The 57,671-nt window shown below is 43.5% G+C and carries 56 protein-coding genes and 5 tRNA genes (2 of these 61 cut by a window edge); 12 read left to right on the top strand and 49 right to left on the bottom strand.

The window, feature by feature from the left end:
- On the top strand, nt 1–210 hold the 3' end of the coding sequence (locus tag NSQ55_RS06060) for an NAD(P)-dependent oxidoreductase (protein ID WP_076218826.1). The gene continues 693 nt to the left of window position 1, outside the view; 210 of the gene's 903 nt are visible here — the last part of the coding sequence; its start codon lies beyond the left edge, outside the window; its stop codon occupies nt 208–210.
- A gap of 169 nt (nt 211–379) precedes the next feature.
- Nucleotides 380–592, top strand: coding sequence for a hypothetical protein (locus NSQ55_RS06055; RefSeq protein WP_339171969.1), 213 nt, complete (start codon nt 380–382; stop codon nt 590–592).
- Nucleotides 593–1,979: 1,387 nt separating this feature from the next.
- Here NSQ55_RS06055 and NSQ55_RS06050 read toward each other — a convergent pair.
- Together NSQ55_RS06050 and tkt are read right to left on the bottom strand one after the other, a co-directional pair.
- Complete coding sequence (locus NSQ55_RS06050; protein ID WP_036681729.1) at nt 1,980–2,297, bottom strand: pyrimidine/purine nucleoside phosphorylase; 318 nt, start codon at nt 2,295–2,297, stop codon at nt 1,980–1,982.
- Between the two features lie 33 nt (nt 2,298–2,330).
- Entirely contained in the window at nt 2,331–4,373 is a 2,043-nt protein-coding gene (gene tkt / locus NSQ55_RS06045; RefSeq protein WP_076128175.1) for a transketolase, read from the bottom strand.
- Nucleotides 4,374–4,676: 303 nt separating this feature from the next.
- Between tkt and NSQ55_RS06040 the strand changes: the two genes are divergently transcribed.
- The gene (locus tag NSQ55_RS06040) at nt 4,677–5,309 is read left to right on the top strand and encodes a hypothetical protein (RefSeq protein WP_036681725.1); all 633 of its coding nucleotides are present in this window, start codon (nt 4,677–4,679) and stop codon (nt 5,307–5,309) included.
- 87 nt (nt 5,310–5,396) lie between these two features.
- Here NSQ55_RS06040 and NSQ55_RS06035 read toward each other — a convergent pair whose 3' ends face one another.
- From NSQ55_RS06035 to NSQ55_RS05970, 14 genes are all read right to left on the bottom strand, one after another.
- Nucleotides 5,397–9,191, bottom strand: coding sequence for a hypothetical protein (locus NSQ55_RS06035; RefSeq protein WP_339171962.1), 3,795 nt, complete (start codon nt 9,189–9,191; stop codon nt 5,397–5,399).
- Between the two features lie 12 nt (nt 9,192–9,203).
- On the bottom strand, nt 9,204–11,462 hold the full coding sequence (locus NSQ55_RS06030; RefSeq protein ID WP_339171959.1) for a PKD domain-containing protein: 2,259 nt from the start codon (nt 11,460–11,462) through the stop codon (nt 9,204–9,206).
- A 6-nt stretch (nt 11,463–11,468) separates the two neighbouring features.
- Complete coding sequence (locus tag NSQ55_RS06025; protein WP_339171957.1) at nt 11,469–12,107, bottom strand: hypothetical protein; 639 nt, start codon at nt 12,105–12,107, stop codon at nt 11,469–11,471.
- A gap of 36 nt (nt 12,108–12,143) precedes the next feature.
- Nucleotides 12,144–12,641 (bottom strand): hypothetical protein, encoded by a 498-nt coding sequence (locus NSQ55_RS06020; RefSeq protein WP_076142344.1) that lies wholly within the window; start codon nt 12,639–12,641, stop codon nt 12,144–12,146.
- A 20-nt stretch (nt 12,642–12,661) separates the two neighbouring features.
- Nucleotides 12,662–13,042 (bottom strand): hypothetical protein, encoded by a 381-nt coding sequence (locus NSQ55_RS06015; RefSeq protein WP_076185794.1) that lies wholly within the window; start codon nt 13,040–13,042, stop codon nt 12,662–12,664.
- Nucleotides 13,043–13,057: 15 nt separating this feature from the next.
- Nucleotides 13,058–13,201, bottom strand: coding sequence for a hypothetical protein (locus tag NSQ55_RS06010; protein WP_162636675.1), 144 nt, complete (start codon nt 13,199–13,201; stop codon nt 13,058–13,060).
- A 5-nt stretch (nt 13,202–13,206) separates the two neighbouring features.
- Nucleotides 13,207–13,416: a hypothetical protein gene (locus NSQ55_RS06005; RefSeq protein WP_076185797.1), complete on the bottom strand. Its 210-nt coding sequence runs from the start codon at nt 13,414–13,416 to the stop codon at nt 13,207–13,209.
- Between the two features lie 57 nt (nt 13,417–13,473).
- Nucleotides 13,474–14,352: a hypothetical protein gene (locus NSQ55_RS06000; RefSeq protein WP_339171953.1), complete on the bottom strand. Its 879-nt coding sequence runs from the start codon at nt 14,350–14,352 to the stop codon at nt 13,474–13,476.
- An 11-nt stretch (nt 14,353–14,363) separates the two neighbouring features.
- Complete coding sequence (locus tag NSQ55_RS05995; protein WP_339171950.1) at nt 14,364–15,413, bottom strand: hypothetical protein; 1,050 nt, start codon at nt 15,411–15,413, stop codon at nt 14,364–14,366.
- 12 nt (nt 15,414–15,425) lie between these two features.
- A complete protein-coding gene (locus tag NSQ55_RS05990) occupies nt 15,426–16,871 on the bottom strand; it encodes an ATPase, T2SS/T4P/T4SS family (RefSeq protein WP_076280072.1) in 1,446 nt (481 codons plus the stop codon).
- Nucleotides 16,868–17,932, bottom strand: a complete 1,065-nt coding sequence (locus tag NSQ55_RS05985; RefSeq protein WP_339171948.1) for a hypothetical protein — start codon at nt 17,930–17,932, stop codon at nt 16,868–16,870. The genes NSQ55_RS05990 and NSQ55_RS05985 overlap by 4 nt, the downstream gene beginning before the upstream one ends.
- 12 nt (nt 17,933–17,944) lie before the next feature.
- Nucleotides 17,945–18,694 (bottom strand): SAF domain-containing protein, encoded by a 750-nt coding sequence (locus tag NSQ55_RS05980; RefSeq protein ID WP_036681705.1) that lies wholly within the window; start codon nt 18,692–18,694, stop codon nt 17,945–17,947.
- A gap of 175 nt (nt 18,695–18,869) precedes the next feature.
- Complete coding sequence (gene purU, locus NSQ55_RS05975) at nt 18,870–19,769, bottom strand: formyltetrahydrofolate deformylase (protein ID WP_036681703.1); 900 nt, start codon at nt 19,767–19,769, stop codon at nt 18,870–18,872.
- A gap of 63 nt (nt 19,770–19,832) precedes the next feature.
- Entirely contained in the window at nt 19,833–20,942 is a 1,110-nt protein-coding gene (locus NSQ55_RS05970) for a deoxyribonuclease IV (protein WP_036681702.1), read from the bottom strand.
- A gap of 172 nt (nt 20,943–21,114) precedes the next feature.
- Here NSQ55_RS05970 and NSQ55_RS05965 point away from each other — a divergent pair, with 172 nt between their 5' ends.
- Together NSQ55_RS05965 and NSQ55_RS05960 are read left to right on the top strand one after the other, a co-directional pair.
- Nucleotides 21,115–21,576: a DUF2621 domain-containing protein gene (locus tag NSQ55_RS05965; RefSeq protein ID WP_036681700.1), complete on the top strand. Its 462-nt coding sequence runs from the start codon at nt 21,115–21,117 to the stop codon at nt 21,574–21,576.
- Nucleotides 21,577–21,615: 39 nt separating this feature from the next.
- Nucleotides 21,616–22,527: a TIGR01777 family oxidoreductase gene (locus NSQ55_RS05960; RefSeq protein WP_339171939.1), complete on the top strand. Its 912-nt coding sequence runs from the start codon at nt 21,616–21,618 to the stop codon at nt 22,525–22,527.
- Nucleotides 22,528–22,554: 27 nt separating this feature from the next.
- On the opposite strand, the gene NSQ55_RS05955 is transcribed toward NSQ55_RS05960, so the two are convergent.
- From NSQ55_RS05955 to NSQ55_RS05885, 15 genes are all read right to left on the bottom strand, one after another.
- The gene (locus tag NSQ55_RS05955; protein WP_076185808.1) at nt 22,555–24,129 is read right to left on the bottom strand and encodes a DUF6382 domain-containing protein; all 1,575 of its coding nucleotides are present in this window, start codon (nt 24,127–24,129) and stop codon (nt 22,555–22,557) included.
- 18 nt (nt 24,130–24,147) lie between these two features.
- Nucleotides 24,148–24,657 carry a prepilin peptidase gene (locus NSQ55_RS05950; RefSeq protein ID WP_076185811.1) on the bottom strand — a complete coding sequence of 170 codons (510 nt, stop codon included), beginning with the start codon at nt 24,655–24,657 and terminating at the stop codon, nt 24,148–24,150.
- Nucleotides 24,658–24,682: 25 nt separating this feature from the next.
- Nucleotides 24,683–25,663 (bottom strand): TadE/TadG family type IV pilus assembly protein, encoded by a 981-nt coding sequence (locus tag NSQ55_RS05945; protein WP_076185813.1) that lies wholly within the window; start codon nt 25,661–25,663, stop codon nt 24,683–24,685.
- Nucleotides 25,664–25,681: 18 nt separating this feature from the next.
- The gene (locus NSQ55_RS05940) at nt 25,682–27,910 is read right to left on the bottom strand and encodes a hypothetical protein (protein ID WP_339171934.1); all 2,229 of its coding nucleotides are present in this window, start codon (nt 27,908–27,910) and stop codon (nt 25,682–25,684) included.
- A gap of 27 nt (nt 27,911–27,937) precedes the next feature.
- A complete protein-coding gene (locus NSQ55_RS05935) occupies nt 27,938–28,609 on the bottom strand; it encodes a TadE family protein (protein WP_076185819.1) in 672 nt (223 codons plus the stop codon).
- A complete protein-coding gene (locus NSQ55_RS05930; RefSeq protein WP_280752577.1) occupies nt 28,606–28,794 on the bottom strand; it encodes a Flp1 family type IVb pilin in 189 nt (62 codons plus the stop codon). The genes NSQ55_RS05935 and NSQ55_RS05930 overlap by 4 nt, the downstream gene beginning before the upstream one ends.
- A 13-nt stretch (nt 28,795–28,807) precedes the next feature.
- Nucleotides 28,808–29,680, bottom strand: a complete 873-nt coding sequence (locus tag NSQ55_RS05925) for a type II secretion system F family protein (RefSeq protein WP_339171926.1) — start codon at nt 29,678–29,680, stop codon at nt 28,808–28,810.
- A gap of 13 nt (nt 29,681–29,693) precedes the next feature.
- Nucleotides 29,694–30,497, bottom strand: a complete 804-nt coding sequence (locus tag NSQ55_RS05920) for a type II secretion system F family protein (RefSeq protein WP_076277686.1) — start codon at nt 30,495–30,497, stop codon at nt 29,694–29,696.
- A 29-nt stretch (nt 30,498–30,526) separates the two neighbouring features.
- Entirely contained in the window at nt 30,527–31,759 is a 1,233-nt protein-coding gene (locus NSQ55_RS05915; RefSeq protein ID WP_076099051.1) for a CpaF family protein, read from the bottom strand.
- A complete protein-coding gene (locus NSQ55_RS05910; protein WP_076302270.1) occupies nt 31,752–32,915 on the bottom strand; it encodes a hypothetical protein in 1,164 nt (387 codons plus the stop codon). The genes NSQ55_RS05915 and NSQ55_RS05910 overlap by 8 nt, the downstream gene beginning before the upstream one ends.
- A gap of 185 nt (nt 32,916–33,100) precedes the next feature.
- Complete coding sequence (locus tag NSQ55_RS05905; RefSeq protein ID WP_076099053.1) at nt 33,101–33,535, bottom strand: DUF6526 family protein; 435 nt, start codon at nt 33,533–33,535, stop codon at nt 33,101–33,103.
- Nucleotides 33,536–33,570: 35 nt separating this feature from the next.
- Complete coding sequence (locus tag NSQ55_RS05900) at nt 33,571–34,476, bottom strand: copper amine oxidase N-terminal domain-containing protein (RefSeq protein ID WP_339171920.1); 906 nt, start codon at nt 34,474–34,476, stop codon at nt 33,571–33,573.
- Between the two features lie 79 nt (nt 34,477–34,555).
- Entirely contained in the window at nt 34,556–34,975 is a 420-nt protein-coding gene (locus NSQ55_RS05895) for a thiol-disulfide oxidoreductase DCC family protein (RefSeq protein ID WP_076185832.1), read from the bottom strand.
- Nucleotides 34,976–35,069: 94 nt separating this feature from the next.
- On the bottom strand, nt 35,070–35,348 hold the full coding sequence (locus tag NSQ55_RS05890; protein WP_339171916.1) for a hypothetical protein: 279 nt from the start codon (nt 35,346–35,348) through the stop codon (nt 35,070–35,072).
- A gap of 190 nt (nt 35,349–35,538) precedes the next feature.
- Nucleotides 35,539–35,961 carry an organic hydroperoxide resistance protein gene (locus NSQ55_RS05885; RefSeq protein ID WP_036681676.1) on the bottom strand — a complete coding sequence of 141 codons (423 nt, stop codon included), beginning with the start codon at nt 35,959–35,961 and terminating at the stop codon, nt 35,539–35,541.
- Between the two features lie 180 nt (nt 35,962–36,141).
- Here NSQ55_RS05885 and NSQ55_RS05880 point away from each other — a divergent pair, with 180 nt between their 5' ends.
- Together NSQ55_RS05880 and NSQ55_RS05875 are read left to right on the top strand one after the other, a co-directional pair.
- On the top strand, nt 36,142–36,621 hold the full coding sequence (locus tag NSQ55_RS05880) for a glutathione peroxidase (protein ID WP_038569095.1): 480 nt from the start codon (nt 36,142–36,144) through the stop codon (nt 36,619–36,621).
- A gap of 169 nt (nt 36,622–36,790) precedes the next feature.
- On the top strand, nt 36,791–37,300 hold the full coding sequence (locus NSQ55_RS05875) for a GyrI-like domain-containing protein (RefSeq protein ID WP_339171912.1): 510 nt from the start codon (nt 36,791–36,793) through the stop codon (nt 37,298–37,300).
- Nucleotides 37,301–37,367: 67 nt separating this feature from the next.
- On the opposite strand, the gene NSQ55_RS05870 is transcribed toward NSQ55_RS05875, so the two are convergent.
- Nucleotides 37,368–37,450: transfer RNA gene (locus tag NSQ55_RS05870), tRNA-Leu, on the bottom strand.
- 88 nt (nt 37,451–37,538) lie between these two features.
- The gene (locus tag NSQ55_RS05865; RefSeq protein WP_036681672.1) at nt 37,539–37,904 is read right to left on the bottom strand and encodes a helix-turn-helix domain-containing protein; all 366 of its coding nucleotides are present in this window, start codon (nt 37,902–37,904) and stop codon (nt 37,539–37,541) included.
- Nucleotides 37,905–38,130: 226 nt separating this feature from the next.
- Here NSQ55_RS05865 and NSQ55_RS05860 point away from each other — a divergent pair, with 226 nt between their 5' ends.
- Nucleotides 38,131–38,754, top strand: coding sequence for a hypothetical protein (locus NSQ55_RS05860; RefSeq protein WP_076185837.1), 624 nt, complete (start codon nt 38,131–38,133; stop codon nt 38,752–38,754).
- Between the two features lie 87 nt (nt 38,755–38,841).
- Here the strand turns inward: NSQ55_RS05860 and NSQ55_RS05855 are convergent.
- The 14 genes from NSQ55_RS05855 to NSQ55_RS05790 all read right to left on the bottom strand — a co-directional run bounded on the left by NSQ55_RS05855 (nt 38,842) and on the right by NSQ55_RS05790 (nt 47,903).
- Nucleotides 38,842–38,924 (bottom strand) — tRNA-Leu (locus NSQ55_RS05855).
- 6 nt (nt 38,925–38,930) lie between these two features.
- Nucleotides 38,931–39,002, bottom strand: a tRNA-Glu gene (locus NSQ55_RS05850).
- Between the two features lie 138 nt (nt 39,003–39,140).
- On the bottom strand, nt 39,141–40,331 hold the full coding sequence (locus NSQ55_RS05845) for an ABC transporter substrate-binding protein (RefSeq protein ID WP_339171908.1): 1,191 nt from the start codon (nt 40,329–40,331) through the stop codon (nt 39,141–39,143).
- A gap of 71 nt (nt 40,332–40,402) precedes the next feature.
- On the bottom strand, nt 40,403–41,104 hold the full coding sequence (locus tag NSQ55_RS05840; RefSeq protein WP_076128224.1) for an ABC transporter ATP-binding protein: 702 nt from the start codon (nt 41,102–41,104) through the stop codon (nt 40,403–40,405).
- A 6-nt stretch (nt 41,105–41,110) separates the two neighbouring features.
- The gene (locus NSQ55_RS05835; protein WP_076106951.1) at nt 41,111–41,893 is read right to left on the bottom strand and encodes an ABC transporter ATP-binding protein; all 783 of its coding nucleotides are present in this window, start codon (nt 41,891–41,893) and stop codon (nt 41,111–41,113) included.
- Nucleotides 41,862–42,830 (bottom strand): branched-chain amino acid ABC transporter permease, encoded by a 969-nt coding sequence (locus NSQ55_RS05830; protein WP_076128228.1) that lies wholly within the window; start codon nt 42,828–42,830, stop codon nt 41,862–41,864. The genes NSQ55_RS05835 and NSQ55_RS05830 overlap by 32 nt, the downstream gene beginning before the upstream one ends.
- A gap of 10 nt (nt 42,831–42,840) precedes the next feature.
- Nucleotides 42,841–43,746 (bottom strand): branched-chain amino acid ABC transporter permease, encoded by a 906-nt coding sequence (locus tag NSQ55_RS05825; protein WP_076185842.1) that lies wholly within the window; start codon nt 43,744–43,746, stop codon nt 42,841–42,843.
- Nucleotides 43,747–44,217: 471 nt separating this feature from the next.
- The gene (locus NSQ55_RS05820; RefSeq protein ID WP_076185844.1) at nt 44,218–44,679 is read right to left on the bottom strand and encodes a DinB family protein; all 462 of its coding nucleotides are present in this window, start codon (nt 44,677–44,679) and stop codon (nt 44,218–44,220) included.
- A 34-nt stretch (nt 44,680–44,713) separates the two neighbouring features.
- Nucleotides 44,714–45,259, bottom strand: a complete 546-nt coding sequence (locus tag NSQ55_RS05815) for an O-acetyl-ADP-ribose deacetylase (RefSeq protein WP_217696912.1) — start codon at nt 45,257–45,259, stop codon at nt 44,714–44,716.
- A 244-nt stretch (nt 45,260–45,503) separates the two neighbouring features.
- Nucleotides 45,504–46,109, bottom strand: a complete 606-nt coding sequence (locus NSQ55_RS05810; protein WP_339171899.1) for a class I SAM-dependent methyltransferase — start codon at nt 46,107–46,109, stop codon at nt 45,504–45,506.
- A gap of 102 nt (nt 46,110–46,211) precedes the next feature.
- Nucleotides 46,212–46,658: an oxidoreductase gene (locus tag NSQ55_RS05805; protein ID WP_076185853.1), complete on the bottom strand. Its 447-nt coding sequence runs from the start codon at nt 46,656–46,658 to the stop codon at nt 46,212–46,214.
- Between the two features lie 177 nt (nt 46,659–46,835).
- Nucleotides 46,836–46,924, bottom strand: a tRNA-Ser gene (locus NSQ55_RS05800).
- A gap of 7 nt (nt 46,925–46,931) precedes the next feature.
- A tRNA-Asn gene (locus NSQ55_RS05795) sits at nt 46,932–47,007 on the bottom strand.
- 143 nt (nt 47,008–47,150) lie between these two features.
- Nucleotides 47,151–47,903: an MBL fold metallo-hydrolase gene (locus NSQ55_RS05790; protein ID WP_076187504.1), complete on the bottom strand. Its 753-nt coding sequence runs from the start codon at nt 47,901–47,903 to the stop codon at nt 47,151–47,153.
- Between the two features lie 129 nt (nt 47,904–48,032).
- On the opposite strand from NSQ55_RS05790, the gene NSQ55_RS05785 reads away from it, so the two are divergent.
- Entirely contained in the window at nt 48,033–48,461 is a 429-nt protein-coding gene (locus tag NSQ55_RS05785) for an Lrp/AsnC family transcriptional regulator (protein WP_038569079.1), read from the top strand.
- 421 nt (nt 48,462–48,882) lie between these two features.
- Here the strand turns inward: NSQ55_RS05785 and NSQ55_RS05780 are convergent, their stop codons facing one another.
- Nucleotides 48,883–55,746, bottom strand: coding sequence for an S-layer homology domain-containing protein (locus NSQ55_RS05780; RefSeq protein WP_339171892.1), 6,864 nt, complete (start codon nt 55,744–55,746; stop codon nt 48,883–48,885).
- Nucleotides 55,747–55,949: 203 nt separating this feature from the next.
- On the opposite strand from NSQ55_RS05780, the gene NSQ55_RS05775 reads away from it, so the two are divergent.
- Nucleotides 55,950–56,588: a pentapeptide repeat-containing protein gene (locus tag NSQ55_RS05775; protein ID WP_076129517.1), complete on the top strand. Its 639-nt coding sequence runs from the start codon at nt 55,950–55,952 to the stop codon at nt 56,586–56,588.
- Here the strand turns inward: NSQ55_RS05775 and NSQ55_RS05770 are convergent.
- Nucleotides 56,578–57,039 carry a SprT family protein gene (locus NSQ55_RS05770; protein WP_081383508.1) on the bottom strand — a complete coding sequence of 154 codons (462 nt, stop codon included), beginning with the start codon at nt 57,037–57,039 and terminating at the stop codon, nt 56,578–56,580. The two genes, NSQ55_RS05775 and NSQ55_RS05770, sit on opposite strands and share 11 nt — an antisense overlap.
- Before the next feature lie 120 nt (nt 57,040–57,159).
- Here NSQ55_RS05770 and NSQ55_RS05765 point away from each other — a divergent pair, with 120 nt between their 5' ends.
- Together NSQ55_RS05765 and cmpA are read left to right on the top strand one after the other, a co-directional pair.
- Complete coding sequence (locus tag NSQ55_RS05765; protein ID WP_036686808.1) at nt 57,160–57,522, top strand: hypothetical protein; 363 nt, start codon at nt 57,160–57,162, stop codon at nt 57,520–57,522.
- 64 nt (nt 57,523–57,586) lie between these two features.
- Nucleotides 57,587–57,671: the 5' portion of a cortex morphogenetic protein CmpA gene (gene cmpA / locus NSQ55_RS05760; protein ID WP_094903512.1), read on the top strand. Its footprint extends 47 nt past the window's final position; only the first 85 of its 132 coding nucleotides appear in the window; the start codon lies at nt 57,587–57,589; its stop codon lies off the right edge, out of view.

Here is a 57,671-nt window from a genome sequence, read left to right as displayed (position 1 = left end):
TTCTCCCTCGCTCTAATGCTTAAGGATTTGAAGCTTGCCTCTGCCCATAGCGATGCAACAGGCGTTCCTTCTCCTATGCTGGGCTTGGCTAAAAGCATGTTCCAAGCTGGATTCACCCAAGGTTATGGTGAAGAAGATCTCTCTGCCGTAGTGAAATGTTACGAAGAGTGGATCGGCCAAAAGATGGGTGCAAATGTATCCAATAAATAAATCCAAGAGCTCAAAACCTACTTCATAAGAACATTTACGACCGCCTCGCACATGATATTGCGATGCGGTCTTTTCTTTATGGACAATCCCATTGTCAAACCAAATATACGAACGTTTGTTTGTGTATTTATAATACTAAATTAACAGTTGTAGTGCAAGAAAATATTGGTTGCTGTGGAGTTACTCAGAACGTTGTGGTGGTGTTGGTGGGATAGTTACTAAGAAGGTCGCGAAGTACTGGTTTTTCGCAAAAGTTACTGTATTAGTGATGAAACGGTGGATTGGTGCTGGTGGAGTTACTGATGAGTTGCTAAATAGTCGCTTAAAAGTTACTGAGGGAGTGCTGAAATGTTGGGTAAGTGCTGGAGAAGTTACTGGATGAGTTGTTAGATAATTTCAGAAAAGTTACTGAAGGAGCGCTGAATTGTTGGATAGATACTGGAGAAATTGTTGGATAGTCACTGGGTGAGCTGCTGTTTAGTTGCTGCTTAGTTACTGGAGGAGTCACTGGGTGAGCTGCTGTTTAGTTGCAAATTGGTTACCAAGATGATCGCTTGATGACTACGGTATATCCCGTATTTTCTGGAACCTCTCCCTCGCTCCAAACCTTAAGCTCCTTTAACTAAGTAACCTCTGCGGTACACAGCTATCTCTATTGGACTCAGCTGACCTTATTCGCAGTATAATCCCACATTTGGCATGCTATCGGACTCCATAGTCACTATTGGCATGAAAAAGGCCAATTATGAGCCTGTTTCTATGGAATAGCTGCACTGGAGTCCGAAAACCTGCTCAAAAGGCTATAAATTTGCTAATAGCGTCAGCTGGGTCCTTAAGCGGTAGAATTGGTGGTGACCCGGTACTACATTGGTGTTGATCTAGTGTTAACGCCATCTGGGTCCTTACGCAGTGGGTTGGCGCTAACCGGGTGCCCAAGTTGGTGATGACACAACGCCATCGGACTCAGCTGACCTTATTTGTAGCATAATCTCACATTTGGTATGCTATCGGACTCCATAGTCGCTATTGGCATAAAAAGCGCCAATTATGAGCCTGTTTCTATGAAATAGCTGCACTGGTGTCCGAAAACCTGCTCAAAAGGCTATAAATTTGCTAATAGCGTCCTCTGGGTCCGTACGCGGTAGGATTAGTGGTGACCGGGTGCTACAGCAGTAGGATTGGTGGTGACCAGGTGCTACAGCGGTAGGATTGGTGGTGATCCGGTACTAAATTGGTGTTGCTCCAGCGCTAACGCCATCTGGGTCCGTACGCGGTGGGTTGGCGCTAACCAGGTGCCAAGTTGGTGATGACACAGCACCTTCGGACTCAGCTGACCTTATTCGCAGTATAATCCCACATTTGGCATGCTATCGGACTCCATAGTCGCTATTGGCATAAAAAGCGCCAATTATGAGCCTATTTCTATGAAATAGTTGCACTGGAGTCCGAAAACTTGCTCAAAAGGCTATAAATTTGCTAATAGCGTCCTCTGGGTCCGTACGCGGTGGGGATGGTTATGACTCAGTGCTAATTTGGTGATGATCCGATTCAGCCCTAACGTCATTTGAGTCCTTAAGCCTCAAAATAGAATGATGAATACATAATTGAACATCAAGCAATATCACCAACCAACAACACAAAAAGCAGCGATCCTCCAATAACAGGAGAACCGCTGCCTTGCTGACTTTTACGATTTTTAAATTGAATCCGGGTCGTCTCACTCATAGAAAAAAGCAACTTATAGGACAGCCCTTAGAAAAGTCTGTTTTCTATAGAACCGGGTAAGAACAGCAATAATCAGTTACTTCAAATACTTCCAACGCAAATTTAGAGTTGCCAGGAACATTGAACGTTGACGCTCCCTTAATCTCCTGCCATACCTCAGTGCCGGGAAGCAGCACTTTAAGATCGCCGGACAGAATCTCCATAATTTCAGGACCATCTGTACCAAATTCATACACACCCGGCAACATGATACCCAGTGTCACCTTAGATCCATCTTGCAAAATTACCGTACGGCTGGTTACTTGTCCGCCATAATATACATTGGCTGCTTTTTCGATCGTTGCGTTGTTAAACTGACTCATTACTTGTTCTCCCCCTAATGATTATTCAGTTAATTACAGAAGTGCTTTCACACGGCTAACTACGTTCTCTACAGTAAAGCCGTATTCTTTCATAACTCTATCGCCAGGGGCGGAAGCTCCGAAAGTAGTGATGCCTAGGATATCGCCTTGGTCACCAGTGTAACGTTCCCAGCCGAAGGTTTGTGCCATTTCGATAGCAAGACGGGCTTTGACTCCTGGAAGAATTACGGAATCGCGATATTCTTTGTCTTGTTTTTCGAACAGATCCCAGCTTGGCAAGCTGATTACACGAACATCGATGCCTTCTTCTGCCAAAGCAGCTTGCGCTTTAACTGCCAACTGTACTTCAGAACCAGTTGCGATAAGTTGTGCTTGTGGAGTGCCATTTTTGGAATCAGAGACAACATAACCACCACGTTTGATGTTTTCACGAACGCCATCTACGGTTCCAGCAAGAATTGGCAAGTTTTGACGAGTCAGAACCAAAGCAACCGGATTCTCTTTGTTTTCCATAGCATAAGCCCATGCTGCAGAGGTTTCGTTAGCATCAGCCGGACGAATAACAGTCAGACCTGGGATGATACGCAAGGAAGCCAATTGTTCGATTGGTTCATGCGTAGGACCATCTTCACCAACTGCAATACTGTCATGTGTCAGTACATAGGTTACTGGCAATTTCATGATCGAAGCCAAACGAATTGCTGGACGCAGGTAGTCTGTGAATACGAAGAATGTTCCTCCGAATACTTTAAGACCAGTGTGCAGAGCAATACCGTTCATTGCAGCAGCCATACCAAACTCACGTACGCCGAAATAAATGTTGCGGCCATCATAAGATTCTGGTGTGAAAGATGTCAAACCATTCAAATGCGTCATAGTGGAGCTTTCCAAGTCAGCGGAACCACCCACTAGCTGAGGAACGCCAGCAGTCAGACCGTTAAGCGCACTACCGGAAGCGACACGAGTCGATACTGCTTTATCTTCAGTAGTGTAAGTTGGAAGGTTAGCATCCCAGCCTTCTGGAAGATCGCCATTGATTACTGTTTCGAATTGTGCAGCTAGCTCTGGATATGCTTTTTTGTAAGCCGCAAATTTGTCGTCCCAAGCTTTGTTAGCTGCGATTCCGTTTTTCTTCACTTCTGCAAAATGTGCACGAACTTCATCAGGCACATAGAAATCTTCTTCGTATACCCATTTGTAGAAATCTTTGGTCAGCTTAGCTTCTTCTGCTCCAAGTGGGGAACCGTGAGTACCGCCATGGCCGCCTTTACCTTGTTTGTTAGGGCTACCATAACCAATAACTGTCTTCACTTCGATCAAAGTCGGTTTGCTAGTCTCAGCTTGCGCCTCAGCAATAGCTTTTTCAATAGCCGGAAGGTCATTTCCGTCTTCTACGCGCAGAACTTGCCAACCATAAGCATCAAAACGTTGAGCTACATTTTCGGAGAAAGAAAGATTCAATTTACCATCAAGGGAAATATCATTTGAATCATACAATACAACCAATTTTCCGAGTTTCAAATGACCAGCAAGAGAAGCGGACTCAGAAGAGATCCCTTCCATAAGGTCACCATCACCACAAATAGCATAAGTATAGTGGTCAACTATGTTATGTCCTTCTTTGTTGTAGGTTGCGCCCAATTGAGCTTCGGCCATAGCCATACCAACGGCCATACCAATACCTTGTCCAAGCGGACCTGTAGTTGCATCAACACCAGCTGTGTGACCAACTTCCGGGTGACCAGGAGTCAAGCTACCCCATTGACGGAATTGTTTCAATTCTTCCATAGGAAGATCATAGCCGCTAAGGTGCAGCAAGCTGTACAGAAGCATGGAACCATGTCCAGCGGACAATACAAAACGATCGCGGTTTACCCATGTTGGATGATCAGGGTTATGATTCATTGTTTTTGCAAACAGTTGGTAGCCCATTGGTGCAGAACCCATTGGCATACCTGGATGGCCGGAATTCGCTTTTTCGATAGCATCAATAGCCAAAGTACGAATTGTTGTGATAGACAGGTTATCTACTGTTGAGTTTTCTTCCTTCTGGATCGCTTGTTCTTGTTCACTCATTTAATAGTTCCTCCTCTGAAATCTCAAGAATGTCATTTTGACTCTTATTGTATCACTAGTGTGGAAGCAATTCCAATTGTTTTTAAAAACTCTTTGTTTGACAGCTTATGTTTTGCAATATCTACGCATTTATATACGCAAAAGTAACTATGTCATGAGACGGGTTTTTACTTAGCCTATGGTCTAGTTTTCTATTGCGACTAAAGTTTGTTTTACAATGCTCGAATATAAAGTAAGATGGAGTTACACAAGTAAAATTTTCATTCATTATCCAATATCTCCAAGTGGAAAGGAATTCTGAACATGACTTCGAAAAAGGATGTTTATATTGTGCTTACCGGTACAGGTACAGCCTTCAGTGGTTTCATTAAGTGGTTTACAAAAGCTGATCTGAACCATGCTTCGATCGCCTTTGATAGTGAACTACGTGAGGTGTACAGCTTCGGAAGAAAAAAAATGCACAATCCATTCGTCGCGGGTCTGATTCAAGAAAATTTCATTCACCCTTTCTATAGCAGCGCAAATTGCTCTATTTATCAGTTACGTGTCAGTGCAACAGAATACGATGCCATGTACAATCATGTCCAAGGGATGATGAAAAATCAGGAACGTTATAAATACCATCTTTTAGGCCTGATCGGCGTACTTCTAAATGTTAAAATAGATCGAGAGAACGCTTATTTCTGCTCTCATTTTGTTGCTTCCTTATTTGAAAATACCGCAGTTCAGCCTGTGAATAAGCCTTCCTGCTTTGTTACCCCGGAGGATTTCGCTCTTTCACTCTGTTCCCATAAAATATTCAGCGGTAAGTTATCCTATTATGTGCGTAGAGCTCAAAGAGCCTCTGCACGTTCGACGAATATACCTTTACATACCCCTTCCGTTGCGACAAGAATGATGAGAATGAATGAAGAACGGACTGAAGGAGTTATATAAGTTGTTGCTCGTAAAAAAGGGTTATGCGGGTCGTATTTCCGCGTAGCCCTTTTTAGATGGAAAAAGGATAAAGTCGTAGATGTATCATTACTTCACACGATGGTTCCGAAAATATTCGGACCAATCGCCAGCGATCACAACAGTAACTGTATCTATTTTGGTATTGTACTCATTCTTAGCTGTGAAGGTAAATTTCACTGGACCATCGGGAAGTTTCACTAATGCTGGATCATATAATTCGCCTGTCCACAAGGTTTTGTCACTGTTCGTCGGATTTAGTTGCGTAGAATAACCTCCCGTCATCGTTACCTCAACAGTATCAGGTAGACCGGTTGCTATCCCTTGCAAAATAAATCGCTCACCTGCCCAAAACACATTGTAGCCTCTTGGACTCTCCTCATTACCGCTCTTGTTCAAATTGTAGCCTTTACGGTTGTTATTCCATTCCTCTGTGTGCTGGACCCCACCTTTAATACTCAGTAGATTAACCATGAAATATTTACGCGCTGAGATATTACTCCAGTTATAACCATCAAAAGCTTCCACTTCCACGGCATATTTTTCGTTCTCAACCAATATTCCCGCGGGCACTTGCCACTGTTTGGCACTTGAATTTTGTTCGCCAGATTGAACCTTAACCATCCCTGTCGCCAAGTTGATAATTTGTACCTTATACCGCTGTTGTTCATCTCCATCCTCATCTTGATAATCCCACTTGATGATTGGTGTAAGCGTACTTGCGATCATGGGCTTACTTGAGTCAGTACTTGTTGGGTACGTTATCGTTACGGTCGGTTTACGGTTGGCTACAGTGATACTCAGAGATAGCTCTCGATACAGTCCTAGAGAATCCGTAACGGTTTGTTTCAAGGTAAAGACGCCATTTGAGGTGAATTTCTTCGTAAATTCAGCTTGAGTACTAGCCAATCCTTCCGTCCCGTTAGATGATTTCAAATCATACTTATGGCTGATCGTATCTCCTTTTGGAAGGTCTGGATCCGTCGCTTTGCTCTTGATATTTAGAAGATCCGTGCGATAAATCGGCTCTTTGGCAGCATCTCTGCCTGTATCCGTGATAAGTGTGAATCCGGGCTGCGGCGGATTGTCGATGATAAACGTTTTTTCGTTAGATATTTCTGACCAGCTTAATTTGGAATAAGCCCGCCCATATACGGTGAAGTATTCAAATCGATTAAATGTATGGTTAGGGAGTTGATACTGCCGCAGCTGACCTGTGGTGTCAAGGTTTTCAACTGTCTTAACTAAGAGTCCGTCTTTTGAAAAAAATTCTAAACGGTACTTCTCCTGCGGATCACTCTCTGGGTCTGTATAATTCCATTTAATTAATGGATCTCCTTGTATTTCGGCATCTATAACGGATGGATTGGTTACGGTTCCCGCCGGGGTTATCAACGTCATTGAGGGCGCTAGATTTTTAGTAACACTCACCTTCAACGTAGCTATATTAGACTTATCACCGATCTGATCGATAACCCAGTGTTCCAATGTATAGATACCGGACTCAGGAAAATTAACATCAATACTAGGAGTTCGAAACCATTGCGTAAGGCCATCACTATCTGTTACTTTCCAGAAGTATTGCAGACTAGCGACGTCGGAGGGATCTCCATCCTCATCAAAAGATGTATATTGTCGGGTATCATATTGGAATACTGCCGATGGACCATTAATAGCAGCTGTTGGAACATGATTTTTAACAGTAAATACGCGTGTTGCATTGGAACTTAAAGCTCCAATACTTGAGGGATTAGGTACGTCTGTTGCCTTAAGGCGCATTTCCCATCCTTCTGATATAGCCTGCTGCGGTGAAATTCCGTTTCCAGCAATAAGATCTCGTATCGTCAAAGATTGGTTGCGGTTACTGCCAGCATAATAATAAGGACTATTGCTGAGTTTGGCGTACCATAAATAAGCAAGCGAATCTCCATCTTCATCAGGCTCTGGTGTTAGATTATCCATTGTAATTACAGTGTCTCGATATACTTCAGCTGGCATGTTAAATGCTGCTGCGGGTGGGTGATTAATCACTTGGACATTTTGGCGATACCAATCTGACCATAAACCTCGGTTGTCATGCACTTGTAAACTAATTTGATAATTACCGATCCCAAAAGCTGCGATATTAGGTGGCGTTGTAGCTCCACCCCAATGCTCCCAAACTTTGTTCCAACCGTCTTTGATAACCGTCCAGTAATACACATCTAATGGATCATTATCCGGATCAAACGATTTGTCTGTTATGGTAGTAGCTTTACGATAGGAAACAATATTAGGATCAACACTAAATAACGCTACGGGAGGTAGATTACCTGCAGCCCCCACCGTCCTTACACACCAGTCGCTCCAGACCCCCAACCCATTTTCGCCATCGACATCACGTACTCTAAGGCGTATGTCATATTGTACAGAACTCGGTAATTGAGCTGGCGGTTGACCATCTGTCCATATTTCAGAATCAGTTTTTTTATACTGCCATTGCCAAGCTATAAGTCCCTTATTAACAGCCGTGATGTGGTCCAAATCGTAGGAACTATCTGTTAGCAGAAGAGATCCCCACGCCAGTTTGGCAGCAAACAATGCAATTGGCTTTCGATGAACATGATAGGTCATTGAAGATAAATTATCTCGGCTCCATAAACGATAGACATCGAATCTGTCATCGTTTTTAGGATTATCTCGTGCTTGAAAGGTTGCGTTATAGAGTCCGCTATATGGAAAGGAGGTATACCTTTCTGAACGCCATAACCCACTATCCGAAATGATACCCATCGAATTATCGAAGAAATACGGGTTATGGTCGTATCTATAGCGTTCTTGATATTTAGAATCTCCTTCATAGTCCTTGTATGTGGTTGATAAGTCTATAGGAGTGTTAATCAATATAAAGGATTTATTCCTAAGCCTATAGGATACATTAACGACCAACGATTTCTCATCCTTATAATTATAGGGATCCACAACCTTGATAATGATATTGTGTCGTCCGGGAGGAATTCCGTCTGCCAAAACATCTATTGGGATGGAAAACCATTTATTATTCAGTGCCTGTTGGACATTGACTTGTTTATAGAACACATTAGGAATTTCAGCACTAACGACTAGATCATTATTGTCCACATCTCGAACATATCCTTCGATATTCATACCACTGAATCCTGGCTCATTCAGTAGCTGCTGCTCGCTTGGTGTAGTCACTGTGAGCGTAGGTGCTGAATTTATTACTAGAGGTATGTTATCCCAATCATAATATACGTTGTTATGCCAACCATTCATCCATTCGTTAGGTTGGTGTTGCGCATCACTTGCTCTTAGTGCGACTTTAAGGGCTTTTGGAATGCCATACTTCGCTGGATAAGCATAACTTTCATAAAAAGCGGTTGTATTTCTATCAAGGTTAAACTGAAGACTATCCGAACTTTTCACAGGTGGCATTTCTTCAATTCTCCATGAGGCATCAGTAGCATAATCAGTATTACCACTTCCATCTGTCCTGTACATATAACTGTAAATATTAAGAAATCTAGTACGCTGCGTATCATAGTACCAATTAATATCCCCTGATGTTAAAACTACAGGCGCATCAGGTACATAATCGTAGCGCAGTATTCTTGTTGTTAGATCAAAAGTAATATTGGTTAGGGTCATAGCAGGCATATTCAAACTTAAAGATCCTATATTCCCCATAGCTGGCTCCCAAGGAGTTGTTTTATTAAATCCTTCAAGACGGATATCCATAAAATTGATGATATTTGGGTCACCTGTCGCCTCTACCTTTGCACTCCCCGAATAAAATTCAGGGAATGAAAGAAGTAGTAATAAAAGGGCCATAAACGTTGAAATTGTTTTTTTTAATTTCTGCATCTCTAATCCTCTCTACCATGACCAATCGACATCAGGTGCCTGATTTTTAACCGTGAAGATCCGTTCGATCACATTTTGTGTAACTTCTGAATCTATGGATTGCCGATCAGCCTGCGTCACAAACTCCTCGATGGTCGGCTGGCTAAACTCTTCAAATACAGTTAGTCTTACTTCGTATTTTCCGACTTCCTTTACCTTGAGATTCAAACGATCTAAATTCTGATTATTAAAAATAACCCATGGTTCACCCGAAAAATTTCCGTTGTTATCAGAATCGTAGCGGTATTCCCAAAGCCTTCGAGCCACCATATCTTGGTCTGGTGAGTACGACATATCATCTATTGATAGGGTCGCTTGATTACCATCTGAAGGATTGCGATACACTGTTCCAGCCATCGTAAAGTATGCAAAAGGCTTCTGGTCTGGAGCTATGTCAAAAGTTGTTTCGTTTCTCGCAGTTAGCCCTAATGTATTCTCCACATAAATGGTTGCTTTATATTTCCCTGGCTTCTTGAATAGCGCATCTTTGCTATATACTCCGTTCAGCGATCCGCTATATTTAATATCAGAATTCGTTCCACCTGATACGGCTGTGATGGTGATTTTAGTCTTAGCATCTACTAATGGATAGTGGGTCGGGCTACTAACGTAACTTTGTATGATAACCTTTCGATTTTGCTTTAATGTACCATCTACCCTGATAGATGCATCAGGTTTTGGCTCGATGACATTAATCTCAGTGCTAGTACTTCCAGTCATTTTGTCATCGTCCATTACAGTCAAAGCAAGTGTTTGTTCCCCCAAATGGTCTTTATCATACCAAACCGTTCCCCTTGGCAAAGTGCTCAATTCTCCCTTAGCATTAGGGGTATCCCAAAAGTAATCCGTAATATAACCATCGGGGTCATACGACCCTGCTGCACTGGCTACAAACTCTTGTCCTGCTTTTACAGTTTTCGGTGCATTTATAAGAGCTACTGGAGGTTTTAACTCTCTCGGTAGTTCTGGCGGTGATGTAGGACCTGGAAACCCTCCTCCCGGAGGACCTGAGGTTGTATACACTCCTGCTTTGACTGTAAAAGATTCTTTTAACGAATCGAACTTACTTCTTTTGGTCACGACTTCATTCTTAAATCTCACTACTATACTTAGTTCGTACTCTTGACTGTAGTTACTTTTACCTGCCACTTTCTCCTTCGGAATTTCAAACTTGAAAGTTTCGTTTGCCGTTAGGGTTTTGGTATACACCTTTTTTGTCTGGAGTGAACTGTCATTGCCTTTCTCTTTGGCATAAAAAATCCATTCTGAAATATTCGAAATATCTTTATAGGATAGCAGATCACCCTTCAATGCGATCTTAACCGAAACATTCTTATTATCAAACTTAATTGGGTTTGGATTAGGTTGTTCTAGAATTGCAGAACCTGTGAGTGTAGCTTCATCTGGGAGACCATATTCAAAGCTGACTGTTCCCCCGTAGCTGTAGGTGGTGACTTTAGCGTCTGCAGTGTAATAATATTCTGCGAATGCTAGATATCTTCGTCCTTCTGCCTTTCCAGTTAAACCATCATTATTTTCAGGATCCCATGGGACGCCCTTAGGAATCGAATAGTTTATAATTACTCTTCCATTTATAAATTTTGGATCTTGGGCATATGAGGGTTTACCGGTGTATTTAGGTTCTATAGTAGATTGAATAATGTCTTGAGATTCAATAATCTCAGTTTTAGATCCGTTATACCATTTTAGATATTCTTTTTCTTGATAGGGACCTGCAGTTACTGAGGTTACAGGTGGATTCTTGGAGGGATATCCATCCTCTGCATGCTTATCATATGTCGACATAATATCTTTTTTTTCACTGTACTCATTAATTTGCCATCTTCTACCGTCTGAGTATAACCAAATTGAATTGTAGATTATCGTCTTATACAGTGCTTCAAAAGAAGCTCTATACCCCTGCACACCTTTAATATATTTTTGATTAGAGACTCCCTTTAACGTAACTTTAATCTTCCCGTTCTCCAAAGATAGGCTTGTTTTTTCGTTAGATCCACTGTATTTTAAAGTACTTGTCTTGACTGATGAACTAGACACTCCACTAGGAAGTTCTAAATAAAAATCTTTAGCTGCATTGTTTGACCCTTGCAAACCAGTGGTAATAGGAACAGTAATCGAGGTCAATTTCGTCTCAGTTGCTTGTACTGAAATAGGTGTCATAAGCTGAATAAGCAATAAAAAACATAGACATGAGATGATTATTTTTTTCATTTTTACTTACTCCGGAGATTTGACTACAAATTTTTCATCAAATCCACCGTCATGGTATAACCGAATAATAAAATAATTAATGTCTTTATCATATAAATAAGCTTGGTAAGTAGTTAATTGCTCTCCTGGCTTAAGGGTATAATAATAATAAGCTTCTTTATTATTTAATTTTTTCACGTTTGCTTTTGGCCAAATTTCATCTATTTGCCCAAATCTCTGCAGAGTTAAAGTCCATTTTTCTTTACGATCATCCAATGTTCTTTTTACTGTTTTTTTACTGTTATTTATAATTGTGATCTTAGTCCAAATGAGGTACCTAGGATTACTAACCATAGCACTGAATGAATCATAATCATATTTTTTCACTAAATTTTGTGCATCTTTTGACTTGAAATCATAAATCATAAACTTCTCCAGCGTATAACTAAGCCCACCCGCCGTAACCGTAACCGGCAACTCTAAATCCTTTTTCAAACCATATTTACTTAAGTTATCCCTCATAATGGGTGCTGGTGTAGCAGCAGGTTTTGCTGTAGCTATAGCTGATGGTGTAACCGCAGCTGCGTTAGTAATCACGTTCTGCCCCAATACCATGCTAAATAACATTGTCGTAGTCAAAACTGCCCTTACAATGGTCTTCTTCATCACTGAATCTCTCCCTTTTCTTTAATTGGCATTTTATTACTTATTGAACTTATACTCCTGAACTGCTGGCACCCTGATGGGCTGTTGTGTTTTGGATCTTGAGATCAGAACCGGGTGTTCCGTCTCAATGACGGCAATAACCGAAGGACCTGCGATGTATTTGGTTATGCCATATTCGCTATCCGCGTATAAAAGTGGAAACGTCACACCATCGGAATCATCAATAATATCGAATTTCACAATCTTTACTTGTGTCTTAAAACGACTGCTCCCTTGGGGGAAAAGGCCGCTATCAAGGCCTAGATTGTTCTGCAGGGTTTGCTGAAAAGTATCGTACGCTTCTGTAGGATCTATAATCAGACGACCACGAGTCAATTCGGTCTCATCTAATTCCTGTGCGGCATCGTGAACAGCGATATTATTTGCGTCTTTTAACATGCTGCGCAGCTGGTCCCACTCCTGATTCTGGATCTGAAAGAACCAGGAGTAGATAAAGATCAGTAGGACAAATGCCAGCTTAATAATGTAATCCATAAATTACGCTCATCCCTTAGTCAATCGAGATACTCACTCATAATTGAGCCATGCCCATAATATCGAGTCGGCTGCGAAACCGTAGAAAAATTATAAGGAAACAGATTTATCCGCGGCGCGGTTACATACACATCAATTCGTTGCTTTCGCTCTTGAACGGTGTCTGTATTGCTAGTAATTTCTATCGATGCTTCAGAAAATCCAATCGCCTTCAGATTTGAAACTACTTCATTCCGCATAGAAGCTGTAACCATCCCCTCTGTTGCTGCTTTTTGTGTGATATAGGACGTATTAGCTTTGACCTGTAAATCTAGCAGATAATCTATGTAGGTGAAGATAGGCTGCAGGATAATAAACAGGACTAGCCACATGAACAATGCCCGGAGGACGGTCTCCTTCATTAGACACGCCTCCTTCTAATACTGTTCCACTTGCTTAGTATGTGAGATGATATCGTCCTGACTGCTGCCGATCATATGCGTAGCTACCGTGACAAACATCCCCGCAATTACAAAGCCAATGGCCAAAAACATAGCGACGGAAATAGAGTCTTTTTTCATCTGACTTATACCAAAACGTGAGTCATGGACATAGTTAATGTAGTCTGGCTGGAATCCAGCGGTTGAGTTAGAGATACCCCCGGGATCGTCGGTCTATTATCATCGGCAGCATTAATCACGTCACGCACCAAAGGAATCAAAATGGCAATTACGATGGCCACACACAAAAAACCGATAGCGATAAACAAACCTGTAGAAATAGCGTCTTTTTTCATTGTTAATTTCTCCCTTTTTATTTTAGGTTTTAAAAATAAGGTTGAATATACAATTTTTCACTGGAACATGCCGACTCCATTAAAATTTCCTTTGATTAGCAAAATGTACTGCATCGCCATGGCAACGATCATCAAAAAAGTAGCAATCGATGGAATAACATTAATAATCGTCGATAGATCACCGATGAAAGACCATTTTTTCAAATACTGATCGCTGGAGATTTTGGAGATAATCTTGCCTTGTTCACGCAAATAGTTTGCAGCTTCCGTGTCATCATCCATGCCTTCTGTCGCCAGTAAAATGGACCGGATGTCATTAATAAAGTGATGGTTATCCGGAAATTTGGCACAAAACCATTCAATCGCCCCCTCCACACCCTCATCTACTGCCCGTTCTGACAGCTCATACAAGTCCTGACGTATATATTGAAAATGTCCCGCTGTACTCCCACAAAAAGCACCAAACTGCACATATCCGCGCTTACGTAGGCGATTATTCTCATAGAGACGAATGAAGGAGATCAACTCGCCATCTTTTTGAATATTCGTCTTTTGGTGAAGCCACGCCAACACCCAACCAAGCGGAAGATAACGCATCGGACTGCTGATTACGAGAATAAGTAGAGCAATTAGAGCAATTAGAGGGTCATAGAATGAAAAAGGAACAGATCGGATGAAATCGCTGACGACTTGGCTAAATAAATAGATGATTGCCGCTGAATAACGAAATAGAGTAACTTTTCGAGCCGAAATTGATAAACCGCATTCATTCAACAATTGCTGAAATCTATCACTCTGCACGTGTTCACCCAGCGAATTCCACCGGATGCCCAGTCGGACAAGATATCGTTCCTGCTTACTGCTGCTGCTCACAAACACAAGTAATGCGACATACACGATCCCGATCACTGTAATTAGTAGTAATAATCTATCCATAGTTCATCACCTTAGTGGTAGTCCAGTTTGGGCCTGGCAAGAATAGTACTGATCACAAAAGAGATAAAAAGGCCGGAGACGATCACCATCAAAAAGGAAAGGCCTACCGTAGTTTCGAACTGCAGTTGAAAATAGACATCGGGCTTCAGCATATACATAAAGGTTCCAACCGTAGATACCAGCACCAGAAGATTCCCATATAAGCCAAGGCTGATCGCATCTCTGCTTCCTGCTTTTACAGTTAAAATCGTCTCTCTCTGCTGCTCCATAGAACGATTCAACAGCATTAGCGAGCTTTTTAAATAACGGGTTCCCTCCTTCTCGGCATAGAGCAAATCTGATATAAACTCTAAAGCGAAGGTGGTGCCAATCGCGCTGGAGAATCTCCCTGCCTCCTCAACAAGCTCCTTCTCATTACTGTAATTCGAAAATGCGGCACCTAGCAGCTTCAGAGGGCTCTTTAGTACATTTTTATCTGTAAGAAAATCCGCTGTCCGATCAAGGATCGAATCTACCGACAAATGTGTGAATTTGGTGGAGATTTTGACTACATCGAGGAGATCGTAGCTTCCATGTACCTTCCGCTGTGCATAGATGTATCTCATACGAAAATAAGGAATCGTCGCAGATATTACAGCTATAAAAAGCGGAAATCTCCACGCCCCCTGAATCGGCTGTCCTTCATTAAAAGTAATCCCCTCCAAAAAAGGATTGTTAAAACTCAACTTTCCAGGGAGCTCACTAAGTGTCAGTAGTCCTGATAAGAAAACCGCAATAAACAAAATGGCTGTACGCATAACAAAACGCATAACGCTAATACCCGGTTCATACTTCCGGTGTACGAAATACAGAAGCTTGTCCAGATGGCGGTAGAGCCACAGCCTTTTTTTAACCGAGCTAACTCTTTTTCCAAAAATGCTCATCTTATGTTTAATTCGAAAATCGAATTTCTGGACTACCTGCCGTAAATGCCTTTCGATGAGCAGTTTGGTGAGTAACCACAGTCCCCACACAATCCATAAATGAAGAACAAAACGAAAAATATAAAATAGTAAATCCATATCTGCACCTCCTCACTCATTAAGTACTATCTTAGATTTCAAGCTTTCTTTAAGCGGCTGATCCATTGGTTTTGTTGAAGCAAGTCGTCCCAGCTCTTTTTGGAGAATCCGCGTAGCTTGTGCATTTTTCTTAGTCATTTTCAGCATCAGATTTTTCGTCAGCTTGTCATTATAAGACCAACACATTTCCTCCGGCTCCCAGCGCATAAGATCATTAGCAAACACTGAATTTCTATCCTCTTCGTAAAAGATTTCTGATATTCGCGCCAGCCGCTTCTTCCCGTTCGGGACACTCTCCAAAATAAACACCAGCTCGCATGATTTCAGCGCAGAAATCAAATGCCCCTTTAGACTCCCGCCAATTCTTGTCGACACAGCAAACGCACCTTGATAAGGAATGTCCTCCGAATCCACGGTGTGGAAGGTTCCGGTGATCCCGTCGTATCCTTTTTCCCCACTCCACAAATAAAATTCCCACTCGTTATAACGCATCTCTGTCATATACAAAATATTTGGGTCATGCCGCAGCGACTCTACTCCCACCTCCATCAGTTCCTCATTCGCAGCTTGAATTGGAATAATTCGATGCCCTTTAATTTGATACGGTAAAATGGATTCCGGATGTTTCTCTATCATCACTACTCCCATGCAGGATGAAGAGCCAAGCAGTTGCTCACCAACGATCGTATTGGCAAAGGTTGTTTTTCCTGACCCTACAGCACCCGCAATAATGGTATTGCGAAACGTGGACGATAACGCCCGAATGAACTCAACCGCCTCGGCAGGAATACATTCCGTACCCGCTTGATCCTCCAAATCCAGAAATTCCACAACCTGTCGCCGCAGTGATATCGTAGTAAAACCCTCCCAGACCCTAGGTGATACCCAAATCGCAAGCCGAATAAATCTACCTGGCCAGAGCGGATCATCCATTTTGAACTCCACCGAAGGATTATCCTTGTTCAGCTTTTTATTGGGATCACTTTTTAGCAAGGAACGCTTCAGCTGCTCCACCCGATCCAGTGAAGGCATCTCATACGGGTAAGCTATAAACTCACCTTTATGGTTATAAAAAATTTGCTTCCCAATCATTTGTAATCCGGTTGACTCGCTGTATGCACGATCAGTAAACCAACGATACGCTGGTCCAAAACCCTTCCACTCGTGATACAGGGCCTCTGCCGCCGTTCGGTACGCTTCTGGAACCTTTCCAGTAAAAGGTGTTTTTCGTAAGTACTTCTCAATCTCATTCATAAAAAAGCTAACTGCCTGCGGATCGCCAATTAATGCCTTTGCATTTAGCTCGAAGTAAGCGTCATCCTCACGTTCTAACCCTTCGTTCATCTCGGTTTTCATTTTTTGTAAAAAAGCATAAAAATCTTCCTTGCCCGGTTTGCTAGTGCGCAGCACGCTTTGTTTTAGAGAAAAGAGTGGACGACTCGCGAGAGTTTCAATCATAGAAATATCCCTTTCTTTTTGGCCTCTGGCGCTAATCCCATCGACACCAATAGAGAATGTACCTTATCATCCACATGCTGTAGCTCTTTTTTGCCTAGAGGCAAGCTTTCCTGCAAGGGCTGGTAATACGGTAGCTCCAGCAAGATTTCAGTGCCAAATCTAAGGGCCATATTTTTGGACGAAGATATTTCCTCCACATTACTGCGGTTAATGATCAGCTGGAAATCATGCGGACGCAGATCTATATGCCCCGCAAGCTCGAATAGAGGTTCTAATCTGTGTTCATGTTTAGGATGAGTGACAATCATGCGTAACGACGACTTTTGCATACCGACATACCACGCAGCACTCTCGGGAATTGAACCGAAATCAGCAATAACCACATCCGCATTTGCTCCAGCTCTAGCCAAGAAATATTCGATCTCCTCCTCCAGATAATCCTGGACACTTAAGTAGTCGTAATTCCCCGGTAGATACAAATAGCCATCCTGCCTAATCAATTGCTCGAAATCTTCATCATGAATCATCTTCCCTGTAAGCTTGGGGCGCAGTTTGTCTAGACTTATCGTCGCTTTGCGGTCATACCCGGGGTCATATAAATCCAAACCAAGTACAAGAACACGTAGACCTGCCGCAGCAATTCGTCTTGCGAACAGCTTCGCCACACTCGTGCAGCCAATGCCTGGACCTGAGCCAAAAAAGCCAACCAAATTGCTCCGTTCCTCGACATCCTCTTCCAGGATAAAACGAATCTTCTCTATCACTGCTGACGAGGTAGAACGAGGAGGAATAAAATATAAACCTAAGCTTTCACATAACATATGCACAGCTTGATAGCCGCGAATTCCCTTTTGCAGATATAAATACAGGATCATAGAGCTTGGATATTTGTATCGCAGCTCGCTAAGCGCTTGAACAGGTACCTGGTCACTAGTAACCATTAACATATGACCTTCGGTATGCGCCGGATCGGGATACACGTTTTGTGTAACTACATTAAATCCCGCGTTTTTGATATCATTAATCGTTAACTGATCTATGCCCAGACTAAATATTTTCAAGGCAATCTCCCCCTACTCTACCCGTACGATCCACAGCTTTTTGCCCTGCTCCAAGAATTGCCCTAGCCGTTGACCCTCACTTTTCTTCAGCTTCAATTCTGGTGTCGCTACCTTGCCAGTAGAAGTGAATCGGTTATTGTTGTTGCCTTTCTCAGAATCCTGCACATCATTATTGTCTTCTGTTCGCACATAGTTCACGGTAACTCCAGATAAAAAGATCTCTTTAGCAGGATCGCTAAGCAAGCTTTGTTCTTTCACCTGTTCCTCGTTTTCTTTTTTAACTGTATTTGAACCAAGCGCCTCTCGCTGCTTCTCTCGCTCACCTTCTACAAGATAAATGTCTACCTTATCCCGGCTTCGCAACGAACCATTGATGGCATAAATAGCCTCCTTCGGAATAGGAAATATACCTTCATCCTGCAAAGGCTCTAAATCATTAACATCCACCAGTGATGCTGTCAAAATACTACCGTTAGTCAGATTCACATTCGTAATTTTGTACTCCACTTGTGCGATTTCCGTAATTACACCAGAGGGTATGTCCTTGGTCTGAACAGAATCCAGATATAAATCACTTGCTTTCAGCTCATAATTTTTAGGTAGAGACTCCCCAGCTCGCACCTTAACTTTGACCACGGTTTGGGAAAGCACGTAGGGCTTGAAATAGAGATCATAACCTAGCAATCCCCCGAATCCAGTAATCAAAATGAGACTTGCGAAAAAATAATTACGTTTTAACAAACGTCCCCGCTGTAACGCCAAACCTTCCACCTCCTTAACTACATGATTTTTGAGAACGACAAAAAGCACCTTGGCATAAATAGCCAAGCTGCTGGTAAAATGCTTTTTTACCTGATAGAGATTTAGTGAACTATTAAATTAAAGGATTCCGGTGAAAGCCCTCGGGCATAACCGTTGCTTTCACCGGAGAATACCTTTATTTAAATACTACAGTTTTATTCTGATGGACGAGAATCCGGTCCTCGATATGCCATTTCACCGCACGAGCCAGAACAACACGTTCAATGGTACGTCCAATCCGTTTCAGCTCAATAACATCATCACTGTGGCTTACCCGCTGCACATCCTGTTCAATAATCGGTCCACCATCTAGTTCTTCAGTAACATAGTGAGCGGTTGCCCCGATTATTTTCACCCCACGTTGATACGCTTGGGCGTATGGATTGCCGCCAATAAAGGCAGGCAGGAAAGAGTGGTGAATATTAATAATCTGATGGCGATAATGCTCAATAAAGGACGGCGAGATAATCTGCATATACCGTGCCAATATAATCACATCGATATCGTCTCCGATGACCTCTAACTGGCGTTTTTCTGCTTCAGCCTTAGTATCCGCTGTGACTGGAATATGATGAAATGGAATGCCAAACGACTCGACATAAGATTTCATATCCAAATGGTTACTAACGACGAGGGCAATATCGGCATCGAGATCGCCCGCTTGCCACTGCCAGAGCAGTTCAACAAGACAATGGTCTTCTTTAGAGACGAATATGGCAAGTTTCTTCTTATGACGAACATTAAAGATCTTCCAGTCCATCTTAAAACGCTCCGCCACTCCGCCAAATTGAGAGCGAATCTCTTCCAGACGATCGCCTAATTCAGGTAGGTCAAACTCGACTCTCATAAAGAACATTCCACCATCTGGATCCATCGTATACTGATCCGACTGCACAATATTTGCGCCATGCTGATACAGAAAGTGTGATACAGCCGCCACAATTCCCGGTCCGTCAGGGCAGGAAATAAGCATACGTGCCCGGTTGGAATAATGCTCGACACCCGACGAATTGTTTCTTTTTACGTGTAATTCCATGACCCTCTTCCCATCCTCTCATCTACATACGCAATCTGAAGTATAGCTTAAGCGTTCACGAGCTTAATTGCCTGCTAACCAAGCAATTAAACGATGATTAATAGCTTCCTCGCTTAGTTGCGGGAACAGCTGGGCAGCGACAACTTCATCGTATAAACGCTCCAGTGGTTCACGTGGATCAGCTTTTTTAGCTTTGGCATCGTTCTTCAGCAGCTCCCAGACATTAAGTACATATTGACGGGAATCAATCTCCTGCTTGGCAAAAAATTCACGTAATGTTTCAACATCCTGCACGAATTCCGGTCCAAAGCGTTCAGCTACGTTACCACGCAGCAAAGCGATCTCCACCTCATACATCGGACGTTGTGTCTTAGCATCTTTACCAATCCACGGGGTCTCCAGAATGAAAGGCAGACCTTCCAGCTTTTCATGATGTACGATTTTGTTAATCGTATCAAAGCCAATCCAACCCGAGCCAATTGGAGTGTGACGGTCTTTGCGAGCGCCACATGGATTTTTACTGTCATTAATGTGGATTACACCAAGACGGTTCAATCCGATAGTCTCATCAAATTTGTTGAGAACACCGTCCAAATCATTAACGATATCATAGCCAGCATCATGAATGTGGCAAGTATCAAGACAGACCGATAGACGTTCATTATGTTCGACCTTTGCAATAATAGAAGCGATTTCTTCAAAACTGCGGCCGATCTCTGTTCCCTTACCAGCCATAGTTTCTAAAGCGATATGCACTTCCGTTTCGTTCGTGCCTCCAAGCACCTCATTCAGGCCATCTGCAATCCGCTGAATACCATATTCAGCATCTTTATCAGTGAACGCACCTGGATGTAATACAATATGCTTGACCTCAAGTGCATGGGTACGGCGAATTTCCTCTTGCAGGAAATCAACAGCCAGTTGATACGTATTCTCTTTATAGGAAGCGAGATTAATAATGTAAGGTGCATGGACAACAATCTCCTCTACACCATTCTCTTTCATAACCTGCTTCCCTTCGTTGGGATACATGGCATCAATCGGCTTGCGGCGCGTATTCTGCGGCGCTCCTGTATATATCATAAACGAGCTGGAACCATACTCATTTGCTTCATTTGCTGCGGTCAAAAGACCCTTGTCCGAGCAAGACACATGTGAACCTATTTTCAGCATACTTCTTCCCTCTTTCCTTCACGAATTAACCCCTATTCTACCGTGATCGGAAAAATAAATCTAGACGAGGCCAATATGCCGGGTTCTGCTTCGCAAAACTTTGGAAATAAGCTATACTTTAATATGAGAATAATTCGTGTGAGAATCCTCATTGCCAAAAGGTGGTGTATGCATGTTTATCCAATCAGGACTTGGTTTATTATCCACACCGAGCAATTGGTTTATGAACTCTATCGCTTTCTGGACATTTATGCTGCTTGGTTCCATGTGTATCGGCGGTTTTTTTATGTTCCGCAAATTCCTAAAGGTCCTGCCCAAAGCTGATGGAAAGTCAAAGCTAGACTGGCAAAATTACTGGGTGGAACGTAGCCGCCCGCTCTGGAGTGACGAAACAAAAGCCTTTTTGGACCAGCTTGTTCAGCCTGTACCTGGTCCATTTCGTGATATTGCGAAGCATTCTATTGCTGCCGAGATCGGAAAAATCGCCGTCGAGAGTAATGCAAAAGAAGTTACTCGCGATCACTGCATTAAAGGTTACATAGTTGCCACACCGCGGCGCGATAACCGTTTTCTTGTCAATTTTCTCGAAAAGAATAAAATCGATTACTCTGCTTACCAGCATTTGTTTAAGTAATTTTTAATGAATTGTACGATTTAGAACGGAGGCCCTCCTTTGAAATATGTGATATGTGGCGGCACCGGTTTTATAGGTAGCGAACTAGCAAAATACTGGCTGCAAGCAGGTAATGAAGTTGCTATTGTAGGTCGGAATTTACCAAAAGACGCAACAACAATTCATCCTAAGCTGAGTTACCACACCTGGGACAGTCTAAGTTCTAATCCCGCTCCAGTGGAAAATGCAGCTGCCCTAATTAATCTCGCCGGAGCTTCCCTTAGCCAGCGCTGGAGTCCAAGTGGCAAAAAAACGATTATGCAGTCCCGACTTGCAACCGTTTCCGCAGCAGCTAAATTAGTAGATCAAATGAAGCAAAAGCCCTCCGTAATCATTCAGGCTTCCGCCGTGGCGATTTACGGTACCTCTTTAGAGGATACTTTTAGTGAGTCCTCACCAGCCCAGGTCATGGATTTCCCTTCAGAAGTAGTTAAGACATGGGAAGAGGCTTCAGATGAAACTTACCATGGTATCCGCGTGGTCAAGCTGCGTACCGGAGTTGTGCTCGGCAATGAGAGCGGAGCATTCCCCAAAATGAAGCTGCCTTATTTATTAGGTTTTGGCGGTAACATTGGCTCCGGAAAGCAGTGGGTCTCTTGGATTCATCTGACGGATATCGTCCGTCTAATTGATTTCTGTACGCAAAATCCCACGATTAACGGACCTGTTAATGCGACTGCTCCACATCCGGTAACGAACGAAGAGTTCGGCAGGACGATTGGCAAAGTCTACAAACGGCCGCACTGGTTCCCTTTGCCAGCCTTCCTGTTAAAAACAGCAGTCGGAGAATTATCCGAAATCTTACTCAAAGGTCAGCGCGTCCTGCCCGCAGCGGCATTAAATCATGGCTTTGACTTTACCTTCCCTACACTTCAAGTCGCTTTAGAAGATTTGAAAAAACAAAAATTGTAGAGCCACATTCATCGTTGGAACTCACCTTCATACTATATGGAATGTGTAGCTTCCTTTTATAATTTTAAATGTGGTCCCCTCTGTTAGTGGATACTCTTTATACGGGATCATGGCTTCACCTTGAAAAAGCGTTCCATTTCTGGAGTCAAGATCCTTGAGAATATATCCGCTGGTGCTTCTAGATATCTCAGCGTGTACTCTAGAAGCTCCTTCTGATCTTTCCACATATTGAGCGACCTCTGCCGATCGGCCGATAATGAAGCTAGTTCGATTTAACTCGATCATTTCCGCCTCTTCACCCTCCTCACCGCTTCTTTGAAGATAAGGAATACTCTGATCCAGCTTTTCGATTTGTCGTCCTTGCTCAGGCATTTTCTCCCGTGATAATAAAGTTGTTGGTGCTATGGCTTCTGGTGCTTTAACAGAACAATGTTCCTCTGCTAGTGATTCATGACGGGTTGCCGGAACGTTAGCTGCTGAATCTGAGGATTGCGGAGTTATCTTTGGAATTGATGTTGGAGGACGCGTAGAAGCCACAGGGTTCCTGCCAAAATTCCACTCCAATTCTTTCCGACTCGGATTACAGTTAGTATCTTCAGAATCCTCACTCAGACAATCCTCATCTTCTTTACCAACCTTTAGCCTTCCGCTCCAAACCATCCAGCTTAAAACAGCCAATACAATCGTCACAACTCCACAGACGGCAAGCCATAACGGCTTTGGACTATCCAAATATAGAAACTTCCACAGGAGTGCATCGCCTAATAGACACCCTAACACTATATAGGTTCTTGAGCTTGAGGCTTGCGGATTCGTTACCTGTTCATCCTCCAAGCTTAGAGACAGGCTCTCCTCCTCTTTTATCTTAAGATTAGGATAGCTGCTGATCCAAGGAGTAGCAGTCGGCTGCTCCAATCCCTTATCTTCGCGATGCTCATATATTTTTCTTAATGGTGGAGCTGCTGCCTCTTTCACTAGATATTCTTTTACGCCTTCATGAAGCTGTCTTTCAGGTGTAACGGGCTCTCTTTCTGTCAGCAACTCTGATAAAAGAATCTTTAAGCCAGCTGGAGTAAATCCCTCTTCACTGCAATATTGCAATAGTCTTTGCACACCACTGCCAGTAAGCTCTGTGATAGATGCCATTAACACCATGATTAGTGACTTGAGTGACTCTCCAAGCTTTGAACCAGACTTATTCTCCTGAATGGGTATGTAGGTCAGGTATACTTTACCGCTCTGTAACGACCCTTCAATAAAAATGTAATCTGCATGCAAAGCATACTGTTCCGCCCGCAGCATATATAACCTGCCATCTTCCATGCCTTGGGCAATTTGCAGCAATAACCCGAAAAACGAGTTCATACTTAGCTTCTCTCCTTTGAGTAGATGACTAAGCATTTTTTTACGTAAAACAGCGTATTCCATAGTAACCTTCAAATCTATTTCTCTAAGTAACAGCCTCAAATGATGAGGAATGTCGGTGTTCATCAGCATGCGTGCCTGAATCAAATTAAGCTTCTCCGCAGGTATTCCTTCGGGTTCACCAAGGATCATATATATACCATCCTGTTGTATAAAATCACGGGTTAATCCGAACAACAAACATCACCTCCCGAACTAAAAGTATAGATAAGCGCATATGGAACCAGGAATTACTGCCAGCATGAAGGGAAATTTCAACAGTTCACTATCGTTATTTTTTAATAGAAACGGGCTCTTCCATAAAATAAATCCAGAAATTCTGCTGATGATCTTACGCGAACGACTGACCGCCTCCCGTCTCTTTAAAACAATTAACCAGCCTATTAAAGCACCAAATAGTACGGAGTACATGACGACTTGCAGCGTAAACAACATCCCTGTCCACGCTCCGATTCCAGCAAAAAGCTTAACATCCCCCGCGCCAACCGCCCCTAATAAATGCATGATCAGAAGGACTGTAAATCCTACAGCAGCTCCCCCGAAAGCCCTCAGCAGTCCATGCCAGCTATTGATCACCCCTTGTGCAAGCAGACCGGTGAGCAAGCCTGACAAGGTGATCCAGTTTGGTATTCTCATCGACTTCAAATCTGTAATCAGTGCCGCTGCTAAAAACGGTAGACATCCCCAAAATGCCCACTCTGCCATTCATTACACTCCTTTTTTCACCCTTTCATTTCACTACTGTAAACATAACCTCAACAGATCTACCGTCATCCAGTTGTATAACAAACGGCCACGAGCCCGGTGTGGTATTTACACCAATTTTCCATTCCCACTCGATATATCCATCTGCATCCGCTTGTTTCCAACCTAAATATTTGGCAGTACTGCCCCCGCTCTTATAAAAGACGGACAAGCTGGCAGAAGCATTTGGCGGTATTCTGGCACGAACCTTGCCTTGCTTATTCGCTACAGCCGGGTTCGGCTTTTCTAAGATTTCAATGAATTCTTCTGGTTGGCCAGTACCGTTCCCCTCCTTGGCTGTGCCTTCTCCCGTATCCCCGATCCAGAGACGTTCAACAGCACTTGCTTCTAAAACAATACTTTGGTTTAGAAAAGGGACTTTCATCGGCAGCTTATAACTAACCACTAGCCCAAGGTAGGGACGAGTACCTTCTTTTAGCTCCGGCACCATAACATTAGATACATGAATTCGCTCATAATCCAGTAAATCTGATGTCAGGTATGGTTTCAATAAAGGTTTGATCGCAAGATCGAGTACACTTTCACTGGTCTCTGCCTGAAGCTTCTGCAACGGTCCCTCACCACTTTCTAAAGCCGACATAACCCACTCATTTAACGGCTTGGGTAAAGACTCAGCATAACTATCGCCCCAATCAGTAAGTGACAAGCGAGGAAGAGTCCAATTCAGGCCAGCAGAATGATCACTGTCATCCCCTCCTGAATCATCACTTACTTCGCTGGATGTTCCCCATTTCTGCACCGCCAAAGCCGCAGGATACATATGAGTTGAAATAGACTTTACAGTGTCTGATGCTGTACTTTGCAAAGCTGTCGAATACAAGGTCATCTGTACGATAGAAATCAGGAACAGGACGAATAGCAGGAAGAACGGAAGAACCATCGCCGCTTCTACTACCATGCTACCTTCTTCCTTGTCCTTCCCTCTGATTCCATACCCATCCTCCATCTCCTTACCGACCTCCCGCTAATAAGAATAATCAGTTTTTACTGCCCTCAGATACTTATTCCCTTGTACCTCTCCCGGAAAAGCAGCAGTATAATTCAACATTTTAACTACACCTGGCAGAAACCATAACTGCATTTGGAGCTTAATGTCCGATGATACATAGGTGTTTCTTTCCTCTGGATTTATTCCTGTGTTAAGTTGAATCAGAGCCAGCATCCGCGATAGCTGCACTTCCCCGCCTCCATGCATTATCATGAACAGTCGCAGATGATCACGGTAAGTCAGCTGCGCCGGCATATATTTGGATAAAGGAATGGCATCCTTCTCACAAAGCTGCAACATATCCTGAATGGCATGCTGGATTCCATACAACAGTGCCGCCGCTAGAACAGCCAGTGGATTTCCCAAGGTTGCCTTCTCTATAAAACCTTCCATCGTGCGAATGGACAACCTCATCGCGAATATTTCGGCATAGGCTGCAGCCACATTCCCTGCGGGATTATGAAATCCGTATAAAATGTATTCCAGCTCCTGAGCGCGAGGATCAAGCTGATCTGTGAGCTCACTAGTGTCTTCCAGAGAATTCAGTGCCAGACTAGCTAACTTTGAAACATCAAAATGCTGAAAATAAAGCGCGGAATACTCCGTTTGAAAAAGCCTGTCTCTAGCGCCCCCCATAATGCCACTCATTGCTTCATAAATCCCGTCAATATCCTTCATCGCCGAGCTTCCAGCAGCATAGGGATCTGAGGATACTTCAGATTTATCAGAGGATTGAGACTCCAATCCGTTGTTAAATGAAACATTGTCCTCAAAAAATTGATGAAGGATTTGATAACGTTCCATCGAAGCTGCCGCTCCGCTACCTAGCATTCTAATTTTGTCCAGCAGTGCTCTAACCTCGCCCAGCTTGGATTTGGCTTCCCACTCTACTTGCTTACGTGCTTTATCCGAGCTGCGATGCTCTTCAAGAAAAGCCAAATCACTAGCTATAACACTTCCCTTCTTACCGTATTTTTTATAATAGTTGTCCACTACATGCGAAGCCCCTAGAACAGAGGAAATCATTTGGTAGGAATCGCCGTTGACTCCCAAAGCTTCATGCAACACTCCTGATAATCCTGTTACCGTCGGTTCAATGGACTCGTACACACTTTGCTGCATAAATAAACTATTATCCATACTACTAATGTCAGCCGAAGAGAGGATCAAGGCATCTTCCTGTTCATGCAGCTTTTTAAGTGGCTCAGCGCTTATTTCCCCCGAGTTTCCCGGAATATCCCAGTCCTTAGCAGGATCGTCTGCCAGATTTACGCCACTTATTCGGGAAGCTGCCAAAACATCTCTCATCTCGTCATTCAATTGCTGCGCTTTGTTTAACGCATCCTTCGCTTCCTCCATTGATTGTCCATGTTCTTCATGAAAGGTTGTTAATAAGGATGGGAGCCGCGACAACATCTCTGAAGTTCGGCTCTGATAAAGTGCCAACTGATAAGTGTACTTTGCAGGCTTTTTACTATCACGATATAGATCTTCGTAATATTTGCCAAGATAGTCATTATACTGTGCTGGTATATCCGCGGCTGCTTGCATGCTTCCAAGCGAATGGGCCGAGATAGAGTCTCCGGGCGGATTCATAATCCATAGCAGTACTCTTCTTCCACTCTCCGCCGCTTGGCTTCTCCGCTCTAACATTAGATCCAAATTCTCTTCACGTTCATCATATAAAGGTTGCAGCTTACTAAGTAATTCAGTAGCTCTTGAGGCCTCTGCCATTACGCCCGACAGCGGCTTGAATTTACCTGCCAGCTCCAAGGCGAAATCAACCGGAGCCTTATATTTCATCTCTTCCAGTATTTGATGACGAAAAACATCATAACTTCCCAGCAGCCGGCTCCATTCCAAAGAGGAGGATTCCAGTGCAAAGGGTAAGAGATTGAACGTATCCCCCCGCCCACTTTTATGCAAATTTTCATTGAGCACTTTGGACAGCAGCATATCACCATCACTATCACCGAATGCAAATAAACCGTATCTCTCACGCAATTCAACATGATATGAAGACATAACAGAGCGGATACTGGCTCTCGCCAATCGTTCCTCCTGAACGTTGAACGCAGCGATTCGCGCATAATCAATCAGCACAGCAGTAAATAGAAAGACGAAAGCCAGCACCATGATTAGAAAAATTGTAACTGAGCCTTCTGTTTTGCCCTTAGCAGGACAACCCGTAATTATACTTTTCATTAAAACCCCCTCCCTTGAACAGAGATTTTACTTATCCTGAAGCTTGGTCAGCATAGCAGAAGCATCCTTCTTATCCATGTAAACTGCAGATCCACTACCCTCAGAGCCCCCTTTAAATTTAGCTCCAAAATAACGCATCAGGTCGACCGTACGAATAAACTCAACAGGCTCGACAATGATAGACTGGGCTTCAACAGTTGGGTTAGCCTCATCCGATAGAACGCTATCAAGCACAGGCAAGCTCAGTAGACGATTTAGCTCGGCCTTTACTCTCCGTCCTGTAAGACTGTGAGCATAACGCATAGTTCCTGGCATATTGTCCGGAATCATAGTAGACGAATGGCCCAGTTTAAGCACTGGCAATTCACTCTTCTCTGATACTTCACCGGGCAACTCTATTGTCACGCCAGCACTGCCAGCTTCTCCACCAAATAATGAGGCTAACAAGGCATCATCCCCAATTCTCCAATAAAGGGAGTCATACTCACCAGCCATGTAAGAACCAGAGACCTCCTTGTGACTGTTGTCCCAGTTGTAAGCCGCCCGCTCAGTAGCTCCTGAGGCCACTTGCAACAGCATGGACTTCTGATAGCTATACAAGCAAAAAAACAAAAGAAGCATCGTAATAAACATGACGATCGGCAATAGAAGTGACGCTTCAATAGTAAAACTGCCTTGATCACCCTTAAACTTGTTCAATCGAATACTTCCTGACTCTTTTCACCCGCCGTTTTAATTAAGGCTTCTACTACCTCTTGAATTTTGTCCTTAAACAAAAGAACAACTGCAATCAAGACAGCAATAATCAAAATCATCTCCAAAGTTCCTAAACCTTCCTCGTCTTCCCAAAAGTTACTCATACTGTCCAACATTGTTGATACCATCAGCTTCAGCCTCCTACATTTTTAACATCAAAAATGCTGGCGTTCCCACCAGTACAATTACTATTAAAAAGATAACTACCATCGGAAAAACTAATTTAGAGGATGCTTGCTCTCCGCGCGTCCGGCTAAGAGCCTTTCGTTTATCCCACAACATCCGCGACAGATCACGTAGCGATAGCACAAAATCCGCTCCACCTCTGCGATAATTCAGCAAAACTGTCGTTGTGAATACCGATACCTCCTGCACAGCGCATCTCTTGCTGAAATTTTCAAATGCCTGCTGGAAAGAATATCCGCCCTCCCATTCACTAGTCATAGTCATTAGCTCCTTATACAGAGGATGATTCGTATCCCCCCGGTGGCTTTCCACACAGCGAATAATAGCTCGTTGCACGGTCTCTCCTGCGCCAACCAACAACACAATACTGTTCAGCAGCTCTGGCAATTCGAGCATAATATTCTGCTCCCTAACTCTCACCTTTTTGTGCAGATCACTGACCATAGCGGTTGGTAGAGCAATTGCCAAAAACACACCCAATATCATACCTGCCTGTTCGCCACTAAATGCTGTAATCAAGCTTCCACCTACAAGCAACAGCCAGCTGTAACTTAGCATCTCACCCATGAACAGCAGGGTCCGCTCTGCGCTATAACGCATCCCATAACTGCGCTGTAGAGAACGCTGAATTCTGAACAACAGTGAGGGAAACCGACTGGCGTTACCACTCTTCTCAATAAGCAGTAATAACGGTTCGCCTAAATTCCGAAGCCGTAATCCTTCCATAGGAAGACTGCGTAACGCGACATATCTGTTGCCGCATTGAATTCGCAGTAGAACCCAGACTATCAGCAAAATAACAGTAACCACCGCACATAGCCAGCGCATGATTTCACCCCCTTCACAGTGGAATGTCCATTATTTTAGTAGTCCAGAGATAACATAGGAATAAAGCAACAAGCGCTAATGTCGATATGGCTATACCCGCTCCTGTATACATAGGTTGCATATATTCTCCAGCCGTCAAACTCATAAACATCACCATGATCAGCGGAGATATCAGCAGTGCCTTAGCCTCAAATTTCTTCTGAGCAATACTTACAGCAATATCCTGCTGAATATCCAGCTTCTCACCGATAATCGTTGATGTACGGCGCACCACTTCTACAAGATCACCACCAGTACGCTTACAGACCGAGAACACATCCGCGAATCGCTCGATGTCCTCCATTCCCGCTCTTTCACTAAAGTTCCGCAGCGCTTCTTCCACAGGCTGTCCATATTCCATGCGTGCACAGATAATGTTTAACTCGGAGATCATATCACTGCTTCCCTCCGGGTCGAGCATACGTAAATCCTGAACCGCCTCTCGGAATGCATTCTCCACCGAACGCCCAGCTGAAAGGGAGGAAGACAGCGAAAATAACGTCTGCTTAAATTGTAAATTCAGTGCATTTCGACGTCTTTTCAGTAGATAGTTACGCAGCATATGCGGGGCATAAGCTCCGCCAGGCATAAGCAGCAACGACAGCAGCCAATGATGATAAAAAAGATATCCAATTCCATACATCAGCAGTCCACCTGCAGTAAGGGTCAGAATCCTCTGCAGCAAGGTCAATTCGTATACCTTATAATCTGGTAATAACGAAGGACCGTCAGGATCTGCTTCTACAGGCTTTGCAGCAACAAATTTAAACTTAAGCATGACCTCCCCCCTTCTGGAATTTTGAATCTCTATTGAGCCAATGGATAGGAGTTTACACCAGCCATCCTAAGCTTCGTTGTATGCAACAATGGGTTACCACAGGGAAGCAGCCCCCCTTGCACCCTTCCCTCTCGTTCACCAGCTTCTTGAAATTCATATAAGGGATTCAAGATCACTTCCCCGTCTTTCAACCCCGCAACCTCACTGATCTCCATCACCCGCCTGGAACGATCACGGAGACGTGATAAGTGTACGAAGATATCAATTGCCGATGAAATTTGCTGGCGAACAACAGCTACCGGAAGCTCCGCAGCACTTAGCACCATCGTCTCCAGTCGACTGACCATATCGTGTGCGCTGTTACTATGGCCGGAAGACAAGCTTCCATCGTGCCCGGTGTTCATAGCCTGCAGCATATCGAGACATTCCGCTCCCCGTACCTCCCCCACAACAATCCGGTTAGGGCGCATTCGCAGAGAAGAACGAATCAAATCTCGGATGGAAATCTCCCCTCTACCTTCCGTGTTAGCATTCCTGGTCTCCAGTGAAACAAGGTTCGGCACGGTTACAATCTGCAGTTCAGCGGAATCCTCTATCGTAATGACCCTCTCCTGTGGGGGGATATACTGAGATAATGCATTAAGAAAAGTAGTCTTTCCAGAGCCTGTCCCGCCACTAATAAAAATATTGTATTTAGCAGCCACTAAAATTTGCAGCAGCTCTGCAGCTTCCAAGCTTAAGGCTTCACGACGGACTAAATCCTGCATCGTCATCGGTGTTTCAGGAAATTTCCGAATGGTCATCGCCGGGCCTTTCAGAGCTACCGGCGGAAGCACGATATTTACACGCGATCCGTCTTTTAGCCGAGCGTCAACGATAGGAGAAGAATCATTTACAACCCGGTTCACACCGGATACAACCGTTTGGATAATATCCTCCAACCTGCTGCTGGACTCAAATTCCAAATGGAGACGACGAATCTGCCCCTCCTCTTCTACAAAAATCTCAGTATGGCTGTTAATCATAATCTCAGTGATCGCCGGATTATCCACTAAGGGCTGGAGTACATCCAATCCTCGAAAAGAATCGAACAATCTCTTCACGAGCTCATGTTTCTCCTGTGCTGTTAAATAACGCAGATTTTCGCTGTCCAAAATTGTCCTTTCAATATATTGGGTGAGTTCACGATTTCCAACTGCAGAAGTAACATCTAATCCTGCCCGGATGTCACTGCGAAGTGCCTTAAACATTTCCTCATTCATGTAAACCCTTACCAGTGAATACTTGCGGAAGCGACGGTTCTATAATCTGCTTGCACAGCTGTAAGATCTCCTTTTGGAATTGTGGTGAGTTCAGAAAAAGCTCCTCACGGTGCTGCAGCGTCCAAGATGGGATATACGGAAGTACACCTTCAACGGTAATTCCTTCCGGAGGTGCCCACACCTCTAAACCCTCTGCGGCAAAATTCACGGCAAATCTACTTTTGTCCATCACTTGGCTGGGCATACCAGAATTAGGAGCATTGCAATGGGATAGCCATCTCATGGTCTTATGAATGCTTACCTCGTCATTTCTAACTACCCACAATAGAATTCCGCATTTATGTAACACAGCTTTGGCACGTTCTTCTTCAATACTGCCGGTATCTATTATAACTACGTCAAAATTTCTTTCCGCAACCAACAGCGCCAACAAATCTAGCGTATCCTGCGTAGTCATCTGCAGCATTTCTTTTACATTAATAATTGGCCTAAAAGCAGCACTTCGAAGGTGATCATACCTAATCACGTATTGCCCCAAATCAATCGTATCGGCTCCGCCCTTATCCCGGCTGGCTTTGATTTCATAAAGGAGCCGCTCTAGCCCAGGCGTATTTCCTGCAGGGGGCCGTAAAAATAATCCACTGCTGTCCACACTTTCAAGATTCAAATAAAAGACCGAAAGCCCCAATTCACCTAGCTGCTTAGCCATATTCATAGCTACTGTGGTTTTGCCCGTGTTCCCGCTTGAGGAGACGATACCGAGCAGCAGCGTTTCATCTAATACAGAGGAACCTCTAGCTCGTTTCACTTCACATAGTTGAATAAATGCTCCCAGCAGAGAAGGCAGTGCCTGATATTTCGCAATCATGATGCCTCCAGCCAGGCTTTTAGAACTCCTGCTAAGATAAGCTCCCTCCTCACTCAAAACTGCCCAAGGCACCTTAGTTCTTCCCTCCACAAGCCAAGCCTCGATAAAAGTAGCGTCACCTACAACAGCATCCGGCATATCCTCTCCCCTCATAAAATCGATAAAAGCATCCAGCCGACTAAAAGCCGTGATTCGCAGCATTTCTCCATACTCACTATGATGAAGATAGTGTAGCAATGGTTCGATATATTGGCTTTCACGCACTGCGAGTACAATCCTTGCCGCCATAAAACCTCTCTCCTTTCGCAAGAAATTTATAAATATTGTCAAAAAAAAGACAGCAAAAAAGCACCGACAATAACCGTGGATACGGTACATTGAACGGTGCTTCCGTTACTATCCCTTTAATTTACAGCTATAGTAGCATATATATAAGAAGGCAGCAATAAGTTTTTTCGCACATCAAGTGGTTTTTAGACTCTCATCGTATCTTCACGCCAATTCTTGATGGCAGACCGGATATCGGCAGGACTAAGCTTTTCCTTCACCGCCCGCTGACATAGTGCCGGAAACTCTTCATCTCCTGCATACCGAAGTGCAATAATCTGAGCTAATTCAAGCTTTGGATTTAATGCTTCGCCTGTCAATCGGAAATACCGGAACTGCTCCTCCACCCTCACTACTCGATCCTGATTTTTTGTGGCATAAATTCGAATTCGAGTAATCGCAAATAACAGGCATAGAGATAAACCAAATAATAGCAAGGGCACTGTTAAAGCACCATCATCACGTAACACCTGAACGACATAAATTCCCGACCACACAAATATAATCAGCGCTAGCGGCATAGTTACAAAATGATAAGGCCAATCAAAACGCATAAAACCTTTAGGCTTCCCCTTGTTCATAATTCATCTCCATATTTATATGACTTGTATATTGCTTAAAGCTTAGTCTCTCCGGGAATAGCTACGACAAAAGGTTCATTATTCCCCCAGTACAGAGACTGTCCTGAAACTTTAGTAGTTCCATCCGCATTAACCATTCCATAAATAATCTGACTTCCCCAAACACTCGTATAAAAAGAGGCATAGGATGGAGCTAGAACAGGTGCTTTACCATATTCCTTCGCAACTGGGTAACCGAATATCGCGGTAAAATCTTTATTTGTAGCCTCCTTGGACATATCCAGATCAGCTTCCCAAACTAATTTTACAATATTATCCTTGATCTCATAATACTTTACGAAATGTCCATACAATATAAAATAATCATCAGATCTGCCTTCAGGAAAATAATACGTCATAGACAATGCTTCATTATCACCCGTCAATTTGGAGGGTTCTCTTTCTTCAACCGGGAATTGCAAAGCAGCTATGCGGGAAACAACTAAGTCATTACTATTATAATTCTGCACAAGTTTAGCATTGGCCCGTTCCTGAACCCAGACTGTATTCGTAGCAGCATCTACTGTTACTCTCGCTCCAAGAGCCTCCGCGATAAACCGCAGGGGTACCGCTACTCTTCCATCCACTATTTTGGCCGATACATCCAGTTGTACAGCATCCGAGTTCTTCCAAGCCGTCCGTGAGCCAACCGCAAGCTTAATCTTCATAGAATCTCTAGCAATCGTAGCTTGCTTGGTATTGGCATCCCATTGAATAGAAGTATTCTTGAATCTTTCAAAAGCCTTCAGCGGAACCAGCGTCTTCCCCGACACGATTTGCACACCAACATCCACACTTGAATTGTTCACCATAATGCGAAGCTTGGGGGCAGCTGAGACCGTACCGATCATACTTAAAGATAACAACATGACTATAAAAAGCAGAAGCCCTTTCCGTTTCACTATTCGTTCACCCCTAGTGATAATATGAAAAAACTGTACCCATTTATAGTTTCATTATAACATTCTCCCAGATTATGGTTTACAAAAATCTCCGTTTGATCTCTGGGGTAGGGAGCATACACTGCTCATCACGTCCGAACCAACGATAGCGGTTCTTAGCTACATACCGATAAAGAGCATTGCGCAATGGGCGTGGTACTAAGATGAACACGTATGCGGCAGGCCAAGGAAATCTCAATTTACGGGCAATTCTTAGCACAGCAGCCGACTCTGTATAATACACTCCGTTCTCCAGTAAAATCACCGTGTTTAATTGTCCAGGCTGAAGTCCAGACTCTTTCATTAGCTTTGCCGCAATCTCATTCTGTAAAGGTGCGAATAGAAATTTAGCCTCGGGGTCACGCGGGATAATGAAACGAACTACCCCCTGGCAAAGATGACACACTCCGTCTATCAACACAATGGACTTATCTTTCATAAGGTTCAGTTCTTCGTTCATGGCTCCCCCTCCGACATAAAGGCGTAAATTTCTGCTTTTTTGGGTAAACAAAAACGCGGGATATCCTCCCGCGCCATCAAGTGCCGTTCTTTAATTATTCTGCGATTGCTTTTTCAATCCATTGTTCCCCGATCATTTGCCCTTCGAAATCAGCAGTGAATGCCTCCATGCATTTGCAGATGAAATCTTTGCGGCAAATTGGACATGGAGTTTTAAGCAGGCGGCTGATGTTCGTCATTTTCCATTCCGGAAACCGATGATAAAACGCGCGGCACTCCGTTCCATCAGCAAGCTTGATAATGAACTCGTACAATCCTTCCTTATCGTTGCTGCTGGCTTTGGTCACATTCGTAATATTCGGTCTGTAAGACATCTTCATCACCCATTATTTAAATTTTTGGTTGTAAATTGCACACGCAGGCACATTCTCAGATACTTAGACATATTAAAGAATTTTAAGGGTGATGTCAACCAAAGACGCCTAACACGGCAGCTATTTATTACTCTTTTATGATTTACGTCTCTATTTAGCCATTATTTCCATAAAATATATACAGATACATTTAATCGACAATCTTTAATTCAACCTCTATATTACCTCTGGTTGCTTTGGAGTAAGGACAGAATTCGTGAGCCTTCTTCGCCAGTTCCTCTGCTTTGTCGTGTTCAATCCCTGGCAGCTTCACATCCATTCTCACAGCAAGTCTAAAGCCTCCATCGCTGTCATCCTTCCCAATGGACACATTACAAGTTACCTCCACGTCATGGAGTTTCACGCCCTCTTTACGGGCGATATTCGCTAGTGCACTCTCGTAACACGCTCCATAACCAGCCGAGAATAGTTGCTCTGGATTGGTACCGGAACCTCCCGGCCCTCCAAGCTCTTTAGGCATGCTTAGATTATGCTTTAACACGCCATCCGAGGATTCAATGGAGCCTTCACGACCGCCATGGACTGTTGTAGTTGCTGTGTATAATGCTTTCATGAGTCATCTTCTCCTTCATCAAGCTGTATTGGTCATGCTCATACTTTATACTTTAAACAACAGGTATGATTTGAAACGATGATGAGGAATGATTCATAATACTTTCTTATTTGGCTCCAGACCATAAATAGTGTACAATTAAATTGTTAAAAACTTAAATTAGCTATGGAGGTGTCATCCATGAGTATTTATGATTTTGAGGTCAACACTCTTAAGGGTGAAGAGGAATCATTGTCAAAGTACAAGGGTAAAGTACTCCTGGTTGTGAATACTGCCAGCAAATGTGGATTTACTCCCCAGTATAAAGGTCTTCAGGAAGTGTACGAGAAATTCAAGGACCGCGGGTTCGAAGTTTTAGGATTTCCAAGCAATCAATTTGCTGGACAAGAGCCTGGCGAAAGTGATGAAATTGCGGAATACTGCGAGATTAATTATGGGGTAACCTTCCCTATGTTCGAGAAGATTGACGTAAAAGGCGATGAAGCACATCCATTATTCAAATACTTATCCAAAGAAGCCCCTGGTGTCTTAGGCTCAAAAAGCGTGAAATGGAACTTTACGAAGTTTCTGGTTGACCAAGATGGCCGTGTTCTAAAACGGTTTGCTCCTAAAACCACTCCACAGCAGATCGAATCCGATATCTCCAAGCTTTTGAAATAATTCATTAGAAAAAGGATACTCACCACATCACACAGCCCCCTGTTGTTATGCGGTAAAGTATCCTTTTTAACTAGAAAGAACGTCATAATATCGCTATATATCAGCACCCTTTAATCTCTTGGAATATTTTATAATATTGTTGAAATATTTTTTCTGGGAGGGACAATCGGTGACTGTTCAACTGCTTGATATACCCGAACTAAATGTTATTGGCTGGGCAAATGTAAACTCATCCGGGGAGCCATACGCGAATTTTTGGGAATATGTTTTTGGCGAGCTGGATATTGATACAAAATTTGATACTATACACACAAAAGTTCAAAGCAGCGGTTGTTATCTCGGTCTATTTCAGAACCGTACATCCGTGCCTAAACTGTGGGAGCATACCGCATGGGATATTGATTTTTTCCTTTGTGTTGAAGTCGAGCAGTTAGATTGTATCCCTGAAGGCCTTGTTCATAAGAAACTTCCTGCGTCTACCTATGCTATATTTACTGCTAACGGATTCCCTCAGTTGGCTTTTCAACATACCTGGAATTATATATATAATGAATGGCTGCCGGATTCCGGTTATAAGTTCAACCCTGATGGAGTCTTTTACATCCAATACACGGAAAAGTCCGGTCCGGATGATGAAGGATTCGAAGCCAATCTATGCGTGCCGCTTGTAAAGAAGTAGGTTGTGTGATTGAGGATTGAACAAAAAAAGAAGCCTTGCATCGCAAGGCCTCTTTCTTCATTCTGTATGCGGTAGAGAGGACTCGAACCTCCACGGGTATACACCCACTACCCCCTCAAGATAGCGTGTCTGCCATTCCACCACTACCGCGCGGTGTGTTAAACATAGAACATAAATTTGTTTGAGGTCAACATTCATTATTATAAATGTACTTTTCTCAAAAGTAAAGATGCAGATTTTAAGATTCTTCGTCGACCATTTTCTGTTTACGATATTCAGCAAAAGCTATATATTCCTTGATAAAATTCTTTTCTGCTGGAAGTAATTCATCTACTCGGCTTTCCGATAGCTGAACATCACTCAAATCATAGTCTACGCCGCTCTCTCGTACAGTATCCGGTGTATCTTTGCCGAGAATGAGCCAGTCCAGACTAACATGAAAAAAATCACCGATCTCAATCAGCTTATGTGTTCCTGGAGTAGTCTTCCCCCGCTTCCAATCTCCCATATTACCTGTGCTGATATTTAACTGCTCACAGAATGATTTTTTGGTCAAACCTTTCTGCTTAATCAGGTATTCTATACGTTCGTATATGGTCTGCATCGGTGAATCGCCCTCCATCTAAAAATAAATTACTTATTTACGTAATTACCTATTGCAAAATAACGTAAAAAAGTATATAATTAGTATTGTTATGTATTATCCGATTATATCATATGGCTGGAGTGACGATAAGAGGCGACTCAGGTGACAAGTATCTGTAGAATACCGTCTGGCCCCCTTTGTTAACTTATCATCCTGAATGATCTCTAGGAGGGAGCGGTGACTTTTGTCAAAATGCTTATCATCTTCCATTATCCATTCACTTGAAGCTTTACCGCACAATGCGGTGGTAATCAACAGTCATGGGATTATCCAGTTCACCAACAGTAGGTGGAAGACCTTTAGTCATGAATATGGTCTTTCTACTAATAAGAAATGGATTGGCGCGTATTACTCAGAGCTCATGCAAGATGTGATTGTCGATCCCGATCAATGGGCCAAGCTTTATGAATCAGTGAAATATATACTCCGCAGAGAGCATCAGGTTTATACTTCCGAATTCTCCATACAAACCGCTAATAAAGGGAAACGAATCTTCCGTTTGGAGATCTACCCATTTCTCTCAGATCCGCACCCAGAAGCCACTTTTATAATTTCACTATATGATGTGGGCCCCTATAAAGAAGAACCTCTTCATCCGGAGATCATAAACCTCCGTTCAACCTTACCATCATCTTTTGAGCTAATCCCAATCTGTGCTTCCTGTAAATGTATTCGTAATCCCAAGGATGAATGGATCACCATTGAACATTTCTTAAAGCATCAGCTTTCTTTGCAATTCACTCATGATATCTGCCCAGACTGCATAAGACAGCTCTATCCCCAGTATGCTGGGGCTTTTAAGAGATGACCTGACGTCACTGAATTTCACTTCTAATCTTATAAAAAAAAGTAAGAAATCCTCTGCGAACAAAGGGTTTCTTACTTTTTATTTGTATGCGGTAGAGAGGACTCGAACCTCCACGGGTATACACCCACTACCCCCTCAAGATAGCGTGTCTGCCATTCCACCACTACCGCATAATATGACCCGTATGGGATTCGAACCCATGTTACCTCCGTGAAAGGGAGGTGTCTTAACCCCTTGACCAACGGGCCATGCTTTACAAGTTATTTTCTTGTCACAACAAAAATGAGTATATCAAACCATAAGAATTTTGACAAGCCTTTTTTTAAAAAAAGTTTAAACTAAAAGAAACGCGCACCAATAAAGGTACGCGCGTCTAATCACAACACTTATGGATTTACTTTTGCCTCAAAGGTTTGTACCCCATCTACAAACTTTAGCACCACAGCTGCTTTTACCGGGTCATGCGTTTCATTCATTGTGATTTTACCCGTGGCCAGTTGTAAATCCTTTGTCCCCGCCAGTGCATCCTTCAGCTTCTCAGGTTCTGTGGAATCCGCACGTGTAATCGCGTCTGCCACTAGTTTCACAGCATCATATCCAAGCGCAGCCATCCCATCTGGAACAAGATCACCGTTAGCAGCCTTGAAGGCATCTACGAACGATTTTACTTCTGGCGAGCTATCTTCAGGTGAATAGTGATTGGACATAAACGTATTGTTTAGGGCATCCGCTCCGGCAATCTCAGCCAGCTGAGGTGAATCCCAGCCATCCCCGCCCATAAACGGAACGGTGATCCCCATTTCGCGAGCTTGCTTTACGATTTTGCCGACCTCCTCATAATAGCCTGGAAGATAAATAACATCGGGATTAGCTTCTTTAATACGTGTTAATACGGCTTTAAAATCAGAATCTTTTTGTTGATAGGATTCTTCGCTTAAGATTGAGCCACCGTTCTTAGTAAACGTTGCTTTAAAGAAGGTCTGCAGCCCTTTGGAATAATCGCTTGAAGCATCCGTATAAATAACAGCCGTCTTCGCTTTAAGTGTATCCTTAGCAAAGTTAGCCATTACTTCGCCTTGGAAAGGATCAATAAATGAGGCCCGGAATACCCATTCGTTCAAATCTCCAGTACGTTCATCAACTGTTACTTTGGGATTGGTGGCTGAGGAGCTAACCAGCGGGATGCCTTTTTCTTGAGCAACGGGAACAATCCCGAGTGTATTCGTAGATGTAGTTGCACCTATAATAGCTACAACTTTATTGGTAGTAATCAGCTTTTGCGCTGCGCGTGTCGCCTCTTCCGACTTGGAGGCATTATCCGCTTCAATCAGTTCAAGTTTTTTGCCGAGTATTCCACCTGCGTCATTAATTTCTTTTACCGCCAGCTTTGCCCCTTTGAGTGCAGAATCACCGAAGGAAGCCTGGCCGCCTGTAAGCTCAAGGTCTGCTCCAATCTTGATGGTCCCTCCACCAGCATTCCCACCTTCAGTAGAAGTGTTGTCTGTCTTGTTCCCACAGCCTGCCAGCAATCCACCAGCCAGCAATGCAGTCAGCAATATGGCCCCGATTTTCTTCATCCTCTTCCAGCCTCCCAAAATAAATATTTTATAGGTTCTTTCTGTGATACTGTTGTGAACTAGCCGATGAATTAATGTCCCAGATAAGCCATTCTGATCTCTTCCGAATCTGCTAATTCCTTGGCATCTCCCTCAAGCACCACTCTGCCCGTCTCAAGAACGTAAGCCCGATGAGCAATTTTAAGCGCCTGATGGGCATTTTGTTCTACAAGAAGCACTGTTGTTCCAGAGGCATTTACTTCCTGGATGATCCGAAAAATATCCTGAACGAGCAATGGAGCAAGCCCCATCGAGGGTTCATCTAATAATAAAAGCTTGGGATGCCCCATCATCGCGCGCCCCATAGCAAGCATCTGCTGCTCCCCGCCGGATAATGTGCCGGCAAGCTGTTTTTTTCTTTCTAAAAGACGCGGGAAGGTGGAGTAAACCTTGGCAAAATCAGCAGCTAAGCTGCCTGAATCCTGTAAAAAAGCTCCTAGCTCCAGATTTTCTTCCACAAACATATTAGCAAATACACGCCTGCCTTCCGGACAATGAATAAGCCCCTGTTTTACGATGGACTGAACACTCTGATTCGTAATAGATTTATCCATGAAATCTATACTGCCTGTTTTGGGTTTCAGCAGTCCCGAAAGCGTCTTAAGCAACGTGGACTTGCCTGCTCCATTTGCGCCGATTAGAGTTACAATCTCGCCTTCTTTTACATTCATACTTAAATCCTTCAAGGCATGAATAGCCCCATAATATACATTGATCCCCTGTACGCTAAGCATGGTCCACTACGCCTCCTGTCCCAAATAGGCTTCTATGACTTTGGGATGATTCCGTATTTCAACGGGCGTACCTTCAGCAATCAACATTCCGCGATCCAGCACATAAATCCGGTCACACACCCCCATAACCAGGGACATATCGTGCTCGATAAGCAGGATCGTCAGCTCAAACTCTTCACGGATCCAGGCAATAAGATTCATTAGATCCCGAGTTTCATTCGGGTTCATCCCTGCGGCTGGTTCATCCAATAGCAAAAGCTTAGGTCCTGCTGCAAGCGCGCGCGCAATTTCCAAACGCCTTTGATTTCCATAGCTAAGATTCCCGGCACATTCATCACATTGATCGGCAAGATTAAATATTTTGAGAATATCCATAGCCTTTTGCGTAATTTCGTTTTCTTCTGCAAAATGCTTAGGCAGACGAAGCATGGAAGTGAACATCGAATGTCTGGCATGCTGGTGAAATGCGATCTTAACGTTATCCAGCACCGTCATAGAAGTAAATAGACGGATATTCTGAAATGTCCGCGCTGCCCCTTTTCGGTTAATCCGATAAGGCTTCATCCCGCCTACTGCCTGATTGCTGAGGATAATATCGCCACTGGAAGGCGGGTATACACCTGTCAGCAAGTTAAAAAGGGTTGTTTTTCCCGCGCCATTAGGTCCGATGAGCCCAATCAACTCGCCTTTATTAATATGGAGAGATACCTCGTTAAGCGCCTTAAGCCCGCCAAATGCACGACTTGCTTGTTGAACATCAAGAAGCACTTCCACTGTTGATGCTGTCACTTGGCTTGACCTCCTTTTTAGACCATTTCAAGAAAGAAAAACCCGTGCTGCCAAGCAGCCCTTTAGGCCGAAAAATCATCATCAGAATTAGAATCGCCGAGTAAATAATCATCCGCAGCTCCGGATATTCCTGAAGCACCGTGAAGAGCACCGTCAGTACAATCGCACCCACGATGGCCCCGCTTGTACTTCCTAGCCCACCTAACACTACCATGACTAGAATTTCGAATGATTTCAGAAAATTAAAGCTGCCAGGATTGATGACGTAGAACTTATGAGCAGAGAGACCACCCGCTATTCCCGCAAATAATGCTCCAAGTGAAAAAGCAATGACTTTGTACAAGGTTGTATTAATCCCCATCGCTTCAGCAGCAATTTCATTCTCCCGAATCGCTATACAAGCCCGGCCGTGAGTGGAACGTATAAAGTTATTGATCACAACAATCGTGACCAATGTGAACAGAAACATAATCGTCCAAGTCGTTTGATTAGGGATGCCGCTTAGGCCTGAAGCTCCGCCCACATATTCTGTATTGAGCAGGACAATCCGGATAATCTCACCAAATCCCAGCGTAGCAATCGCCAGATAGTCTCCATTCAGCCGCAAGGTCGGAATCCCGATAAGTACACCGAAAAATGCAGCAACCAGTCCAGAGATCACTAGCGCCAGCACGAATGGCATCTCAAAGTTCAAAGTTAAAATGGAAGAAACGTAAGCACCAATAGACATAAATCCAGCATGCCCGATTGAGAATTGCCCCGTTATCCCATTAATCAGATTCAAAGACACCGCCAGCATGACATTTATACAAATTAGAATTAGCGTAGACTCCATAACATCATCAAATATTCCCGTTGTTAGAAGAACTTGAATGACGATATATAGCATGACAGAAAATACAATGCCTATCCAAAATGACTTGTTTATCTTCTTCATAGGCATCTCCCTACACTTTCTCGCGGACATTTTTACCAAATAGCCCGGATGGTTTAAAGATAAGGATTAGGATGAGTACAGCAAATGCCACACCATCACGCCAAGAAGAGTATCCCAGAGATGAAACCTCTGTCTCGACTGTGCCCAGCAGAAGTCCCCCTACCAGAGCACCAGGAATACTGCCAATGCCACCTAGAACCGCAGCCACAAAAGCTTTAAGCCCCGGAAGCACCCCCATCATCGGATCCACTGAATTATAAGTCATTCCGAAAATAACGCCTGCTGCTGCCGCAAGTGCAGATCCTATAGCGAAGGTGGCTGAAATGGTCCGATCTACATTAATCCCCATCAACCGTGCTGCTTCCATATCAAAAGAAACGGCCCGCATCGCTTTACCAATCTTTGTTCGGTGCACAATATACTGAAGGATGATCATCAAAATAACCGTCGTCCCCAAGATCATGATTTGATTGGAGTCCACCTGAATCGAGGAACCAAACAAGTTGTATTGCTGCTTATTAAGAATCTCCGGAAATCCTTTAGCCTGAGGACCAAGCACAAACACACCGCTGTATTCCAGCAAAAAAGAAACGCCAATTGCAGTAATCAACACAGCGATTCGCGAAGCTTTTCGTAGAGGTTTGTATGCTAGCCGTTCGATTGACATCCCCAGCAACGCACTGATTGTCATAGAAATCACCAATGAGATAAGTAAGACCAGTATCGGAGGAAGCCCTGCTGAAGCCAAGTTCCTGGCACTGAACAATCCAATAAACGACCCAACCATAAACACATCCCCATGGGCGAAATTGATCAATTTAATAATCCCGTAAACCATGGTGTACCCAAGTGCGATCAGAGCATAGATGCTCCCTACAGAAATCCCGTTAATTAACTGTTGAATGAAATACTCCATCGCCGTCCCCCAATCCCCCATATTTATTTTTAAAAACACCTTTCTTTAGCTTACATTCATTTTCATCGTTTTATGTCACTTATATTAACACAGTACTATACATGCGTCAGTAAAATTTGTGGTTTTTACTATAATATTCAATATTTAATGTTACATTACATAACACTTTGAGTTAATACTTTGGGATGTATAGAAATAAAAAGTTGGTAAAAAGAAGAAAACAGGAGAATTATCGAGATTTTTAAAGTTTGATTTTCAGAGGGGGAGTCTTTGATTTTACCTACAGATTGCATTTAATGATAAATAATATAACATTTGTCTCTTTGGATATGTGTTTTTCGAGTTTATTATGAGTTACTGGTCAAGTTGTTTCTCTATTTTTGCGCAAAAAAAGCTCTGTCCCACACAATAATCGAGTGAGAGAAAGCTAATTAGGGTGGTCAGTTCCATTCTTTGCACTTCCGTCACGAGTCAATTACTCATCATTTTCTTGTTTAATTCTTTAATCTGCATCATATGATGTAGGTCATGCGATATAAAATCCTTTAAATAGGACTCAAAGGAAAACCTTCCGTCCACATATTTGCCTGAGTATTTTCCCTCCTCAAGACTACTTATACAATCTAATATTAAGTTACGATACTTCACAGTCAATTCTATTAATTCGTCTTTGGTTTTTGTCTTACCATATATAACAGCATCATTATTGAATTGATCGAAATCAATAAGTTGAAGTGTTATCGCTTTATCGCATGCTATCGGTTCGATCGTCGATTCATAGAAGTATTTATCCCATAACAAAATATGACTAACAACATCGTGAATGGTCCATTTTCCTTCAGCGATGGGTGTTTTCCAATCTAAATCAATAATTTCTAGAACAAATCCATTCCATTCCTTAAACTGATTTAGCAAATCTGATCTGTTATTCATTGGCACATCTCCTTTTCTGGTAAACATCAAAATTCTAACAAAATCTCTTTAATTCATTCCTATATAGTTCATAGTTCGCTTCATCGAAACATATAAAAATAACCTTATTTATTTCCGACTTATTATTTATAATATATTTTGAAACTTCATCTATAGCTATGCTACAAGCAAGATCTTTCGGAAAATTATATATTCCTGTACTTATATTAGGTATCGCAATACTTGTTACTTCATTAGATTCAGCTAATATTAATAAATTTTTATAGCAATTCCTTAACTTCTCTTCTTCGTTATTCTTTCCACTATTCCAAACAGGACCAACGGTATGAATAACAAATTTACATTTCAGATTTCCTCCTGTTGTTATTACCGCTTCTCCAACCTCACAACCTCCCATTTGATTACGAATTTTCATGCAATCCTCTAATATCACTTTTCCACCAGCTCTATGGATAGCTCCATCTACTCCGCCTCCACCCATCAAGCTTGTGTTTGCTGCATTGACGATAGCATCAACATCTAATTTAGTTATATCTCCTTGAATCAACTGAATCATTGAGTTATTTATAATTACATCCATCTGAAATCCCCCCCCCGAAGTATAATGGTTGCGAACAAGCATCAAGTGCTGATTGACATTCAAGCGGCTTAAATCACCCTAGGAAACAGTCGTTTGCACTAGACTCGTGGGGTTGTCCACCTGGCTAACTCTTCTTCAAACCTTTACCTTCTATCGAACCAACACCTCGTGGTCCACAGCGTGAACGTATTGTTCGCAGATATCTAGTTTTTTCGGAGCTACTAATATGTTCTTCAGCATCCAGCTATTTTTTATATATGTAATCGATAAATCCTTGTCGTATCCATTCGCCTTCAAACTTTCTTTCCAGTACTCGATCTTCTTTGTATAATAACTGCAAATCATCAAACATAGAATCCGCCTCATGATAATCATAATATGAGTGTATTACGAATTCATCGTCTTCCATTTGTTCAAACTGATTATCCCCCAAATCAACTCCATCGCCGACTCTAAAATCCTTTAGGGTTAAAAAATTCACAAATAATAATCCATTAGGTTTTAGAACGCGTTTCATTTCATTTATCGCTTTTTCCACATCTTGTTTTCTCATATGAAAAATAGAGTTATATGAATACACAAAACTCATCGACTCATCACTTAGTACCAACTGTCTCATGTCGCCTTGTTGTATATTTAGATTCTGTCCTCTTTCAGTTGCGAACTGACTAGCTCTTTTAATTTGTTCGTCATTCATCTCAATACCGTATGTACTGTATCCATAGTTTGCAAACAAACTTAGTGGAGGTGAATCCCCTCCCGCTCCGCAGTCTAATATGTTTTTTTCCATACCACTTTCATTGCATAATGCCAAAAATCTGTACAAGGGGATCTGCTTAAACAGTTCCATGTTGATTCCACTCCTTTGATCATGTAGTTATTGGATTCACTCATAGATCTTTCCCATATAAATTATTTGAGCACATCTCTTCCATGGGTTTTCAGGTTTACTTTATTGAATCCCCGCAGTTCCAAATGTCTCTTTAATAACTTTTTCGTATTCATCCCATTTAAAGCAAAAAGGGCCTATATCAATAGTCTTATTACCGGATTCTAATTTGAAATCTCTCCATATAATAAGATCCTCTTCTCTCTCAATAAACACGGATATAAAGCCACACTCTTCATCGCCACACCAGGGACAGACTAATATTGGGTACCTGTAGTACAAATATTCATGCATTTCGTTTAACAAAAAATAATTAATCATTTTCCTTTGATGCTCTTCACTACCCCACCCGAGGGAAGGAACCCTATCATATTTTTTTAACATTTGGTAAAGAGATCTACCATCAATTATTACGTCGGCAAAAATAGTATTTTTATTCCCCTCTTGATCCGGATCAAAACTATCATATCGGCTTGACGGTTTTGTTTGTATTTGATTTATTGTTTTCATGCTCCCTCCTTTAAACTCTTCACACTTATCAATTAAACATTCGATCCCTCCACACCATTCCCCTTCCAAAATATTGAATACACCGTTTCTCAGAATCGCATATAGCAACCGAAAAATAAATTCACACACAACAAAAAAGAGCTCCCAGAATGGAAGCTCTTCTTATGTAATTCAGAACGGAGAGAGTGGGATTCGAACCCACGCACCGCTTACGCAGTCTAACCCCTTAGCAGAGGGTCCCCTTATAGCCACTTGGGTATCTCTCCATGAAAATGGCTCCCCGAACAGGACTCGAACCTGTGACAACTCGATTAACAGTCGAGTGCTCTACCAACTGAGCTATCAGGGAACATTACAAGTGAACATGAATTAATTTATCATGATTTCAAGGTCTAGTCAAGCGGGCAAAATAATTTTTGTGATCGTTTTCAAATTTATGCTATTATTCGGCCGCTTGCTAGATTTTTTAAAGAGATTTCCATCCCTCTCCGTCTATAGATTACACCATTCTCCATCCTGCGGAAGCTGTACCCGATCCCCCAACGATTCCTTCTCTAAATGAGCTTTTAGCTTATCTCGGGTAACCAAACAATGGTTAATGGCGTCCATGTGCACAGCAATCACTTTAGTAGAAGGAGCATATTCACATAGGTCTATGACATCCTGCTCATTCATTGTAATATGGCATCCGCTTAAAAACTGCGCACCACCAGCATTCACAACGGTCACCTCAGGTTTAAAAACCTCCAATGCCATTCTCACCTTATCACACCAAATCGTATCCCCAGCCACATATAGAACAGGTTCGCCTTCCGCCTGAAACACAAACCCGGATACCTTACCCATAAGTTTACCAGTCACTCCAGTGCCATGCCGTCCATCAGTACGTGTTATAGTTATTCCATTAAACGTCAGTGAACCGCTAATTTCCGTGGTATGCTCAAACCCCTGCTTCGCTAATTTATCTCCATCTCCTTCCTGACATAATAGTGGTAGATCATGCGGCAACAAAGAAATGGCAGCAGCATCCCAATGATCCTGATGAAGATGTGTGACAAGAATTGCATTAGGACTCAGCCATTGTTCTACGGCTCCCGGCAAAGGAACGAGCGGATTGCGGCGATCATTTTCAGTATTAAAAATAGGCGGATTAGCACCCTGTTCACTCAACATAGGATCAATTAAAAATGTACTGCCACCATACTCTAGCCATAGGGTCGCGTTGCGGATATGCTGTATTTTCATCGGAAGCCCTTCTTTCTTTCAGTTATCTTCTGCTACAATTAATTATAGTTGGACCTTAAAACAGAATACATTGAGATTGGAAAAAGATGGGCCTGTTCTACTTTCACGCAGAAAGGATTTTAGATAATAATGAGTTCTTATTTTATAGATGATGTGGATTTTCGCATCCTGCAGCTTCTAATTGAAGATTCCACGATCAGTCACAAAGATATTGGGCAGCAAGTGCATATGACCGGTCAGGCTGTGGGCGCACGTATTCGCAAAATGCAGGACACCGGAGTGATTGAAGGCTACACGGTCCGCTGGAATCCGGATAAGGTTGGGGAGACTATTCATGCCTTTATTACTGTTTTTTTGGGTTCGAATACGGTTCACCCAGCCTTTCAGACATTCGCAAAGCAGCATGATAGTGTAAAAGAAATACATAGGGTCAGCGGAGAAGGCTGCTACTGGATACGTGTTCGTACCGGAAGCCAAAAGGAGTTGAATAGCTTTCTCGACGAACTGCTGAAGTTCGGAAATTACAGAGTCAATCTATCGATGGGAAAACTGAAATAAGTCTGTATCGGAATCGGATATGAAGCTACTATCGGACCCAGTTGACCTTATACTCAGCATAATCGCATATTTGGCATACTATCGGACCCCATTGCCTCTATTGGCACGAAAAACACCAAATATGAGCCTCTTTCGAACGAATAGCGTCACTTGAGTCCGAAACCCTGCCCAAAAGGCTAAAAACTTGCCAATAGCGTCATTGGGGTCCGTAAGCCTCAGCCAATGATAGCTCTGCGATGTTGGTGCAGGTGTTTATGCAAGTGAATGGGTTACTCAAAGTCAATGAGCTTTCGCTTGCTCATAAGCTTTTATAGCAGGCCAGCCATCGTCAAAAACGCAGAGCAGCCATCCTCCAATAACCGGAGGATCGCTGCTCTGCTGTCCTTTTACTTATGCCATATTGTAGCTTCTACTACGGTAGCTAATTCAATAATTCAGCTGATCTAAGCAACCGTACAAGAATTACGGCGGCTTCTGCACGGCTAGTATCACTGCTAGGTGCAAAGCTGCCTGATGGTTGACCTTTCATAATGCCTTTTGCAACCAGGTCAGACACTGCTTCTTTAGCCCATGAGGAAATAGTTGAAGCGTCTGTGAAAACATCTGTAGCAACGATTGCTCTAGATCCTTCAGCTTTTAGATTCAGCAGCTTCATTGCTCTGGCTGCCATAACAGCCATTTGCTCCCGTGTAATAGGGGCGTTCGGACGGAAGGTTCCATCCTCATAGCCTTGAACCAGTCCTAAGGCTGCAGCAGCTCTGGCGTCCGCTGCATACCAAGATAAATCGGACACATCACTGAAGGTCTTCGTCGTGTTCGCAGCTACAAGACCCAACGATCGAATCAGTATAGCTGCGAACTCAGCACGACTGACAGATTTCTGCGGTGCAAAGGTATCTGTGGATTGTCCGGTCAAGATCAGTCGGCTAGCAAGTCCCTCAATCTCGTTTCTCGCCCAATGTGTAGCAATATCCCCAAAAGTCACAGGGTGCAGCGCAGCGACAAATACACCGCTCGCAATACTGCTCTTAACAGTAACCTTGGTCATCCCATTAACGGGCTCAAACAATGCAGGTACATAACGGAAGGAACCCGTCTGTTCATCGTAAATAAGGACTACACCTGTCTTCGCATCCAGCGCCTCCTTAAGCATAAATGTACGATCTACATAAGTGGTGCCGAACCCGCTTGCTGCTACAGAGGTTTTTCCATCCGTTACCTTTAGAGTGAAATTAGCCGGTGTTCCTTGCACAGTAAAGCCTTGCTGCTTAGCTTTGGCAAGCAGTTGTTCCAATCCTTTTCCGCTTAGCGAATTTACATTGAACTCCAGTGTGCCTGTCGACATTTGTGCGGCTTTGAGCACACTCTCCACAAGCTCTAACGGGAAGCGGTAGCTCATCCCTCCACTTTCAATAACAAGCACAGCTTTCGGGCTAAGTGCCGCCGCCTTACGTAAAGCATCTGCACTAAACCGGGCTGTGCCGTCACCGTTAGCTGATATCTCGATAACAGCTTGCCCAGCAGTCGCCTTAGCTTTTAGCAGCGCATCATGATTAGCTGCTGGCGTAGGTGCTGGTGTAGCGGTCGGTGTGCCGGTTTGAATAGGGTTCACTGACCCTGTAGGGTCTGTTGGACCAGGAGTACTTGTTGGTTCTGGAGTATTCGTTGGACTAGGAGTACTCGTCGGACTAGGAGTACTTGTTGGGTCCACAGGATCGATCGGGTCTACAGGATCTGTCCCGCCAGGTGATAGCACCTCAATTGTATATCCCCTCTTCTCGTTGCCCACAGTTACCGTGAAGTCTGTGATTCCCGCTTGAATTCCATTAAGACTGTCGTTGGTAAATGTAGCAATCTCACTGCTCATAATATTTAGAGTAGCTTGTGCGGTAAGATCTCTGCCTTCTTTATCTAGTACCTTAAGCGTAGCTGACTTACCCTGCTCTAATATCACAGGCCCGCTCTGTCCATCTGCTAGTTTGATAGAGAACGGTTTAATGGCTGAGGCTATTCCTTGATTTTGTTCTTTAATGCTTAAGTCAGGAGAGGCATTGGTCAGTAGGTTCATCCGTTCACCACGAATAATCATGTTGTCGACCAACAGACTCCCTTTCAGATTTTTCGTAACTTCTATACCGCTTGTACCTGCGCCATCCAATACATTATTCGTCAGCACAACTCCATCAATGGAAGTGAGAGTATCTCCCTCTAGATCACCTTGAGCAATCAACCCCGAATAAGTGCTGTCCAGTGCCGTATTGTTGCGAATGAGTACTTTTCCTTTCAGATCACTCTCACCAGCATAAAGCCATAACGCACCCAGATTCACGCCGTAACCGGAATCGTAACTGCCAGTTCTAAGCAAGGTATTTCGCTCCACAACCGTTGTTCCTTGGAAGGGCTCGGCGGTGAAACGGGTAGAGACTGCAATCCCGGCTCCATTAGTCACAGTGTCTTTTACCACGTTGTCCTGGACTTTGTTATCTTTCCCCCCAAAGATTACAATGTTATCCGCTAACCAAGGCAAGGATACCGTATTAAAACGTGCCGTGTTGTTATAGCTCGGTGTACGTTCCGTACCATTCACATCCGTCAACTTGCCGTCAGTAAACGACCACATTGCGATTCCATCATCCCCTGGATAGCGGATGTCACTTTGTTCCATCATGCTGTTGCCAGTCCCTACGGCAAAGTTAATTCCGTCTGCCATAAGATTGCGGATCCGCAGACCTGCCATGTACAGACCATTCGTACGCGCCTTTTCACCCATCGGCTGAGTTAACCACAAGCCTGCTTTGGTATGTTCTATCCAAACGTTCTGTATAATCGAACCTTGGCCAAAAGCACCATGGAAAGCGTTGGTGATCGCTTCATCATCCCGTTCGTTAATGCCGCCTTCAATCATCAGATCGTAAACACCAACCTTACCGCCGTGACCATAAAACTTAGCTCCATTCAGAACTGTATACCACATGCCGGAACCACGTATTTCAGCGGTATCCAGATCCAGCAGACCCTCACCGACATTAAAGGTACCCGCCGGGAACCACACACCTTTACCTGTCGCATTCGCTTCGGCAAGGGCTGCCTTGAAGGCTGCGGTATCATCTCCCTCATCATTCGCTCCCGCTCCAAAATCCGTTACGGAAATAAATCCGTCCGGGCGAGCCAACTCAGGGGCAACCTGCTCCATATCCACCAGGTCAATGACGTAAGAAGCTGCGTTGTCTCCTGTTCCCTTCTCTAAGCGAATAGTTGCTCCGGCAGGAGCATCGCCGATCAGAGCATGGATTTCGTCAAAGAAGCGGTGTCCACTGCCTTGGCGAGGGTCATTTGACCATGGGTAGCTGCCATATTCCCAAGCATATTTGGATGTCAGCTTAAGCTGCTTCTTAACTCCATCCACATATAGAGTCAAGGTTTCTTCCGCACCAGCCCCATCTGGACTATCAGGAATAGAATATCGAAGAACGATGGAGTTAGCTGATTCTGCAAGCTTGAACTCTAGATAATCTCCCGTATTCTTTAAGGCCACCGCTTGTCGTCCAGAAGCCTCGGAAGCCATGCTGAGATATTTCCGCGACGAACCAATCAACGTTCCGTTTGTTGCCGCATCCTCAGCTTCATAGCTGATATATGGAACCGTTGCTCCACGGTATGTTTTGTTTACGCTGTTTTTTACGGTCAGGCTATCAAGGGTTACTTTACTCCAATCCACGTTGTCACTGCTTAGAGAAACCGTGTTGATGCCTGCACGAAGCTGCAGTTTTACCGCTACAGTCTTCCAAGAGGCAGACTTGCCAAGACTAACCTTGCCCCCTTCGTTTAATCCATTCACCTCTAGTGCCAGATCCGTTGCGGCAGCAGCGGTATTTTTGTATCGAATAACAGCATCGTATTCCCCAGCCTGCTGGGCGTTGACTGCAAACCGTATAACACGTTCCCCTTTGAATGCTTCTCCTCCTGCATAAATTGCATCAGCAGGGATAGGTAAGAAGCTCCAGAGCTCACTATCAGTTCCATTTGCAGCAGAACCAAGCTGAACAGCCGATGCGCTGTGAGAAAGAAGACCTGTTCCATTCGCACTTAGCAGAACAGCATAACCTAACTTCTCTTCCAGCTTCCATTGGGATCTTTCTGTATCTCCAGCAGCTAACAAGACCACTTGGCCCGATTCATTGAGTGAAAGATAATGTTGTGTCTGAACATTCATAATTCGTTTGCGTCCGTTTATCTCCTGCACCAGCCACTGGGATTGAGCCGCCACATCGGAAGCATCTGCATATAGGACAGCCCCCTCTTTTTCGGCCAATACTTTACCAGCCATGCCTTTCGGTACAATGGTTATGATGTTGGTATCATTTTGAACTGGAGTTGTTGTATTGTTATTGCGCAGTTCTCCAGATGGAGTAGTAAACTCCTGTGGAGCCGCCTCAAGTGTCCATAGTGCCGTACCCTCACTTTCTAGCAAAAGCGCACGTTCAGCATATCCTGTCTTATTGGCAATGTTTATTAATTCATCGTCGTATTCTCCAAAGAGACTACGAATGGTGTAATGTGTATAATCGGAAGCCAAGCTTACTTCCCAGGCGGATGCTCCGTCTACAGCAGGATCTGTACTACTGCTCTCCAAATATGAATAATCACCATTCAGCGTTAAAAAATGACCTGTTGCCCGGTTGGTGATCGTCTGTTTACCCTCCTGCACAGATACATTCCAGTGCGAAAATCCATTGTCTGCTGACGGCTGCCCGTACAGAACAACCCCATGCTCATTTTCGTATAAATACTCTCCACTGCTTGCATTCTTGAATCTTACAGGGTAATCAGGCAATGGCGGAGCAATCGCTTCAACCGCTTCAGCAGTAAAATGTGCACTGCTTTTTTCCGCTGTATCTGCAGCTTTACTGATTCGGAGAATTGGGTTGCCGTTATCATCCGGCGCACCATAGATATAGTGACCAGCCCATGAGCTCATAATGGTAGTCACACCGGACGCCTGCATATCAACCTTCCACTTAATGCTGGCCCATACATCGTACACTGTTTGCAAAGTCTGAACGCTAACTTTAGGATCAATCTCATCTACAGCCCCACCTATATGCTCAAGGGAGAGATAGCGTCCAGTGCCTTTATTTTTTATCTTCACCGATCCATTGCTGCCGGTTATTTCTTGCAGCTGCCAGACAAAGGAATCGTCATTCAAATCAAGTGGACCATAAGTAGCCTGGCCTACTGTTACATCCTCGTTCTCAGCAGCTAGAGGTGCAAGATTTTCGTTAGAGTGTGCAGATTCCAGGTCAGCATAGACAGCTTCAGTAACCGTCTTGGATTCTGGCAATTCCTCTAGTGCGGCTGAAGAAGTCAGCAAAGGACCATCCTTAAGATATTGATCTTCTCCATTTACAGCATCTAGCTGAAAACGGAACAAATCTTGTTTTTTCTCGGTGACCGGAACAAATCTCCACTGCGGACTGCCCCAACCTGGATTGATCACTCCGTACTCAGCATATTTAGTGAGGTTTTGAAGTGAAATATACTTCTCTGGGATTTTATTAGGTTCCTTGTCGAGAACGCTACTGATTACGTAGGTGTTGTTCCCAACATTTTTGCCTGTCCAGATGTATTCTCGTTCCACATGATTTCTGTCTGGAAGCTCTGTGACCTGAAGATGGCCATTTGGCATATTCATCGTGTTCATGTAATGGCCTGTTTTCTTGTTTTTGAACAGCTTGCGGCCGTTATATTTCTCCACGAGCCACTGATCGGAGCCGTCCTTCTGCATATTTCCATATTTTAAAAGACCATCAACACTCTCATACCAATAAAATGACTTCCAGCCATTCTGAATCCGGTAATAGGGCACTGTGCCGTCAGTCGGTGTGTTAGGATCTAAAAGCTGCCACTGAGCGCTCAAAGAAGTCGCATCCCCAATCGCACCCGCATGTTCTCCACCCAATGTAGACAAATAAATGCCTGTGCTTTCGAGATTCTGAAGCGTCTGGTAATCATCATAATCATCGGAATCATTAAAAATCCATTGATCCGACGGCTGACTTCCGCTAATCTGCAAGGCCTTTGCAGTACCTTCACTATAAGAAACATAATGATCGGTTGCCCCATTACGAATACGCTTATTGCCGTCATAATCTTCTATATACCATAGATAGTCAGAGGTGTTAGCGGCATCTGGTGTAATAATTCCATGCTTAAGCTCGCCGTTTGCGGATTCATATAAGAAATCTGTAGCCACTTGTGCATCCGTATAAGTTGCCAGACGTACAGGCTGTAATTCGGAAATAGGCACGATTCTCCACTGCGCGCTTGGATTAGAGGCTGAGCCCGGCCAGCTGTTAGATCGCACATTATTGTCATCGCTGAATTGTGGATTTAGCCATAATGGACTCCCCTCTTCAGTTAAAGCACTGTTACGAAGGGTAATGAAGCCCGTCCCATCAGGGCCTGGTGCATGCTCTTGGACCCATTCACTTAGCTTCACATGATCCATATCGACTTCCTGCGAAAAAACCCCAGCCCAGGTCACTTCATTTTGCTTAATATAATGACCTGTCGCACGGTTGCGAATCATTACTGTTCCGTCATCCGTCCCTGATTCAAGATACCACTGGGCCGCTTCATTGCTGACAGGCTGTTTACCGTAAAGAACATTCCCTTCACTTTCATACATTACCTGACCGGGGCGGAGACGACTCTCTAGCCGTACAGGTGCTGCATTTGGATCTATAAAAGCCCACTGCGGACTCTCAAACGTAACATTGATATCCGAGCTTACTTGCGCATAACCAAGCTGATTCTCCTCGTGGATAACCAATTTCCCCTCTGGCACAGTCGCACTTCGGATGATCATGTATCCATTGCGATTGGAAGTATCGATTAGCCACTGATCCGCAACACTTCCTGAACCTTGGCGTTCTGCCGCCTTAAGTGAATCCTCTTTGCCGTTGTTACCAGCCATTGTAATGTAATGGCCTGTCTTCACATTCTTGATTCGTGACAGCCCGTTCACCGTCTCAACCGTCCAATGCGCTGAAGCATCGGCTGGATTGGTCATGCCATAACGCACGATTCCTGCGGATGTCTCATATAAAAAGTTGTTTTTCCACTTATTCTTGATGAGTACCGTACCTGATGGAATTTGCTCAGCGCCTGTTCCTCCAACCCCTTCTGCTCCCACGGAACCACTACCGGTTCCCATTACAGGCAAGCTTGAAAAAATCAGCAGCAGCGCGAGCAGACCCGCCATTGCGGACCTGATTCGTTTCATACATGTGCCCCCTCTAATTAATATGGACTTCCTTTTCATATTAGTTTGGGAACGTTTACAAAACGATGTGCGATTTTATCCAGAAAAAGGTGTATTTGTACGGATATCCAATCCCTACAACCTTCATGAAGATTGACAAATCGGTTTAACGCGATGATAGTTAGTTTTAGCTACCCGCAAGGAGTAAACAAACGGAGGTACATATGAATTTCAAAATTGATTCGCCAAAAATAGCAGATCCAGACTCTCTTCTTCCTGAGCAAATATATTCGCTGCAAACCAAGGACGAATTCAGCTGTTGCAGCATCAGCGATACGGTTATTGATAATCAAGAGGCTAATAAGGTCAGCTTTGATCGCGTGATTTTTAAAAATGTAACGATTACGGAGTGCTCCCTAACTGGGATCGAGCTTATGGACGTGATATTTGATCGCTGTGATCTATCTAATGTGGATTTTACGAATGGCATTATTCATCGAACTGAATTTAGAAACTGCAAGCTCATTGGCACAGACTTTACAAGAGGCAGATTCCAGAATGTTCGTGTAGTAGATTGTATCGGGGATTTTGCTACGTTTCGATTCGCTAATCTGAAGCAGGTTTCTTTTGAGAACAGCTCATTAATGAGTTCCGACTACTATCAGTCAAATTTCCAAAAAATCAGCTTCAGCGAGTGTAATATGGATCAAGCCACATTGTCAGGATCAAAGCTTAATGGGATCGACCTTAGTGACTGCGAGTTCAGTGGCTTGATCGTGGATATCAAAGATTTAGAAGGATGCATCATTTCGCCTCAGCAAGCTGTTTCTTTTGTCGGATTATTAGGTTTGGTTATAAAATAAATAACTTCAACTTGCCCGAACATTTACCGCAGCGATAACGCTTAGGGTCTACTTTTCGCTTACGCGGATACTCCATGGCACAGGCACTGCATACAAGCTTATATCGATAGGGCAGCGGCTTCCGAGCTTTTGCACCCGGCAGTGTCTGACAGTAGCGGCTTCCGCCGACTTGCGCCAGCAGGCTTTTGAAATCAGCGTCACGATGCATATACCCTCGCTTAGCCAAATGCAAATGATAATGGCAGAGCTCATGCTTTATAATCCGCTCCGTCTCTTCTCTGCCAAACATGGCAAGCTGATGGGGATTAATCTCTATATTATGGCTTTTGGTAAAATATCGGCCACCCGTTGAGGACAACCGGCTGTTAAAGCTGGCCTTATGCCTAAACGGCACGCCAAAGCTGTCCCGTGATACCTGCTCAATCCACAGCTGTAGCTCTTCGTTGCTCATAGTTTCCATAGCGTTCTATCACAAGTCCTTTCCACGGGAAATAAGATCTCTACTTGAATTGTAACTTGTGCATAGGCTAAACTGTCAAGAAGGAAGACAAGTACGGAGGGAGAATGAACAATGCCGAAAATGCGGTATGTAATTTTGCAGCAAAATCAAGAATTACAATTCGTGGAAATGCCTGAGGAATATGCGTACCAACTAAGTGCGCTCAATTTACGCCTGAACAAAGAAATCGACAAGCTGACAGCCGATAATGTTCCGGATCTGCCCTTAGCCATCGCCGAGTGCGATTCGCTGGATCTGTTACGTGAGGATTACTCCCTGGAGTCCGGTCTGGATTATATCAATAGATTGGAACAAGCCTTCGCCTCTGTTCAAGAGCAGAAGAACTACCCACTGATCTCCCTGCTTACTGAGATACGAGCACTACAGGCTCAATTGGAGCAGTGGTACGAAGAGGAAGCAGAAAGCCTACTGTAATCCGCACCTTTAGGCTTATTTCTCCATATTCTAACTTACGTAAGTTGTTAGAGGAGGGATTCGCTTGCCACAGTGGCTCTGCCATCAGCTAATGAAAGCTTATTACAAAAAAGACCGCCGTCAGATCAAGCTGCTGAATGAGTGCTGGT

The organism is Paenibacillus sp. FSL H7-0943 (genome assembly GCF_037963265.1).
Lineage (GTDB): Bacteria > Bacillota > Bacilli > Paenibacillales > Paenibacillaceae > Paenibacillus_AQ > Paenibacillus_AQ odorifer.
This window is presented reverse-complemented; position numbering and strand designations above follow the sequence as displayed.

Coding starts and splice junctions, on each gene's coding strand:
- NSQ55_RS06050 (WP_036681729.1), bottom strand. CDS start 2,297: ATGAGTCAGTTTAACAACGCAACGATCGAAAAAGCAGCCAATGTATAT.
- tkt (WP_076128175.1), bottom strand. CDS start 4,373: ATGAGTGAACAAGAACAAGCGATCCAGAAGGAAGAAAACTCAACAGTA.
- NSQ55_RS06040 (WP_036681725.1), top strand. CDS start 4,677: ATGACTTCGAAAAAGGATGTTTATATTGTGCTTACCGGTACAGGTACA.
- NSQ55_RS06035 (WP_339171962.1), bottom strand. CDS start 9,191: ATGCAGAAATTAAAAAAAACAATTTCAACGTTTATGGCCCTTTTATTA.
- NSQ55_RS06030 (WP_339171959.1), bottom strand. CDS start 11,462: ATGAAAAAAATAATCATCTCATGTCTATGTTTTTTATTGCTTATTCAG.
- NSQ55_RS06025 (WP_339171957.1), bottom strand. CDS start 12,107: ATGAAGAAGACCATTGTAAGGGCAGTTTTGACTACGACAATGTTATTT.
- NSQ55_RS06020 (WP_076142344.1), bottom strand. CDS start 12,641: ATGGATTACATTATTAAGCTGGCATTTGTCCTACTGATCTTTATCTAC.
- NSQ55_RS06015 (WP_076185794.1), bottom strand. CDS start 13,042: ATGAAGGAGACCGTCCTCCGGGCATTGTTCATGTGGCTAGTCCTGTTT.
- NSQ55_RS06010 (WP_162636675.1), bottom strand. CDS start 13,201: ATGAAAAAAGACTCTATTTCCGTCGCTATGTTTTTGGCCATTGGCTTT.
- NSQ55_RS06005 (WP_076185797.1), bottom strand. CDS start 13,416: ATGAAAAAAGACGCTATTTCTACAGGTTTGTTTATCGCTATCGGTTTT.
- NSQ55_RS06000 (WP_339171953.1), bottom strand. CDS start 14,352: ATGGATAGATTATTACTACTAATTACAGTGATCGGGATCGTGTATGTC.
- NSQ55_RS05995 (WP_339171950.1), bottom strand. CDS start 15,413: ATGGATTTACTATTTTATATTTTTCGTTTTGTTCTTCATTTATGGATT.
- NSQ55_RS05990 (WP_076280072.1), bottom strand. CDS start 16,871: ATGATTGAAACTCTCGCGAGTCGTCCACTCTTTTCTCTAAAACAAAGC.
- purU (WP_036681703.1), bottom strand. CDS start 19,769: ATGGAATTACACGTAAAAAGAAACAATTCGTCGGGTGTCGAGCATTAT.
- NSQ55_RS05970 (WP_036681702.1), bottom strand. CDS start 20,942: ATGCTGAAAATAGGTTCACATGTGTCTTGCTCGGACAAGGGTCTTTTG.
- NSQ55_RS05965 (WP_036681700.1), top strand. CDS start 21,115: ATGTTTATCCAATCAGGACTTGGTTTATTATCCACACCGAGCAATTGG.
- NSQ55_RS05950 (WP_076185811.1), bottom strand. CDS start 24,657: ATGGCAGAGTGGGCATTTTGGGGATGTCTACCGTTTTTAGCAGCGGCA.
- NSQ55_RS05945 (WP_076185813.1), bottom strand. CDS start 25,663: ATGGAGGATGGGTATGGAATCAGAGGGAAGGACAAGGAAGAAGGTAGC.
- NSQ55_RS05940 (WP_339171934.1), bottom strand. CDS start 27,910: ATGAAAAGTATAATTACGGGTTGTCCTGCTAAGGGCAAAACAGAAGGC.
- NSQ55_RS05930 (WP_280752577.1), bottom strand. CDS start 28,794: ATGGTATCAACAATGTTGGACAGTATGAGTAACTTTTGGGAAGACGAG.
- NSQ55_RS05925 (WP_339171926.1), bottom strand. CDS start 29,680: ATGCGCTGGCTATGTGCGGTGGTTACTGTTATTTTGCTGATAGTCTGG.
- NSQ55_RS05920 (WP_076277686.1), bottom strand. CDS start 30,497: ATGCTTAAGTTTAAATTTGTTGCTGCAAAGCCTGTAGAAGCAGATCCT.
- NSQ55_RS05915 (WP_076099051.1), bottom strand. CDS start 31,759: ATGAATGAGGAAATGTTTAAGGCACTTCGCAGTGACATCCGGGCAGGA.
- NSQ55_RS05910 (WP_076302270.1), bottom strand. CDS start 32,915: ATGGCGGCAAGGATTGTACTCGCAGTGCGTGAAAGCCAATATATCGAA.
- NSQ55_RS05905 (WP_076099053.1), bottom strand. CDS start 33,535: ATGAACAAGGGGAAGCCTAAAGGTTTTATGCGTTTTGATTGGCCTTAT.
- NSQ55_RS05895 (WP_076185832.1), bottom strand. CDS start 34,975: ATGAACGAAGAACTGAACCTTATGAAAGATAAGTCCATTGTGTTGATA.
- NSQ55_RS05890 (WP_339171916.1), bottom strand. CDS start 35,348: ATGTCTTACAGACCGAATATTACGAATGTGACCAAAGCCAGCAGCAAC.
- NSQ55_RS05885 (WP_036681676.1), bottom strand. CDS start 35,961: ATGAAAGCATTATACACAGCAACTACAACAGTCCATGGCGGTCGTGAA.
- NSQ55_RS05880 (WP_038569095.1), top strand. CDS start 36,142: ATGAGTATTTATGATTTTGAGGTCAACACTCTTAAGGGTGAAGAGGAA.
- NSQ55_RS05865 (WP_036681672.1), bottom strand. CDS start 37,904: ATGCAGACCATATACGAACGTATAGAATACCTGATTAAGCAGAAAGGT.
- NSQ55_RS05845 (WP_339171908.1), bottom strand. CDS start 40,331: ATGAAGAAAATCGGGGCCATATTGCTGACTGCATTGCTGGCTGGTGGA.
- NSQ55_RS05840 (WP_076128224.1), bottom strand. CDS start 41,104: ATGCTTAGCGTACAGGGGATCAATGTATATTATGGGGCTATTCATGCC.
- NSQ55_RS05830 (WP_076128228.1), bottom strand. CDS start 42,830: ATGAAGAAGATAAACAAGTCATTTTGGATAGGCATTGTATTTTCTGTC.
- NSQ55_RS05825 (WP_076185842.1), bottom strand. CDS start 43,746: ATGGAGTATTTCATTCAACAGTTAATTAACGGGATTTCTGTAGGGAGC.
- NSQ55_RS05820 (WP_076185844.1), bottom strand. CDS start 44,679: ATGAATAACAGATCAGATTTGCTAAATCAGTTTAAGGAATGGAATGGA.
- NSQ55_RS05815 (WP_217696912.1), bottom strand. CDS start 45,259: ATGGATGTAATTATAAATAACTCAATGATTCAGTTGATTCAAGGAGAT.
- NSQ55_RS05810 (WP_339171899.1), bottom strand. CDS start 46,109: ATGGAACTGTTTAAGCAGATCCCCTTGTACAGATTTTTGGCATTATGC.
- NSQ55_RS05805 (WP_076185853.1), bottom strand. CDS start 46,658: ATGAAAACAATAAATCAAATACAAACAAAACCGTCAAGCCGATATGAT.
- NSQ55_RS05790 (WP_076187504.1), bottom strand. CDS start 47,903: ATGAAAATACAGCATATCCGCAACGCGACCCTATGGCTAGAGTATGGT.
- NSQ55_RS05785 (WP_038569079.1), top strand. CDS start 48,033: ATGAGTTCTTATTTTATAGATGATGTGGATTTTCGCATCCTGCAGCTT.
- NSQ55_RS05780 (WP_339171892.1), bottom strand. CDS start 55,746: ATGAAACGAATCAGGTCCGCAATGGCGGGTCTGCTCGCGCTGCTGCTG.
- NSQ55_RS05775 (WP_076129517.1), top strand. CDS start 55,950: ATGAATTTCAAAATTGATTCGCCAAAAATAGCAGATCCAGACTCTCTT.
- NSQ55_RS05770 (WP_081383508.1), bottom strand. CDS start 57,039: ATGAGCAACGAAGAGCTACAGCTGTGGATTGAGCAGGTATCACGGGAC.
- NSQ55_RS05765 (WP_036686808.1), top strand. CDS start 57,160: ATGCCGAAAATGCGGTATGTAATTTTGCAGCAAAATCAAGAATTACAA.